Below are 57,671 nucleotides of genomic sequence, written 5' to 3' on the forward strand. Positions count from 1 at the left end.
GCGCTAAATCACCAAGATCTGTAGACGGACCATCTGCAATAATATCACCCTTCTCGATCCGATCGCCAACATGCACAAGAGGACGCTGATTAATACAAGTAGACTGATTGGAACGCTGAAATTTCTGTAAACGGTAAATATCAACACCAGATTTTGAAGGATCTAAGTCTTCTGTTGCACGGATAACAATACGGGTTGCATCAACTTGATCAACAATACCACCACGCTTTGCACTAACCGCTGCACCTGAATCACGAGCAACTATCGATTCCATTCCTGTACCAACAAATGGCGCTTCAGCGCGTACAAGCGGAACCGCTTGACGCTGCATGTTCGATCCCATCAACGCGCGATTCGCATCATCATTTTCCAAAAATGGAATAAGAGCTGCTGCTACCGAAACCAACTGTTTTGGTGAAACATCCATCAAATCTACATGATCGCGCGGCGCCATCAAAACTTCACCTGCATGACGACAAACAACAAATTCTTCTGTAAAGCGTCCTTCAGCATCCAATGAAGAATTGGCTTGAGCTACATAATGTTTTGATTCCTCCATAGCAGATAAATAAATAACTTCTGTTGTCACCTTACCATCAATGATTTTGCGATATGGACTTTCAATAAAACCATACTTGTTAACCCGTGCAAATGTTGCCAAGGAATTAATCAGTCCAATATTAGGACCTTCTGGCGTTTCAATCGGACAAATACGACCATAATGCGTAGGATGTACGTCACGAACTTCAAAACCCGCACGTTCACGAGTCAAACCACCTGGACCAAGAGCAGAAAGACGGCGCTTATGGGTAATCTCTGATAATGGATTGGTTTGATCCATAAACTGCGATAATTGTGAAGATCCAAAAAATTCGCGAACCGCTGCTGCCGCAGGTTTTGCGTTTATCAAGTCCTGTGGCATGACTGTATCAATTTCAACCGATGACATCCGCTCTTTTATCGCACGCTCCATACGGAGTAAACCAATGCGATACTGATTTTCCATCAATTCTCCAACCGAACGAACACGACGATTACCAAGATTATCAATATCATCAATCTCACCACGACCATCACGCAACTCAACTAACATCTTAACAACAGCAAGAATATCTTCTTGACGCAAAACGCGAACCGTATCTAAACAATCAAGATCCATGCGTAAATTCATCTTAACACGCCCAACGGCCGAAAGATCATAGCGCTCCGGATCAAAAAACAACGAATGGAACATAGCTTCTGCTGTATCCATTGTTGGTGGCTCACCTGGACGCATTACCCGATAAATATCAAACAATGCATCCTGCCGGCTCTCATTTTTATCTGCTTTTAGAGTATTACGAATATATGCCCCAATATTCATGTGATCAATATCAAGGATATCGATTTGATCCGCATTAACGTCAAACAAAATCTTTAATATTTTTTCGTCAATTTCATCACCAGCTTCAAGATAAATCTCACCTGTTTGGTAATTGACTATATCTTCCGCTAAATAGCATCCTAATAAATCATCTTCACTGACCTTAACCGCCTTGAGACCTTTTTCTGCCAAAGATTTTGCAATACGAACCGTTATCTTTTTACCAGCCTCAGCAACAACTTCACCGCTATCTGCATCTATAAGATCAGAAACGAGCTTCATCCCTTTAAAATGATCAACAGAATAAGGAATACGCCATCCGTCTCCATCTCGCTCATAAGTAATTTTATTATAAAACGTGGATAAAATATCTGATGCATCCATGCCCAACGCCATTAAAAGACTCGTAATAGGAATCTTACGCCGCCGATCAATACGCGCATAAATGATGTCCTTAGCATCAAATTCAATATCGAGCCAAGAGCCACGATAAGGAATAACGCGAGCGGCAAAAAGAAATTTTCCTGATGAATGCGATTTTCCTTTATCATGATCAAAAAAGACACCTGGAGAACGATGCATCTGCGAAACAATAACACGCTCGGTACCGTTAATAATAAAGGTACCATTCGTCGTCATTAAAGGCATGTCGCCCATATAAACGCCCTGCTCTTTAATATCTTTTATATCCTTTGAGCCAGTATCCTCATCAACATCAAAAACGATTAAACGCAATATCACCTTTAATGGTGCAGCATAAGTCAAATCACGCTGACGGCATTCTTCAACATCAAATTTTGGTAAATCAAATTCATAACCAACAAACTCGAGCATAGCTGTACCGGAAAAATCCGAAATAGGAAATACCGATTTAAAAACAGCCTGCAAACCTTCATCTGGTCGTCCACCTTTCGGTTCCTCAACCATGAGAAACTGATCGTATGACGCTTTTTGAACCTCAATAAGATTCGGCATCTCTGCCACTTCAGGAATCTTACCAAAAAATTTGCGTACGCGCTTACGACCATTGAATTGAGACATCATCGCTAGGGTCTGAGCCATCGTCGCTCCTTGATTTTTACTCTCCAAGGTAGACTAAACCTTGAAAGCTTTATGTCATTAACCTGCACATGCAGACCAGTTCACTTGATACCCAATATGAGTATCACCAATTTGCCCCACTAACTCAAGCCATCTGTTCACTTGGCTCCACAATGAGGGGGCTAAAATAAACCCTATCCCTATTACAGCTACTAGACTGTTGGGAAAAAGTTTTCACTGATCTTTTCCCTTTTTTCAGGAGACAGGAAATCGGCGAACATAAATGCTCGCCGATAAAATAAAATTTACTTAAATTCAACTTTAGCACCAGCAGCTTCAAGTTGTGCTTTAATCTTTTCTGCTTCGTCTTTAGAAGCTCCCTCTTTAATAGGTTTAGGCGCCCCTTCAACAAGATCTTTAGCCTCTTTAAGACCAAGCCCAGTAAGAGCACGAACTTCCTTAATGACATTAATTTTTTGTGCACCACCTTCAACAAGAATAACATCAAATTCTGTTTTTTCTTCAGCAGCTGGAGCAGCAGCACCAGCAACAGCAGCTACAGCTACAGGAGCAGCAGCAGAAACCCCCCATTTTTCTTCAAGCAACTTAGAAAGCTCAGCAGCTTCCAAAAGGGTGAGGTTAGAAAGGTCTTCTACGATCTTCGCTAGATCAGCCATTTTTAAATTCCTTCAATTAAAAGATTTGAACCATTATTTAACTTATTCAAAAAAACAGAAAAGCACCAAAGCTCTTCCATAAATGTGAATACCAAACAGCCTTAAGCCGCCTTATCCTCCTGAGCATATGCTCCAATGACACGCGCAACCTGACCAGCAGGTGCATTAACAACCTGTGCAATACGGGCCGCAGGAGTAGAAATCATACCTACGAGTTTTGCCCGCAACTCATTCAGTGAAGGCAATGAAGCCAATGACTTCACAGCATCTACACTTAAATTTGTTGCACCCATTGAACCGCCAAGGATGACAAATTTGTCATTGCTTTTCGCAAAATCAACAGCAACTTTCGGTGCCGTAATTGGATCTTCTGAATAAGCAATAAGTGTTTGCCCAGTAAACAAATCCACTATCGATTCAGATTCCGTGCCCTGAAGAGCGATTTTAGCAAGACGGTTTTTGGCGACTTTAACGGCACCGCCAGCTTCACCCATTTTCGAACGAAGATCATTCATTTGTGAAACTGTCAGACCGGAATAATGTGCAACAACAACAGAACCAGACTTTCGAAAAGCCTCGTTAAGCCACGTAACAAATTCGCGTTTCTCCGCTCTATTCACTTTCTCTCTCCATTTAACAGACTTGCTTAAAACAAACCTGTTGGTTACCTTTGATAACATAAGAATATCCTATGCTATCGATGAGGATCCTGTCCCCTTTTTCACGCAGAGCGATCAAAGGCAACCTTGGCTCAAACCCTTTAAGTTTTTTAACTCTCAGTTTTTACCCCCAGTCTCATGCAGGTTTTTTTTTCGATTAAGATACTCAAATAGTATCACCCACAATCTCGGACAGGATATTCCGGAATTTCTTCCGGTACAACCCAAGCTTTATAAAGCTTAGATAGCCAAATGCCGATAAAAACCGACACTGTAAATACAATCTTGATATTCACATACCCCAAAACAAAATTTTAAACCTTCTCAGATTTACTCCGAACGAACAGTCGCAGGATCCACTTTAACTCCAATCCCCATAGTCGAAGAAACTGCAACACGCTTAATATACTCACCTTTCGCACCCTGCGGCTTAGCTTTCATAACAGCACTAGCGAAAGCTGTAATATTTTCTACTATTTTTTCAACCCCAAAAGAAGCCTTACCAATACCAGCATGAACAATACCAGCTTTTTCAGCACGAAATTCAACAGCACCACCTTTAGAAGCTTTGACAGCACTAGCAACATCAAGCGTTACAGTACCAACTTTTGGATTTGGCATCAAACTTCGTGGACCAAGAATCTTACCAAGACGACCAACAAGTGGCATCATATCTGGCGTAGCAATACAACGATCAAAATCTATTGTTCCACCATTAACACTTTCAAATAAATCCTCAGCTCCCACAATATCAGCACCAGCAGCCTTAGCTTCATCTGCTTTGTCTCCACGCGCGAAAACAGCGACGCGTACATTTCGCCCAGTCCCATTAGGTAAATGAGCAACGCCTCGAACCATTTGATCTGCATGACGAGGATCAACACCTAAGTTCATTGAAATCTCAATTGTTTCATCAAACTTAGCAATCGCACGCTCTTTGACCATCGAGACGGCATCTTTTAAAGTGTAAAGTTCATTAAAATTAACATCTTTACGGATGTTTTTTACTCTCTTTGCTATTTTTCCCATAACGTTAGCCCACCACTTCTAAGCCCATAGAGCGAGCAGAACCTTCAACCATGCGCATCGCCGCCTCAATATCATTTGCGTTAAGATCCTTCATTTTTGCTTGTGCAATTGAACGAACTTTATCACGAGAGATACTCCCTACAGAAACCTTACCAGGCTCTTTCGAACCAGATTTTAAATTCGCTTCCTTCTTCAAGAAAAACGATACGGGAGGCGTCTTTAAAGAGAAAGTGAAAGACTTATCTTGATAATAAGTGATAACTACTGGAATCGGTGCCCCCTTCTCCATTTCTTGCGTAGCTGCATTAAAAGCCTTACAGAATTCCATAATATTAATACCGCGCTGCCCAAGAGCAGGACCAATCGGTGGAGATGGGGTAGCAGCTCCCGCAGGAACCTGCAACTTAAGCTGACCTATACTTTTTTTTGCCATAACAATCTGCCTTCAATTTCACTGGTAAGCTGACAATTCACCTTGTCTGCTACCCGCCGCAGTCAAGTGGTCCGGATCATCAAGCCGACAAAAGCCATAAATCACCTCCCACAAATTACTTAAAGTGATTAAAAACCACTCTAAATCTAATCAAAGTTTTTCAACCTGACCAAACTCCAAATCAACAGGCGTAGGACGCCCAAAAATCAATACCTCAACCTTAAGACGAGAACGCTCTTCTTCAACCTCTTGAACAATACCATTAAATGAAACAAAAGGACCATCAGCAACACGAACTTGCTCTCCAACCTCAAACAATACGGAAGCTTTTGGAGAGTCAACCCCCTCCTGAACCTGTTTAAGAATTTGCTCAATTTCCCGATCAGAAATGGGAACAGGACGCGCATCTGATCCCAAAAAGCCCGTCACTTTAGGAGTATTCTTAATGAGATGATAAACCTCATCCGTCAACTCAGCACAAACAAGAACGTACCCAGGAAAAAACTTTCGCTCAGCATCAACCTTACGCCCACGACGAACCTCTACAACACGCTCCGTTGGAACAAAAATCTTTTCAAATAGATGATCAAGTCCCTTTTGCTTTGCTTCCTTTTCAATAGCTTCCGCTACCTTCTTCTCAAAATTTGAATATGCTTGAACAATATACCAACGAGCAGCCACAGTCACACTTCCTTGCACTATCAACTAAAAAGATACTTTAGAAGATCAATCCCTCGCCAAACACTAAAATGCATAACCTGATCCACAATAAAAAAGAAAGCTGAGGCCAATGCAGTTACCAATAATACCATAACAGTAGAAATCACTGTCTCACGACGCGTAGGCCACTTTACTTTAACTGTTTCTGCATAAACCTGTTTTAAAAAGGTAATTGGATTGGGTTTAGATGTCATCAGTCACACTATATACTTTCTAACCTTATTATGATTTATACGATATAAATAAATATAACAAAAAATGCAAAAAACCAATCTTCAGCCTTATGCAGCTTCCTCATTCTCTAATCAATACCGATTCATACACAAAAAAACAAGCCCTATGCAAAAAAAAGCGAAAAAGGCAGGAAAACTCACCTCCTCACAGTTGAAATCTCATCCTCCCTTGGCAGGGGCAGCAGGACTTGAACCCGCGACCTGCGGTTTTGGAGACCGCCGCTCTACCAACTGAGCTATACCCCTAACTCTCAAAATTAAAATATCTTCAACAACCCTTAGTAACTATTATTTATTCAATGATCTTAGAAACGATTCCTGCACCGACAGTACGACCGCCTTCACGAATAGCAAAACGAAGCTTCTCTTCCATGGCAATTGGAACAATCAAAGAAACATCCATCGCAACATTATCACCAGGCATAACCATTTCTGTTCCTTCTGGAAGCGTAACAATCCCCGTAACATCCGTTGTACGGAAGTAAAATTGAGGACGATAATTCGTGAAAAATGGAGTATGACGTCCACCTTCATCTTTCGTCAAAATATAAGCTTCTGCTTTAAAGCGCGTATGAGGCGTAACTGAACCAGGCTTCGCCAGAACTTGTCCACGCTCAATCCCTTCACGATCAACCCCGCGAAGCAATGCGCCAATATTGTCACCAGCTTGCCCTTGATCTAAAAGCTTGCGGAACATTTCAACACCTGTAACCGTCGTCTTAGATGTCGGACGAATACCTATAATCTCAATTTCCTCACCAACTTTAATGACACCACGCTCAACACGACCAGTAACAACCGTACCACGTCCCGAAATCGAAAAAACATCTTCAATCGGCATCAAAAATGGCTGATCAACTGGACGCTCAGGTGTTGGTATATAATTATCAACTTCACTCATCAGAAGACGAACCGCATCTTCACCAATGCTTTTATCTTTATCTTCAAGAGCTGCCAGCGCTGAACCTTTAACGACTGGTATATCATCCCCTGGAAAATCATATTTTGACAAAAGCTCACGTACTTCAAGCTCAACAAGCTCCAAAAGTTCAGCATCATCAACCTGATCAACCTTATTGAGAAAAACAACAATCGCTGGGACACCAACCTGACGTGCGAGCAAAATATGTTCACGCGTTTGAGGCATCGGACCATCAGCAGCAGAAACAACCAAAATTGCTCCATCCATCTGTGCCGCTCCCGTGATCATGTTTTTTACATAATCTGCGTGACCAGGGCAATCAACATGAGCATAGTGTCGTTTCTCTGTTTCATATTCAACATGCGCTGTAGAAATGGTAATTCCACGTGCACGCTCTTCTGGTGCCGCATCAATTTGGTCATACGCTTTAAATTCACCAAAATATTTCGTAATTGCTGCTGTTAACGAGGTCTTCCCATGATCAACGTGACCAATCGTTCCAATGTTAACATGCGGCTTCGTACGTTCAAATTTGCTCTTTGCCATGCCATCAATCTCTTGTCTTGTTCTCTTATTTCTCTTGTCTTGTTCTCTTATTTTATTAGTACCTAGAAGTAGGACTATAGAACCGAATTAAGCCGAACGGCTACATCAGCCCGACTATTACAACTCTTAAAGACGGTAAAACCCGCCCACTTCATGATGGAGATATCCTTCCATCATACTCACTAGCCCAATCACCAACAACTGTTTGGAGCGGGTAGCGGGAATCGAACCCGCATATTCAGCTTGGAAGGCTGCTGCTCTACCATTGAGCTATACCCGCATTACCACGCGCCAACTCTCCTTCGATGAATGGTGGAGGGGGTTGGATTCGAACCAACGTAGCATACGCAACGGATTTACAGTCCGCCCCCTTTAACCACTCGGGCACCCCTCCATTACATCGGCAAAGTCGCGCGACAAGGCATCACTCCAACCAAACTTTGATCACCTATTCAATCAAATTGGCTGCGAGGCGGTTATGCCGATTACTGTCCTATCTGTCAACAGAATAAACACGATTCTGTACAAATTTTCTGCTAATAATTTTAAATTACAGCTTTTTTCTATCCATTTCTGCTGTTAACAGCTATAAAGAAACCATGAAAGAAAAAATATCGCAAAATTCTCATTATGCTCGTTTACGTCGCCGATATCGCGATATAAAAGGACTTTCTTCTCGTTCTGCTACATACCTGAAAAAGGAAGCTTCTCCCTTGCAGCAAGGGACAATTCGTCTTTATGGTATCCATGCAGTTCATGCTGCTTTAAAAAACCCAAAAAGAGTTTTTGACCGTCTTTATGTTACACCAAACGCCTTAAAACGATTAAATATACCCGAATCAGATTTACCTTGTTCTGTTACATTATGCACCCCCAAACAACTCGATGCGCTGGTGGGAAGTGATGCAGTTCACCAAGGCGTTGTTTTGGAAACTACCCCCCTCAAGCCATGCCAATTGTCCGAATTAACGAATACTGATCTTGTCATTGTAATGGATCAAATTACCGATCCACATAATGTGGGCGCTATTATGCGCTCTGCAGTTGCGTTTAAAGCTGAAGCTCTTATCACCACATGTCGCCACTCCCCACAAGAAAGCGGTGTTCTTGCTAAAGCCGCCTCCGGAGCGTTGGAGTTGATTAATTATATTACTGTACGAAACCTTGCCGAAACACTCCACGAACTTCATAAAGCAGGTTTTGTCAGCTTTGGACTCGATTCAGAAGGTGAATATCCTCTAGAAGCAGCACTAACAGGAAAGAAAATTGCCCTTATTTTAGGAGCAGAAGGGAAAGGCTTACGTAAAAAAACACGTGAAACCGTTTGCGCATTAACACGCCTTGATATGCCCGGAAATATCAAATCATTAAATGTTTCAAACGCAGCCACAATAGCACTTTACGCGGCACATAAATATCTTAGATCTTAGTTTTTAACTTTTTTCGCGAAATATCAAAAAAACCAATCAACAAAAAGCCTGAAAAAAAACCACCAATATGAGCCTCCCATGCTATTGAAATACCATCGCCCTCAAAGAAAAAAGATGAAATACCTACAATGAAATCAACACTCAGCAATATACTCAGGTAAACAAGCACACTTCTTGAACACAGCGCTTTTTTAATAGGTAACAAAGGACCTAAAAATCTTTCTTTCTGCAGATTGCCTCCTAAATAGTCCCGAAGAAAACCGTAACGTGCAATAGCGCCCATCATTCCAGACACCGCACCTGACGCACCGACAAGTGATATTGCACTCTCTTGATGAAATAGAAAATAAGTCAACACAGCTATGATTGCTGTTAATATCCAAAAAATTAAAAAACAAAAACTACCAATCTGTCTTACCAAAGGAGACCCAAAAACCAAAAGCCAAGCCATGTTAATAGCAACATGTTTAAAACTACTATGCATGAACGAATAACTAATAATAGTATAACAAAATACTAACGGTTCAGCCTTAAATAACATTGGTGTAAATGCAAACAAATCAAGACTTTTAATGTAGAATTGATGAAAAAAAAGATAGTGAGAAACAAAATAAATACAAAAACAAAGTGCTATCAAAATAACTATAATAAATGGAACATTCAGTAATGGTTCTTTAGGTTTTTCTAGAAAAAACGATACATTATTATATTGGTTTTTGGCATCTCTCATTGTATAAAATCTCATATTTTCTATGGAATTGATATTGTTTGCACACAACAAATATATCAATTTTGATAATCAAAGAATATTTAAACTTGACGTTTATTCAGTTCCTCTTGCTAGTTCCAAATATCTCTATATGAAAACATTTATTTCTTGTAAAAAATATTAAAAAGAATGAATATTAAGAACATCATTCATAAAATTGTCGCATCATACTAAATATAAATTGAAATTTCTATTGTATAGGACATAGTTTTGATTATTAATCCGCTTAACATGCTACTCAATAAAAAAGGAAAGATTTGATAACCATGAAAACAAAACTCTATAAATTCATTTGTATTTTCTCTATAGACGAGTGACATTTTATAATTTAGCAATTTGATAGCAAATACTTTTATAAAAAGCATTATAATTGAAAACAAAATAGATAGCTTACTTCTTAAATACATAAGTCAAAATATCAACAAGCACTCACTTTCAGCACCTAAGCGCTCTCTTTTCAAAAGCTGTATTAAGCGACTAAAGAAGAATTATAAGATAAACAAAAGCAACGAATTAGTTCCAAGACATCACTCTATATAAAATATCATTGAAGGGGCAGATTCTGAGAAGCCTGTTTACAGTCTTTTAACCAAACGTCATAGATAGGATGCTCTACAGCACTCAAACCAGGGCTATCTGCAAACATCCATCCTGTAAAAATACGCCGTACTCTTTTATCTAATGTCACCTCATTGACTTCAATAAAACCAGTCGTACGGGTTGGTTCGTTCTTGGAGCTCGTATAACACGCGCGCGGCGTCACCTGTAAAGCACCGTATCGATAAACCTCCCCCAGAGAAACTTCAAAACGCGTGGTCCGGCCGGTAATTTTATCAAGACCTGCAAAAACAGCAATTCCATTGCTCATGCGTTCGGCCTGCACTCCATAAACACATAACAAGACCACTACAACTCCCATGAAATAAACACAAAAAAAACGTCCTAATCCTAATAGTAAAAAAGTTCTCATTACATCAAATCAACCGCATCTAAAAAATCTGTTTATAAAGTAGCGCAAATGAGAAAAAATACACGCACGCATTAAAATATTTTATTGTTTAGGCGACCATGCATCATAATCTTCATGCACACAAGGGCGCTTGCCACTGTAAGTAATCGCTCCTTTTGGGCGATAAGCCTTACTTGTCCCAGTCATATTTGCAATATGAGGCTTTTCCCATTTATATGGGCAATAATCCTCCTGAGGGGGAGGATTATCACAACGATGATGAATCCAACCATGCCAACCTGGTGGAATACTCGAAGCTTCAGAATAATCTTTATAAATGACCCAACGGCGCAGATAACCATCCTTATGAGTGCCCCCTTCATAATAAACATTCCCAAACTGATCTTCTCCCACACGTTTACCTTTACGCCACGTAAAAAAGCGCGTGCTTATAGTATTACCATTCCACCATGTAAAGATTTGCTTTAAAAAAACAGCCATCTTTTAATCCATTCCTTTAGTATACTTAGAAAGTTAATCCTTGGAGTAAACTTGTCATAATATTTGAAATTATTAAAAATAAAATTCTACCGATAAAACCACCCACGATTTCATTTGATAGTCCCATTTATATTCCTTAACATAGGAGGATCATATTTATGGATCTCCCTCTACTCCATAAAACTTAATCTATGCCAAGTTTCATCTTAACCAACTCATTAACAGTTTGAGGATTTGCTTTTCCACCTGTTGTTTTCATGACTTGTCCAACAAACCAACCAGCTAAAGCAGGTTTTTGTTTTGCTTGCATAACTTTATCAGAATTATTGGCAACGATCTCATCAACAGCTTTCTCTATAGCCTTTATGTCTGTTACCTGCTTCATATTGCGCTCTTCTACAATCTGACGTGGATTCCCACCTTCATTCCAAATAATTTCAAAGAGATCCTTAGCAATTTTTCCAGAAATAGTCCCTTCTTTGATAAGATCAATAATTCCTCCTAATTGATCTGGTGATACAGGCGTCTCTTCAATCTCACGATTATCTTTATTTAAAGCGCCTAAAAGATCATTAATCACCCAATTGGCAACTGTTTTTCCATCACGCCCATGTGCTACTTTTTCAAAATAGTCAGCAATGGCTCTTTCTGTCACAAGAATAGAGGCATCATATGCTGTCAATCCCATCTCCCTGATAAAACGTGCTTTTATATCATCAGGTAATTCAGGTAATTCAGCGGACAAAGCATCCACAAATGCTTGATCCAATTCCAACGGCAAAAGATCAGGATCAGGAAAATAACGATAATCATGCGCTTCTTCCTTTGAACGCATAGACCGCGTTTCACCTTTGGCAGCATCAAAAAGCCGAGTTTCTTGATCTATGACACCACCATCTTCTAAAATCGCAATTTGACGACGCGCCTCATATTCAATCGCTTGACCAATAAAACGAATGGAATTAACATTTTTTATCTCACAGCGCGTTCCAAAACTTTCACCAGGGCGACGAACTGATACGTTAACATCTGCACGCATAGAACCTTCATCCATATTTCCATCGCAAGTCCCCAAATAACGGACAATTGTACGCAATTTTGTCATATAGGCTTTGGCTTCATCTGATGAACGCATATCTGGTTTAGAAACAATTTCCATAAGAGCTACACCAGAACGATTAAGATCCACAAAAGTCATTGTTGGATGCTGATCATGCAATGATTTTCCTGCATCCTGCTCAAGATGTAACCTTTCAATCCCAACTTCAATGTCCTCAAACTGGCCATTCGAATCTGGACCAACAGATATGATAATCCTCCCCTCTCCTACAATCGGATAATGGAATTGAGAAATTTGATACCCCTGCGGTAAGTCTGGATAAAAATAATTCTTACGATCAAAAACAGATCTCAGATTAATATGAGCCTTTAATCCCAAACCAGTTCGAACTGCTTGACGAACACATTCTCGATTAAGAACAGGCAACATACCAGGCATCGCTGCATCAATAAGCGATACATGATTGTTCGGCTCAGCACCAAATTTGGTTGACGCACCTGAAAAAAGTTTTGAATTTGATATGATTTGCGCATGAACCTCCATACCAATGACGACTTCCCAATCACCTGTAATTCCAGAAATGAAACGTTTAGAATCAGGAGTGCGCGTATCAACGATGTCCATTACCAATCCACTATCAATGTTTTCCAAACCTGATGGCTAATATAAAACCATTCTCAGTGCAAGCCTAGAATAGAAATCTTATAAAACAAGCCCGACTTTATCGGGCTTGTTCTTTTAGGATAAATATTAACCTTTTTTAGGTGTCTTTTTCTTAGATGGAACTTTCTCTACAGCTTTTTCTTTCACTGCAGATTTTTTCTTCTCTGGCTCTTTTTCTGTTAAATCTGTTTCGTCATATTCCTTCATTAGCTCTTCAACTGTCACTTCTTTATCTGTGATTTTTATCTTAGCCAGCAAATGATCAATGACTTTTTCTTCAAAAATTGGAGCGCGTAAATTTGCAACAGCTTCTGGAGTCTTACGGAAAAAGTCCATAATTTCTTTTTCTTGTCCAGGATACTGACGCACCTGATCAAAAACTGCTGCTTTTAGTTCATCTTCACCTACTTTAACACCAACCTTCATGCCAATTTCAGAAAGTACCAAACCAAGACGGACACGACGCCGTGCAAGCACGCGATATTCCTCCCGTGCCAACTCCTCTGTAACCCCTTCATCTTCAAAGCTGCGACCAGCCTTTTTTAAATCGTCATTAACCTGAGCCCATATATTGTTAAATTCAATTTCTAAAAGCCCTTCAGGAATCTCAAAATTATAATCAGCATCTAAAGCATCAAGAATTTGACGCTTAATTTTTTGACGTGTCATTAATCCATATTGACTTTCAATTTGCCCGCGAACAACTTCACGTAAGCGGTCCAGAGATTCTAAACCAACTTTTTGTGCAGCTTCATCATCAATTTTTAGCTCGTCCGGTTTAGAGATAGCCTTAACAGTAATATCAAATTCTGCATCCCGACCTGCCAAATGTGCTGCATTGTAATTATCAGGAAATTTAACAGAAATTGTCTTCGTATCACCTGCTTTCACGCCAACCAATTGCTCCTCAAAACCAGGAACAAATTGCTTTGATCCAAGAATCAGTTGCGCATCACTTTCTGTCCCACCCTCAAATGGCTCACCCCCAAGCTTTCCTAGATAATCTATTGTAACACGATCACCTTCTTCCGAAAGACCTTCTTTTAGTGAATAACTACGCGTGGAAGAAAGGACACGCTTTACTTGATCATCAATCTCTTGTTCAGGAATAGCCGCAATCTCACGAGTAACTTCAATATGTTCGAAATCTTTAATTTCAAATTTTGGCAAAACTTCATACTTTAAACTAAAAACAAAATCAGCTTTGCCATCCAGAACTTGTTCATCCTCATTTATATCAATTTGCGGCTGCATCGCTGAACGTTCATTACGGTCAGCTAAAATAGAATGGGGGGCATCACTGATAATCTCATTGAGAATTTCCGCCATAAAAGACTTGCCGTACATTTTTCGTAGGTATCCAGCAGGTACTTTACCAGGACGAAAACCATTAAGCTTGATCTTACCCTTGGTATCATCCAACCGTTCATTCAATTTTTTTTCTAAATCTCTCGCCGGAACCACGATCTTAATTTCGCGCTTCAGTCCTTCATTAAGCGTCTCGGTAACCTGCATTAAACAACCTTCATTTTCCTGAGGAGCGGGATAATCCCACTCTGATAATAACTACATTCTAACACTTGAGTGTTAAATCACCATAAAGCGAAACTCTGAGCACATAAACACCTATAGTGCTCAAAAAAAACCTTTGGTGCGGATGGAGGGACTCGAACCCCCACGGTCTCCCGCCAGAACCTAAATCTGGTGCGTCTACCAATTTCGCCACATCCGCTCAAACTTATAAACCTGTAACCTTACATAAGCGGCGTTTCTATACCATTAATTAAAGAAAAAAAGCAAACAAATATATTAAAAATATCCAAATACACCTCATTCTTAATAAATTGCAAAAATAAAATCTATCCTTTTCATACAGAGCAGCTTCCGCTAAAAGCAGATTATGTTAAATACATTCAACACTCCAATCCATATCATCGGCGGTGGTCTTGCAGGCAGTGAAGCAAGTTGGCAAATTGCACAATCAGGAATCCCCGTTATTTTGCATGAAATGCGCCCCCAAAAAAAATCTGATGCCCATAAAACAGATATGCTTGCAGAACTGGTCTGCTCAAATTCATTTCGTTCTGATGATTCTTCAACAAATGCCATAGGACTTTTACATACCGAAATGCGACTAGCAAAATCGCTGATTATGAAAGCTGCTGACGCCAATAAAGTACCAGCAGGCAGCGCTCTTGCTGTTGACCGCGATGAATTTTCAAAAACCATCACAACAGCGCTTGAAGATCATCCCCTTATAACAATAAAACGTGAAGAGATTCAAGAGCTTCCTGAGGATTGGAATCATATTATTATTGCAACTGGCCCCCTCACCTCACCAGCACTTGCTCAAGCTATACAAGCAATAACCGGAACAGAAGCTCTTTCTTTTTTTGATGCTATCGCGCCTATTGTCCATACCGATAGTATCGATTTGGACATTTGTTGGTATCAGTCTCGCTATGATAAAATTGGACCTGAGGGGACAGGAAAGGATTACCTTAATTGCCCCCTTGATAAAGAACAGTATAAAGCATTCGTTCACGAATTAAAAAATGCAGAAAAAATAGAGCTCCGTGACTTTGAAAAAACACCCTATTTTGATGGATGCTTGCCAATCGAAATTATGGCTGAACGCGGAATTGAAACTCTCAGACACGGTCCTATGAAACCTATGGGGTTAACCAATATCCATAATCCCACGATTAAACCATATGCTGTCGTTCAATTACGCCAAGACAATAAACTTGGAACCCTTTATAATATGGTCGGCTTTCAAACAAAGCTAAAATATGGAGAACAAGTTCGTATTTTTAGAATGATCCCCGGACTTGAAAAAGCGGAATTCGCACGTCTTGGTGGGCTTCACCGCAATACTTACCTCAACTCACCAGTCATTCTTGATCAAACCCTTCGTTTAAAACAAAGACCAAAATTGCGTTTTGCGGGGCAAATTACGGGATGTGAAGGTTATGTAGAATCATCCGCGATGGGGCTTCTCGCTGGGCGTTTTGCTGCCGCTGAGTATAACCATAACTGCCCTCTTCTACCGCCCCCAACCACAGCATTGGGAGCTCTTTTAAACCATATTACAGGCGGACACATTGTCGTGCAAGAAACAGAAAGATATTCCTTTCAACCGATGAATATCAATTTTGGACTTTTCCCACCTATCGTTTCTCTTAAGTACTCAGGAAAACGTCTGCCAAGCAAAGAAAAAAAGATAGCAAAAAAACAAGCTATAACTGCTAGAGCCTTGGATGATTGTATTCAGTGGTTAAAATATGGAAAATAAAATGGCTCTTAGATCGATTTTTGTTTCTGTTCTCCATGAAAGATTCGACAAGATAACCTTAAGACTTGTTAATCAAGCTGATTATCTGGACCAATAAATACCAATCTACGGCCGATCATTTAATATTAGAGTGTAACGTTTGCAGTAAAGTTTGCATTTTTTGCGGTATAATAATGGTTATAAAAAAAGATTCCAAATGTGCTTCAATCATCAAAAAGTAATCATGACACAAGTAAGAAAGATAACGTGATATACTCATATGCCCACCTAATATGGATACCCAATCACTGCTATAGAGAGATCTTTTGCTATACCAAAACACCATCTCCCTCAGCTTGAAAAAAGCTACAAGTACTCTTCCCTACATCACTGCCTGTATCCAAATATTTTATATGAAATGCAACACAAGCATATTTTATGCACATATCATCTCACATATTTCCCGAAAATATCCTCAAAAGTACGTACACTATTTGAAAAAACACATGATTTGACGCAAACACTTGCTAAAAACTTTACGTAGAAAGCATGCACACAATATCTTTGAAAAAACCCGCTTATAGATAAACCGGGTTTTTTTATGTGGAACAAATTATTTTTTATTAACAGCTTCTTTGAGAGTTTTCCCTGCAGAAAATTTGGGCACAGAACGCGCTGGAATATTTATTTCAGCACCCGTTGAAGGATTACGCCCCTTTGTAGCAGCACGATGAGAAACTTCAAAAGAACCAAAGCCTGGAAGACGAACATCTCCTCCTGAAGCCAAAGCCTCTGTTACAGAAGCAATAAAAGCATCAACAACAGAGCCAGCTTGCGCTTTCGAAACACCTGCCTTTTCAGCAACGGAGCTAACCAATTCACTTTTGTTCATAAAACATTTCCTTTCCCTATATTACCAGATAACACAATTTAATCGTGTTGTCGGTTAGTTTATTGAAAAGTACAGCAAACAGAAGTCTTATTTTCATCCAAAACATTGTTTTTTTAGCAATAATCATAGTTATTCACGGAATTTTTTACTTTTTTTCAAAATAAACAAAAAAATAACCACGAAAATGCATTCTGTTGCTTTGAAAATGCAATTATAAATAAGACAATGAATCAGTGCGCTATCTGTATTCCTTCACTATCGTTCTCTGTCCTGATAGGTACAGGCACGGTGGAAGGTTCTGTCCATTCAATAGGTTCAGGAAAACGAACTAAAGCATGCTTAAGAACTTCACTCACATGATTTACTGGAATAATTTCCATATTATTTTTGACGTCATCAGGAATATCAATCAAATCTTTTGCGTTTTCTTCAGGAATAAGTACCTTTTTTATACCTCCTCGAAGCGCTGCCAATAATTTTTCTTTCAATCCACCAATCGGTAAAACACGTCCACGTAAAGTAATTTCGCCGGTCATTGCAATATCTTTATGTACTGCTATTCCTGTTAGCACTGAAACAATTGCCGTCACCATTGCAATCCCAGCTGATGGTCCATCTTTTGGTGTCGCACCCTCTGGAACATGAACATGAATATCACGTTTATCAAAAAGCGGGGGTTCAATACCAAAATCAACAGCACGAAAACGTACATAAGATGCTGCCGCTGAAATTGATTCTTTCATAATATCGCGCAAATTGCCAGTTACAGTCATTTTACCTTTACCTGACATCATAACCCCTTCAATGGTCAATAGCTCTCCACCAACCTCCGTCCACGCAAGCCCAGTAACAACACCAATTTGATTTTCTCCCTCAATCTGATTGTAGTGGTAACGCTTAACACCCAAAAAATCATTAATATTATCTTCTGTAATCTTTACAGATTTTTGATGTGTTTTAAGAATTTTTGTAACTGATTTACGTGCAATCTTCATTAATTCACGCTCAAGGTTACGCACTCCTGCTTCACGTGTATAAAATTGGATAATAGACTTTATAGCACCATCAGAAACGCTGAACTCTTTTTTAGACAAACAGTGATCTTTTAATGCTTTTGGTAAAAGGTGGTGCTTAACAATCTCCATTTTTTCACATTCAGTATAGCCAGCGATACGAATAATTTCCATTCTATCCATTAAGGGGCTTGGAATATTAAGCGTATTGGCAGTGGTAATAAACATTACATCAGAAAGGTCATATTCGACTTCTAAATAGTGATCAATAAATGTACCATTTTGTTCAGGATCAAGTACTTCCAATAAAGCTGACGAAGGATCCCCACGAAAATCTTGCCCCATTTTGTCAATTTCATCAAGTAAGAAAAGTGGATTAGATTTTTTAGATTTTTTCATAGACTGAATAATTTTTCCAGGCATAGAACCAATATATGTCCGGCGGTGTCCACGAATTTCTGCTTCATCCCGCACCCCTCCTAATGAAATGCGAACATATTCACGCCCCGTTGCTTTTGCAATAGAGCGGGCTAGTGATGTTTTTCCCACACCAGGAGGGCCCAGCAAGCAAATAATTGGACCTTTTATCTTTGATGCTCGACTTTGTACTGCTAAATATTCAACAATTCGTTCCTTAACTTTTTCCAGACCAAAATGCTCATTATTCATGACTCTTTCAGCAAAGTCCAAATTGTTTTTAATCTTCGACTTTTTTCCCCAAGGTATTGCTAACAACCAATCAAGATAGTTACGTACAACTGTCGCCTCTGCTGACATGGGGGACATATTCCGTAATTTTCTCAATTCTGCCCCAGCCTTTTCATGTGCTTCCTTTGAAAGTTTTGTCTTCTTGATACGTTCTTCCAATTCAGAGAGCTCATCGCGGCTATCCTCACCCGCTCCTAATTCTTTCTGAATAGCCTTCATCTGCTCATTGAGATAATATTCCCTTTGGTTTTTTTCCATTTGCCGTTTGACATGCGAACGGATACGCTTTTCAACCTGCAAAACAGAAATTTCTCCTTCCATGAAAGAAAGAACACGTTCAAGACGATTGCGTACAGGTAATAGCTCTAATATTTCCTGCTTTTCTGAAAGTTTAATCATCAAATGGGAAGCAATAGTGTCGGCAAGTTTAGAAGGATTATCAATCTGACCAATAGCATTAATAACTTCAGGAGAAATTTTTTTATTAAGTTTTACATAGTTTTCAAAATAAGAAATCACCGATCTTGAAAGAGCTTCAGTCTCAACACCATTCTCTCTAGGCTCTTCTGTAACAGTTACACAAGCCTGATGATAATCTTCACTCGCAACAAATTGACTCATTTTTGCACGCGCGGTACCTTCAACCAAAACCTTCACAGTTCCATCAGGAAGCTTTAAAAGTTGAAGAATATTGGCAAGCGTACCTATGTCATAAATATCTTCTGATTTTGGATCATCATCAGAAGCATTTTTTTGTGTAACCAAAAGTATCTGTTTATCAACCGCCATCGTTTCTTCAAGAGCACGAATTGATTTTTCGCGGCCCACAAAAAGTGGAACAATCATATGCGGGAAGACAACAATATCACGAAGAGGTAAAACAGCATAAAATCCCTCTCTTACTTCATCTGTTTTTTCACCAATATATTGCATAACTTTCCTTTCTGGAACTTATGATCTATCCATTACACAAGCCCACCTTTAGAAGAAACTTCGGCATCCCATAATACATGAAGTGGTAACTGCGAGCGTATAAATCAAGAATCATGACTATAATATATAGGAACATTCATCCTCACATGGTGTTCATTACCACTTCTCATATCTCAAAACATCATGCCGATACATTTTCTTTATCTTCTGCACGTTCTGAATAAATGTAAAGAGGACGCGCTTTTTCATCAGCAACATCACTCGAAATGACTACTTTTTGAACACCTTCAAGAGCAGGAAGCTCAAACATCGTTTCAAGAAGTATCTTCTCCATAATAGAACGCAAACCACGCGCACCGGTTTTACGCTCAATCGCCTTCTTAGCTATAACACGTAAAGCATCTTCATGAAATGCCAACTCAACATTTTCCATCTCAAAAAGACGCTGATATTGTTTCACCAACGCATTTTTGGGTTGTGATAAAATTTTAACAAGAGCGTTAACATCTAAATCTTCTAAGGTAGCTACAATAGGAAGACGGCCAATAAATTCTGGTATCAAACCAAACTTTATAAGATCTTCAGGCTCTAAATCACGAAAAATTTCACCAACACAACGCTCATCAGGTGCTTTAACAGTAGCAGAAAAACCAATAGAAGTTTTTTCACCACGTCCTGAAATAATCCGCTCTAAACCTGCAAAAGCACCTCCACAAATGAATAAAATATTTGTTGTATCAACCTGAAGAAACTCTTGTTGCGGGTGCTTGCGCCCACCTTGAGGGGGAACAGAAGCAATTGTTCCTTCCATAATTTTTAATAACGCCTGCTGCACACCTTCCCCTGAAACATCTCTTGTAATAGAAGGATTGTCAGCTTTACGAGAAATTTTATCAACCTCATCAATATAGACAATGCCACGCTGTGCACGTTCAACATTATAATCAGCAGCTTGAAGAAGCTTTAGAATAATATTTTCAACATCTTCACCTACATATCCTGCTTCAGTCAAAGTAGTCGCATCAGCCATCGTAAAAGGTACATCGATAATACGTGCCAATGTTTGTGCGAGATAAGTTTTACCGCACCCCGTTGGACCAACAAGAAGAATATTCGATTTTGCTAACTCAATATCACTGCTCTTAGACTGATGCGCAAGTCGCTTGTAATGATTATGAACAGCAACAGAAAGAACACGCTTTGCATGTTGCTGACCAATAACGTAATCATCAAGAACTGTTATAATTTCCTGGGGAGTGGGAACACCATCACGTGCCTTAATCCCAGAAGATTTATTTTCTTCACGAATAATATCCATGCAAAGCTCTACGCATTCATCACAAATGAATACAGTAGGCCCCGCGATGAGTTTACGCACCTCATGCTGACTTTTGCCGCAGAACGAGCAATAGAGAGTATTTTTTGATTCGCTCCCACTATTGCCAATTTTGCTCATTTCTCTTTCCTTTCACCACGCTATACGAATACTTTGTCTTTTCAAAGGAAGTTTTCCATAACGAAAACTAAAAGACATATAAAAAAACCGCGTGTCATAAATACTCTTTAGGTGTTTTTCCGCTATTTTCGTGATATTTTTATAAAACTCTCTCTTTAAAGTAGCTCTTTTTTCTATAAAAACTCTTAATCTTTTTCAGTTTCTGCACGATATTGTATAACATCATCAACTAGGCCAAATTGCTTGGACTCTTCCGCTGTCATAAAATGATCACGATCAAGAGTTCTCTCAATAACTTCATAATCCTGACCTGTATGCTGAACATAAATTTCATTTAAACGCTGTTTCATCTTTATAATATCTTGTGCATGCCGTTCAATATCTGAAGCCTGACCTTGAAAACCGCCAGATGGTTGATGCACCATAATACGTGCATTCGGCAATGTAAAACGGTGACCTTTCGCTCCAGCCGTTAAAAGTAAAGACCCCATAGACGCAGCTTGCCCCATACAAAGCGTAGAAACAGGAGGGCGAATAAACTGCATAGTATCATAAATTGCCATACCAGATGTCACAACACCACCAGGTGAATTAATATAAAGACTAATTTCTTTCTTAGGATTTTCGGCTTCCAAGAAGAGCAATTGCGCACAAACAAGCATTGCCATACCATCTTCAACCGGACCATTAATAAAAATAATCCGCTCCTTTAAAAGACGGGAAAAAATATCATAAGCCCGCTCCCCACGATTAGTTTGTTCAATAACCATAGGCACAAGGCTTAATGCTGTTTTCATTAGATCACTCATGTTTTTACTTTCCGTTCATATAACAATCGCTCTTTACGCATTCAATGCTTTTCCCCATAGGCTAACAATAGTCTCTTACGCAAGCTACAATCTAATGCTCTTTAGGCAAAATTAAAACCCCAGTGGTTAAAATAGCAATAATAACTCTACCTGAAAAAATCATGCGCATTAGAAATGCGAGACACTGCTCAATGGTAAAAACTTCCTTCCTGAGGTTTTTGAGTCATCTTTGCTTTTCTGTGAATATGAAATCCTATCAAACGTGGATCTGCAAGTGGCTCAATACCAAAAGCTGAATCAAAAATGTACTCAGTTTTTCGTCCTGTCCAATAATAAAAAGTTTCCTTTTCTTTTGCTTCATGAAAAAAACCATATCGTTTAGCTAATCGTGAAATACCATCATTACCAAATATCGTAACTCCAAGACTTCCTGGTAAAATCGGCATTTTTTTCCTCTTTAACCAGAATGGTTTCCAAACACGACGCTTAAACCCAAGCCACTCAGGAACCATTTCTGTTCCGGCCCAATAATCTTCAAACACTTTTATAATAGGGTTATCGGACGGAAAATAAAGTGCAGAAACACCTACCCTTACAGCATTTTCTTTTGCAAACCAAACCTTATCCGCATCTGGGTGAAATTGTTTAACCAAATAAACATCTGTATCTAACCAAACACCTTGCCGATATTTCATCAGCATAACACGAAAAAAATCCGAAAACTGAACAACCGTACATCCTAGTTTATCATCAGAAAAATTAGGATCAAGGCGATAAATTGCTGAACGTGGTAGAATTGATTCGGCTTCATACAATTCAACACCAACAGGTAGATTTTCTATTTTTTTATCATAACTGAAAAGCTTAACGCGTTGCCCAGTTTTAACCATTGAAGATAAACAAAGTCTATCAACCAGTCTTAATTGTCCACTATACCAAAAAGTGCAAATATCCATAGGCGATATATCAAAAATATTCTAAACTCACACGAAATAGCTGCTCAACATCACGCACACACTCAGAAAGAGCAAAAATTACTATCCGGTCACCAGACAAAATACGCGTATCTGCCGAAAGCTGTATTATTGTCTTGTTGCGATAGATTGCACCAATTCTCAAACCATCTGATAAATCAAGCTCTGACAATGACTTACCAACCAATGAAGATGTTTGCATAACCTCAGCCTCGATAATTTCTGCCTTCCCATTAAAAACTGAGTGAACAGCACGAATACGACCACGGCGCATTTGTTGCAAAATTCTCGATATAGTAACACTATGTGGATTAAGATATGCATCCACACCAACTGCACGGCTAAACTCTTGATAAGCAACATTATTGATCAATACCATGTTGGCTTTGCATCCCAATCTTTTAGCAATAATAGCACTTAAGAGATTGACCTGATCCTGATTGGTCAATGTAATCATTAAATCGGCCTGGTCAATTCCAGCATCCTGAAGAATCACTGGATCTAATACGTTACCATATAAGACCGTTGTTTTTTCAAGTTGGTCAGCAATTGTTAGCGCTCTCTCTCTCTGCGATTCTATAATCTTCAATCTTAATTTATGAAGGCGCTTTTCAATAGCCTGAGCAACGTAAAGACCAATATGACCACCTCCTGCAATAATCATGCGATGGGTATCTTGTTCTTTATGACCAAAAAGCCCAACTGCACGACGCATCTGATCACGAGCAGCAACAAGATAGGTCACATCGCCAACGCGTAATTGCGTCTCTGAGTGCGCAACCAATAATTCTGAACCACGCTTAATAGCGATAACCGTCGTGCGAAGGTCGGGAAAAAGCTCCGTTAATTGACGTAAAGGTGTATTAATAACTGGGCAATCTTCCATACATTCCAAGGCTAATGTAACAATATCATCATTACAAAAATAAAGAACATCTATTGCACCAGGTAAAGCAATACGACGTAGAACCATTTCCCCAACTTCAACTTCCGGCGAAATAACCACATCAATGGGAATATTCTCTCTAGCAAAAAGCGTTTTATAGCGTGGCTCTAAATAAGATTGTGAGCGAATACGTGCTATTTTTGTTGGAACATTAAATAATGAGTGCGCCACTTGGCAAGCCACCATATTGACTTCATCAAATAAAGTTACTGCAATTAACATATCAGCTTTGTCTGCATCAGCAGCCAAAAGAACCTCAGGTCGTGAACCGTGACCGACAATACCTCTCACATCCAACGTGTCGCGAATTTTTTCAATCAATCTCGTTTCAATATCAATAACAGTAACATCATGATTTTCAGCAGCAAGACGCTCTGCTATTCCATAACCAACCTGTCCTGCTCCGCAAATAATAACACGCATAATATTACGAGACTCCAAGCGCTTTAAGCTTACGGTGTAAAGCTGAACGCTCCATACCTATAAATTCAGCTGTACGAGATATATTTCCACCCAAACGACCAATCTGCGCCACCAAATACCTCTTTTCAAACAATTCCCGTGCTTCACGCAACGGTAAATCCATTATATTCTCATCTGCATCCATTTGAATACGTGGCAAAGAATCGTTCACTTCACTAGGGAGAAATTCTGCTGTTATTGGGCCATCACCATCACGCACAAGAATGAGAAGACGTTCAATATTATTGCGTAATTGCCGTACATTACCCGGCCAAGCATGTGTTTGTAAAATAGATATGACATCATCACTGATTTCACGCGGCTTAATACCAACCTGCTGCGATATTGTTTTCACAAAATGATGCACAAGTTCCGGAATATCTTCACGACGTGATGAGAGTGGTGGAACAGCAATGGGAACAACCGAAAGACGGTGAAAAAGATCCTCCCTAAAACGCCCGTCAGAAATGAGGTTTTCAAGATTTTGCGCCGTTGACGAAATGATACGAACATCCACCTTGACACGTTTTGTGCCGCCCACTCTCTCAAATGTCTGCCCCGTTAACACCCGAAGAATCTTACCTTGAGTCTCACGTGGCATATCCGCAATTTCATCAAGATATAATATTCCACCATGAGCTTCCTCTAATGCGCCAATTTTGCGCTCTCCCCCTTCCATTTCGTTGCCAAACAATTCTATCTCCATTCTTTCTGGAGTAATCGTTGCAGCGTTTATTGTCACAAATGGTCCATTTGAACGCGTTGAAAGCGCATGAATAGCACGTGCAACCATCTCTTTTCCCGCCCCAGAAGGACCTGTAATCATAACACGGCTATTAGTTGGTGCTACTTTTTCTATGATTTGGCGCAAATGTTTTATAGCGGTTGATGTTCCAAGCAGTTCCAATGTCTCACTTGAGCGTTTGCGTAATTCTAAAAGCTCACGTTTTAAATTTGAGTTTTCAAGAGTCCGTTCTGCAACCAATACAAGCCTATCAGTTTTAAAAGGTTTTTCAATAAAGTCATATGCCCCTCGTTTTATAGCGGAAACAGCCGTCTCAATATTACCATGACCAGAGATCATAACTACCGGAAGAGCAGGATATCGCGTTTTAATTTCATCAAGCAGCGCTAAACCATCGAGACGACTTCCTTGTAACCAAATATCTAAAAAGATGAGCTTTGGAATACGCTCATTAATTTGTGCTAAAGCTTCATCAGAGTTACAGGCAACACGCGTTTCATAACCTTCATCATCCAAAATACCAGCGACAAGATCACGAATATCTGCTTCATCATCAACAATTAAGATATCTGATACCATTCTATTCCCCTATCTTATGACTTGTGGCTTGTGTAATATTCCCCTGCTTAGCCCCATCCGATGGGAATATCAAACGGATCATTGCGCCACAGCCTTCATAAAAACTCTTCGGCGCATCATGCAATTCCATGGAACCACCATGATCTTCAATAACCTTGCGTACAATGGCTAATCCGAGCCCTGTTCCCTTTTCCCGCGTTGTTATATAAGGCTCTAATAATTTTTGTCTTTGCTCTTTAGGAAGTCCTTTGCCGTTATCAATCACATCCACAACCACATACCCTTCTTGACGATAAGAACGTACAAGAATATGCCCATGGATAGCTTCCTCTCGTATGACCATGTCTATAGATTCACTTGCGTTTTTGATAACATTGCAAAAAGCTTGTACAATAAGGCGATTATCAAATGCACCCACAAGTGGTACACTTCCTAAGTCCTGTTCAAAATAAATATCATGCCGAGTAACTTCTATCAAGAAACATGCTTCACGCAGTAAGCCGCGTATATCTAAAACATTCATTTGCGGTTTAGGCATACGCGCAAAAGAAGAAAACTCATCAACCATACGCCCAATATCTCCAACCTGTCGAATAATCGTATCAATACACCGCTCAAAGATCTCTCGATCTTGTGTAATAACTTGGTTGTAACGTTTACGAATACGTTCAGCCGATAACTGAATAGGTGTAAGTGGATTTTTGATTTCGTGTGCAATACGGCGTGCAATATCTGCCCATGCCGATGTACGTTGTGCAGCAACAAGGTCTGTAATATCATCAATTGTTAGAACCCAAGATTGTCCCTGCCCATCATCTTCTTCCATCGTAATTTGCACATTACAAACACGTTCTTGTCCTGCAACACTTAAAGTTACCTGCTCACGGTGATTTTTGCGACCTAACGAACGTGCGACCTGAAAAACTTGCCAAATTTCAGCACTTAACGATAAAAGACTGTGCCCAATAACTTGTTCAGAGCGAATATCAAACATCGTTTCAATAGACCGATTGATAATTGTAACATCGCCATTATCATCAATACCTGCCACACCCGCTGTTACACCAGATAAAACAGCTTCAGAAAAACGCCGTCTCTCATCAATTTGATCACGAACTGCAATCAACTCATTGCGCCGACTTTTTAATTCACTGACCATGTAATTAAAAGTTTTCGATAACTGCCCAATATCTCCATCCTTGGCGCGTACTGGTACAAAAACTTCCATATTCCCTGAAGCCACATCATCAGCAGCACTAATAAGAAGACGAATAGGGCGTACTAGGCGATCAGCAACAGCAATACCAGCCCAAATAGCTGATAAGAATAAACTAAAAAAAAGACACAAATAAAGCATACCAAATGCGATTTGAGTCAGCAGACGATTTTCATTTAAGTCACGATAACGATCTGTATTGACTTCCGTCAAACGCAAAGCAGATAAAACTTCTTTATCAACATCGCGCACCAAATACAAAAATGTGTTTGGAATATTCGTAAATTTTAAAATAATGCCAAAATAATCATGAACCCCCGGTTGAAAAGAAAAAGGTCTTGCGCTGGTTGCACGCTCTATAAGATTAGCAGGAGGAATCGGTAGTTTATCCTCGTCACCAAGACTACTCGATATAAAAATATTTCCGCTAGAACTTAACAAAAATGCACCACGCAAATTGCGCCCTATAGCATGACGCGTTAATTGCATCTTATATTCAGCTGGATTACGCTCTAAAAGCTTTTTGTTATCAAGCGCAAATGCCATAGCGTAGGATAAATTTTTCATATTTTGAAGCATTTCATCCGCATAAGCATTCGCTAAATTGATAGAAGAACCTACAATTTGCCGTGTTGTCGTATCAAACCATCGATCAAGTCCTAAATTCAGTGCAGGACCTGATACAAGAGCAACTGCAACAGCCGGCATTGTTGCAACAAGTGCAAATAACGAAATAAGACGAACATGAAGGCGAGAGCCTGCACGTCTCGAACGCCACGCACGAATGATGGGAATCATCTCATAAAAAACAATGATCACGAGTCCTAAAACCCAGACACTGTTAATTCCTATAAGAACGAGAGTTACAGCCCTACTAGGAACAACAAGTGTTAATCCAATAAGAATGATAAACGAAACAGATGCTGTGAGCAGAGCCAACACAATAATTGTGATCCCTAAAAAGATATACACCTTACTTAAGCGATACAACTCATCGTTAGAGATATTTTGATCTGTATCTTGGAGATTCATTACAGATGTTGTATTCATGATTAGCTTACATTACCTTATCTCGTTGCCCCATATAACCTTTTGTAACAAAAATTTACAATACTAATACTACATTTAAACTATAATCAAACGAGCAAATAGAGAAAGAACTTCTACATTTTACAAAATATCTTTAAAATAAAGTGCGTTCAGTAATATTTACAGAGGAGATGAAATGCGGTTAACCAAACAGACAAATTATGCGCTCAGGATGCTCATGTACTGTGCAGATAATCAGGGGGCTCTTAGTCGTATTCCAGAAATTGCCAAAGCATATGCTGTTTCCGAACTTTTTTTATTTAAGATCCTTCAACCACTTGTTGAAGCAGGTTTTATACAGACAGTACGCGGACGTAATGGTGGCGTTAAATTAGCTAAACCCGCAGCAGAGATTTCGGTAGCTGATGTTGTAAAAGTAACAGAAGATAACTTTTCCATGGCAGAATGTTTCGATACCGCAGAACCTAATTGCCCATTGATAAATTTTTGTGGTTTAAATACCGCACTTCAAAAAGCTTTAAATGCTTTTTTTGATGTATTATCAGTGATATCCCTTGCCGATCTTCAACGACCAACTTTTCAAAATCAATTTAAAATTGATGATCATAAAATAATAAACTAAGATAATGCAGAAGGGAGATTAAGTATTTCTATTGCAGCAATAATTTTAGCCGCTGGACGCGGTGAAAGGGCAAAATCTCTACACAAAATTCCAAAACAGTACCAGCTTCTAGGGCACGAGCCGGTTATTTGTCATGCTGTGCGTTGTTTTTTGCAGAATCCTGCCATCACGACTATTATCCTCGTTATTCATCCGGAAGACCGCCAAATTTGTGAGCAAGCTATCGTTGATTTTAAAGAGCAGCTTATCATCGTTGAAGGGGGCAATACACGTCAAATATCCACCTTATGTGGGCTTCATGCACTTAAAAAGTTCAAGCCCCAGTATGTACATATTCATGATGGTGCGCGCCCCTTTATCGAAAATCAGCTCCTCGAGCAAATCCACGCAACTGTCAATCATCAAGAAGGTGTTCTGCCTGTTCTCGCAATTTCTGATACTCTCAAACGCATAAATAGCACATATTACGTTTTAGATACAATTCCACGCACTAACCTTTATAGCGCACAAACTCCACAGTGTTTTCCTTTTGAGAGCATTTTAGCTGCCCATGAAAAAGCAATGCAAGTTTGCAAAAAGGAATTTACCGATGATTCTGCAATTGCAGAATGGTTTGGGATTCCTATGCGTGGCATCCCTGGAGACCCTAACAACATAAAAATTACATGGCACCAAGATTTTGATACCGCACATTTATATCTCCAAAAAAAAATGCAAATGTTTCCTGATATCCGTACCGGCAATGGTTATGATGTTCATTCTTTCGAGGAAGGAACTTCTCTTACATTATGTGGTATAAAAATTCCTTTTCATAAAAAATTGAATGGACACTCTGATGCTGATGTCGCGCTTCATGCACTAACAGATGCCCTTCTCGCTACGCGAGGGGCAGGAGATATTGGTACACATTTTCCTCCTTCTGATCCCCAATGGAAAAATGCATCGTCAGAAATTTTTCTTCGTCACGCTCTTGATATTGTTAAACAAGCGTACGGTCGTATTGCCAATGTTGATATCACGCTGATTGCCGAAGAACCTAAAATCGGCCCTTATCGTCATAAAATGATAGAAAATCTTATGAATATACTCACAATTTCACCCGATCGAATCTCCATCAAAGCAACAACAAATGAAAAACTCGGATTTATTGGTCGTGGCGAAGGCATTGCAGCTTTTGCAACAGCCAGCGTCCTTTATCTAGGAGAAATTCCCAAATGACATATTTTTGTGAAAAACAAGCACGTGAAGTCCTTACAGCATGTCGCCAAAAAGGTTTGCTTTTAACAACTGTTGAATCTTGTACAGGAGGGCTTATTGCTGCAAATCTTACAACTATTGCAGGTTCATCAGATGTATTTGATTGTGGATTTGTCGTTTATTCAAATGAATCGAAAACGCACCTTGTTGGCGTATGCACTGAACTTATAAAAAACTACGGTGCCGTTTCAAAGGAAGTTGCTCTTGCAATGGCCGAGGGTGGATTAAAACACTCACAAGCTGGAATTGCAATCGCTGTAACAGGAATTGCAGGACCAGGAGGGGCATGTCTCGATAAACCTAGAGGGCTTGTGCATTTTGCAATTGCTTACAAGAATCACAAAACCCTGCATACAGAAGTGCGTTTCGGAGATCTTGATCGTAATACTATACGCTATGCAACCGTCGAAAATGCTTTTAAAATGATCTTGGAATCTCTCCAATGACATTCTCCATAGTCAAATTTCTAGATTTCACCTCATCACAATCTATAACATGCAATACTTACTATGCAACAAAATCAACAGAATAAATCATGTTACCGGAGGACCGTAAATTCGGTGCGCACGCATTTCAAAAGCATCGGTGAATTTACGAAAAGCAATATCAAACATTGATCCCATCACCAATCCAAGCATTTTGCTTTTAAATTCATAATCAATAAAAAACGCTACATTACATGCATTGGTATTCTCAATATCATAAAAAGTCCAACGATTTTCAAGATATCTGAATGGGCCATCAATATATTTAACCTCTATCAGATTTTTCTTCGGCTGAAGAAGTACTTGGGTCGTGAAAATTTCTCGGATAACCTTGTAGCCAACTATCATGTCAGCAAGAAGCAATGTCTTTTCCTCATATTCCTTACGAGAACGAACCACTAACGCCTCACACATTGGTAAGAATTCAGGATAACGCTCAATATCTGAGACAAGATCAAACATTTCACTAGCACTATGGGCAATCTGCCGATGTGTTGTAAAAGTTGGCATAATTATCTCTGCAAGGCAAATTTTTCATCACGCGCTTTTTGCAAAATTGCAAAATCATCGCCTGCATGATGAGATGAACGCGTCAGAGGATTGGAAGCCATATGTAAAAAACCCTTCACTTTACCAATCTTGGCAAAAGATTCAAATTCTTCAGGAGGTACAAAACGAATAACCGGATGATGTTTTCGCGTAGGCTGTAAATATTGTCCAATTGTCATAAAATCAACATCAGCAGAGCGTAAATCATCCATCAATTGAAGAATTTCATTTCTTTCTTCCCCAAGGCCAACCATAATCCCTGATTTTGTAAAAATTGTTGGATCAAGTTCTTTAACGCGTTGTAATAACCGAATTGAATGAAAATAACGTGCCCCTGGACGAACCTTTAAATATTTAGATGGAACTGTTTCCAAATTATGATTAAAAACATCGGGCTTAGCAGCAACAACAATTTCTAAAGCTCCATCTTTATGACGAAAATCAGGTGTAAGAACTTCAATGGTTGTCTTAGGAGCCTTTCTACGAATAGCATAAATAACTTTTGCAAAATGCTCCGCACCACCATCCCCAAGATCATCACGATCAACAGATGTAATCACGACATGTTTTAATTCCATTTGTGCAACAGCATCCGCCACACGTTCTGGCTCATTATCATCAACTGCAAGTGGAATACCTGTTGCGACATTGCAAAAAGCACAAGCCCGTGTACATATTTCACCCAAAATCATAAAACTGGCATGCCGCTGACTCCAACACTCGCCAACATTTGGGCAACCAGCTTCTTCGCATACGGTTACTAATTTATGAGTACGTACAATACCACGCGTTTCTTTATATATCTGTGATGTTGGCGCTTTTACGCGAATCCATTCCGGCTTTTTTTGAATGCTTGTATCCGGACGATGCGCCTTTTCAGGATGACGCAGGCGTCTATTTGTAACTCTGTCAACAACCGTAACCATTTAAGACCTCTGCCTTTTAAATATGGAACGCAAATTACATAAACAAAATTTTTCAGAAAATCCAATCATCAAGCATTTAAAACTTGGTCATAAGCATCCAATACACTCTCTTTCATCATTTCTGATAATGTTGGATGTGGGAAAACGGTGTGCATCAATTCTTCTTCGGTTGTTTCAAGATTCATGGCAATGACAAAACCTTGTATCAATTCTGTTACTTCTGCTCCTACCATATGTGCACCAAGCAGTTGTCCTGTTTTTTTATCAAAAATAGTTTTAACCAATCCCTGATCTTCCCCTAAAGCAATGGCCTTACCATTCGCTGAAAAGGAATAACGACCAACACGTATATCATAACCAGCTTCTTTTGCTGCTATTTCTGAAAGCCCTACAGAGGCAACTTGTGGTATACAATATGTACATCCTGGAATTTTTTTCTTATCAAGCGGGTGAACATTCTCCAACCCCGCAAGATGTTCAATGCATATCACGCCTTCTTCTTCTGCTTTATGTGCCAACATAGGAGGACCAGCCACATCACCAATAGCATAAATTCCCTCTACCCCTGTCCAACTCCATTCATCGGTTACAATGCACCCACGTTCAGTTTTTACACCCAATGCTTCCAATCCAAGATTCTCAATATTACCCTGAACCCCAACAGCTGAAATTAACCGATCAGCTGTAATTGTTTCTGTCTTACCTTTAACATCAATATGCGCAATAACAGAATCGGAAGATTTCTCAACTTTCATTACTTTCGCTTGCGTGAGGATCCGTATACCTTTTTTTTCTAACTGTTTACGAGCAAATGTTGAAATTTCAACATCCTCAGCAGGCATGATATGAGGCATCATTTCAACAACAGTTACTGTCGCTCCCATATCATGATAAAAAGAAGCAAATTCAATGCCAATTGCTCCAGACCCCATTACTAAAAGCGATTTCGGCATTGACTGTGGTATCATAGCTTCAAAATAAGTCCAAATAAGCTTTCCATCTGGCTCAAGCCCAAGAAGAGAACGAGGACGTGCACCCGTTGCAATAACGATGTGTTTTGCTTGATAAGTCCCTTCCCCTAATGTACCTTTAGGTACTGGATTTTGCGGTTGCATAATCGGTTTGGACGATGAAGAAATCATAATTTCCGTAAGCTGGCTCCCTTTCACCTTCTTGGTAAGTTTTGCTTCCCCCCAAATAATATCAATTTTATTTTTTTTCATCAAAAAACCAACACCAGCATTTAAACGTGCTGAAACCCCGCGTGAACGTGCTACGATATCCTTGATATTTACTTCAATCGACCCGTTGAACGTTAGACCATAATCCTTTACATGTTCAGCAAAATGCTTTATTTCTGCGGAACGTAACAGTGCCTTTGTTGGAATACACCCCCAGTTTAAGCAAATCCCACCAAGATGTTCACGTTCAACAATCGCCGTCTTGAAGCCACATTGCGCCGCACGAATTGCGGTTACATATCCTCCAGGACCCGATCCAATCACAATTACATCATAAAGATTCGCCACAGTAATTCCTCCATGGATATATACAAAACCGATAGGCACTCTCTGAGCTTAAGACCAAAAAACAACTTGACAGAATCGCGTGTTTTTCATTCAAAACTCACCATATATGCCTTTAACAGTCAGAAGAGATAGCAATATTGCCATTGAAACTCTCTCAATCTGCCTCTACCATATTAACCTACCATACTCACATACAATTTATGTGAAGTACTTTTAAACAGCTCAAATTAACATTGCTAATGGATTTTCAATCATTTTCTTAAAAGTCCGCGCAAGCTCTGCTGCTAACGCGCCATCAACAGCACGATGATCGGCAGAAATTGTAACAGACATGACCGTCGCAACTGCCAATGCATTATTTTTAACAACAGCCTGTTGTTCACCTGCTCCAATCGCAAAAATTGTCGCATGCGGCGGATTAAGAATAGCAGAAAAACTTTTCACACCATACATCCCCATATTTGAGACAGCTGTTGTTCCCCCCTGATACTCTTCCATTTTTAACTTACGCTCACGTGCACGTTTTGCAAAATCCTTCATCTCATGAGAAATAATTGATAAAGATTTTTCTTCTGCACGGCGAACAATTGGTGTAATTAGCCCATTTTCAACAGATACAGCTACCCCAACATCACAATGTTTGTGATGAAGTATTCCTTCTTCAAGCCAAGATACATTCGCATCGGGAACCGCCTTCAAAGAAAGAGCGACAGCTTTAATAATCATATCGTTAACGGAAAGTTTATAAACGGGCATAATCCCTTCTTGCGTCTTAATCATCGGTGCCGCAGCATTCAATTGCGTACGCAGATCCAATAACGCATCAAGTTCACAATCTAGCGTCACGTAGAAATGCGGTACTTTTTGTTTTGATTCCACCAAACGTTTAGCGATTGTTTTACGCATATTATTATGAGGTATGAAGGTGTATTCATCTTCTTTGAAAAGTTGCAATATCTGTTTATCAGAAGCAGCTGCCACTATCGGCTGTTCAATTTGTGACGAGCCAGAATCCTTTAAAATACCACTACTCATAGCTTTTTCTACATCACGTTTAATAATACGCCCACGGGGACCACTCCCAGAAACAAGTGATAAATCAAGACCTGCATGAGCCGCCAATCGCCGCGCTAAGGGAGAAGCAAAAAGGCGTATGTCCTTTTTATCTTTTTCTACTAATTGCTGATACAATACAGGAGACATTTGTGCTGTCTTTGAATCTGCCTGTTTTGCGTCCTCTGATTCTTTGATTGCAAAAGAGGAAGAGGTTTCTTCTGCAACTTTTGCTGCCTCAGACAAATCTTCACCTTCTTCTGCTAAAATAGCAATTAAACTATTCACTTTAACACCTTGCGTTCCAGCAGGAACAACGATCTTAGCAACCTTTCCCTCATCAACGGCCTCTATTTCCATGGTTGCTTTATCTGTCTCAATTTCAGCAATAACATCACCAGAGGAAACCTTGTCCCCAGCCTTCACATTCCATTTTGATAAAGTCCCTTCTTCCATCGTTGGAGAAAGCGCAGGCATTGTAATTTTAATGGGCATAGTGCTTTCCTCCGTTATGCTCTATAAGTCACAGCCTTAACAGCTTCTACAATCTCAGCAATGTTTGGCAAAGCCAATTTTTCAAGATTGGCAGCATAAGGCATAGGAACATCCTTGCCAGAAATTGTAGCAACTGGCGCATCAAGATAGTCAAAAGCCTGCTGCATAACACGTGTTGCTATTTCAGTGCCAACGGATGACTGAGGATAACCTTCTTCAATTGTTACCAAACAACCTGTTTTTTTAACTGAAGCAAGAATTGTTGGAAGATCCATCGGACGCACTGTCCGCAAATCAATTAATTCTACGTCAATACCAAGCTTTTCAACTTCTGGCAGCGCTTGAACTGCATAATGCATCCCAATCCCACATGCAACAATCGTAACATCTTGTCCAGATTTATGAATACGCGCCCGACCGATAGGTAAAACAAAATCATCTATTTGAGGAACATCAAATTGATGACCATACAAAATCTCATTTTCAAGAAAAATAACAGGATTATCATCACGAATAGCAGCTTTTAGCAAACCTTTTGCATCCGCAGCACTATAAGGCATAACAACTTTAAGACCTGGTATATGACTATACCATGCGGCATAGCACTGAGAATGTTGCGCACCTACACGCGCAGCCGCACCATTTGGACCACGAAAAACCATAGGAGCAGTCATTTGTCCACCAGACATATAACGCGTTTTTGCTGCTGAGTTGATAATTTGATCAATTGCCTGCATAGCAAAATTAAACGTCATAAACTCAACAATGGGACGTAACCCTCCAAAGGCAGCACCAACAGCTAATCCTGCAAAACCATGTTCTGTGATTGGTGTATCGATAACTCGGCGTTCACCAAATTCTTCTAATAAACCTTGGCTAACTTTATAAGCACCTTGATATTGCGCTACTTCTTCTCCCAACAGAAAAACCATCTCATCACGCCGCATCTCTTCAGTCATAGCCTGGTTAAGCGCTTCGCGCACTGTCATTGTAACCATTTGCGTCCCCGCTGGAATATCAAAATCAGGAGCGCTATCAAAAGTAGGAGAGACCGGCACTAATGAAGCAAGAGAAGAAGATGCAGCAGCCCCAGTTTTTTTATGTGCATTTAAAGAATTGACAGTTTGTGAAATATTCTCAACACTTTCATCTTCCTCCAACAATACCGCAATAACGGTATTAACCTTCACACCTTCCGAACCTTCAAGTACACAAATTTTACCAAGAGTGCCTTCATCGACAGCCTCGACTTCCATTATTGCTTTATCTGTTTCAATTTCAGCAATTACATCGCCAGAGCTAATTTTATCGCCTTCTTTCTTCAGCCATTTAGACAATTTACCTTCTTCCATCGTTGGTGAAAGCGCTGGCATCAAAATATCAATAGACATGCTTGCTTTCCTCGCATCAAACTAAAATATCAGTATAGAGCTCAGAAGCATCTGGCTCTTGATCACTTTGCGCAAAATCCGCTGCATCCGCAACAACCGCACGCACTTCCTTGTCAATAGACTTTAAATCGTCTTCGCTCGCCCAGCTTTGTTCAAGAATCCGATTCTTTACCTGATCAATTGGATCATGGTCCTCTTTTATTTTCTGAACCTCTTCTTTTGATCGATATTTTGCTGGATCAGACATAGAGTGACCACGGTAGCGATAGGTCTGCATATCAAGGATAATCGGCCCTTTACCAGAACGCGCCCAAGAAATTGCTTCATCAGCAGCTCCTTTCACTGCTCGAACATCCATACCGTCAACAACAATGCCTGGAATCTCAAAAGAAAGACCACGACGAGAAAAATCCGTTTCTGCCGATGCACGTGCAACCGATGTTCCCATAGCATACTGATTATTTTCAATAATATAAACAACAGGAAGCCTCCAAAGTGAAGCCATATTAAAACTTTCGTAAACCTGCCCCTGATTGGCAGCGCCATCGCCAAAATACACTAATGTTACATTATCTTTACCAAGATACTGATTCGAAAATGCCAAACCGGAGCCAATTGGAACCTGAGCTCCAACAATGCCATGCCCGCCATAAAAATTCTTTTCTTTAGAAAACATATGCATCGAACCCCCTTTCCCCTTAGAAAAGCCACCTTGACGCCCCGTAAGTTCTGCCATAACACCACGCGGACTCATACCAACCGCTAACATATGTCCATGATCACGATAAGATGTAATAACCTGATCGCCTTCTTTAGCCGCCTTCAGTGTTCCAATAACAACAGCTTCCTGCCCAATGTAGAGATGACAAAAACCACCAATAAGCCCCATACCATAAAGTTGCCCCGCTTTTTCTTCAAAACGGCGAATTAAAAGCATCTCACGATAAGCATCAATTTCCTCTTCTTTTGTAAAACGCGCTATTGGTGCTCTTTTCGTAGTGCTTGATAATGTAGTGCACACCACCGCCGCAGAACCTTTTTTAGACCTTTCTGCCATATTAAACTCCCTTTTATGATTGATCTAGGAATAACCTTTACGAACAAAAGTTACAAGCATTATCAATCAGCTCAAACACTACCATAGGTAATTGTTTCAAAATATTTTTTGAAATTATATCATTTACAAGGAGTTAGAATTGTCAATTCATTTGGCTTAGAAAAATTTAAATTCTTCCGGATATACTCATCCAACATATCTTTTTCAATGTGCCCATTGCGCAAAAGAGAAATGCGCTTTTCCATGTATATCCGTTTAGCTTCTACTTTATGAAGTTCCTCTTCTAACTCCACAATATGTTTATTAACTTCACTGCGTGAATACAAGCCGTATTCACCATGGTAAATGTGATAACTGAAATAGCTCAAAACTCCCACTGTCATAAGTGGTAGTACAAAGCGTACTTTGATTGATCTGCGTTTCTGCTTTGTCCACATAAAATAGCACAGTCTTTATAGCATAATCCTCTTAATAATTAGCCAAACTATGCATGATTTTAATTAACACCTCATTACCAAAGACTTATACAAAAGCGATTTGTGGTTACACACTAAAAGACCTCTGATATAACAAGGCTATGCCATATGATCTACTTTTATATTGTAATATTCGGTATATTCACTAACTTTTGACTCTAGCCCCATCGCTGTCAGTAAAAATTCCTGTTATAATAACTATAAAATCAATAAACGCCCAAAAAACTGTTAGAGTTAGAAGAAGCATTAAAGCACCTGTTCCAACTTGACCAACCATAAAGCTGTGGAGACCTAATACTCCTCCAAAAAAACAAACAAATGCAAGTAGTACTTGTGATTGTTCTGATCGTTCTTGTTGCACCAAGAGAGGAACAATCGATTTAATGGCATCACCTTCACATACAAAATCAATAGCATCACCAGCCTTCGGCGGCTTTTTTCCTAACCAATCCCAAATTGCGAATTGATAGCGCTTACCACTATCACCCGAAACGAGATAATTCTCTTGATCTTGACCAATAATCATACCTCTCATTTTGACCACTTATAGAATTGTCACTCACATGTTATTCATAAAGAAGTTTCTGCTAACTTGCTAATATATTGATGCACTTCACGGTATGAATACAATCCATATCCACCGTGATAAATACAATAATTAAAATAGCTTAAAATTTCCCAATAAACACACCCCCACCACTATAAGCGGCAATATAAAACACGCCTTAATCGATTTGTGTCTCCATCTTACTCATATAAAATAACACAATCTTTTACAATGTTTTTATTTAACTATGCATCATTTTCATTAACATCCGATCATCAAATAAGTATACTAAAAAAACTCTAGGTATTACAACTTCATCGATCAACCACAACAAAATTAAAAAACATTATTTCCTTTTTACATATTACATTATGACGCATAATTTCTACCCACGTGTAATTTGCCTACCATCTTTGTCAGTAAACTTCCCAGCAACAATAACTATAAAGTCAACAATCGCCCAAATCCCTGTAATCAACAGCCCCAAAAACGTTAAAGACAGAATTAGCATTAAAGCACCAGTTCTCACTTTACCAACCATAAAGCGATGAACACCAAATAGACCAGAGACCCAACAAATGAGTGCTAACATTGTTTTCGGAGGCTCAGAATCTTGTTGCAACAATGGGAAAACAGAATTAATATTGCTCTCTTCGCATACAAAATCAACAGCATCACCCACTCTCGGTGGATTTTTTCCTAACCAATCTCCAGTCGCAAACTGATAACGTGTGCCATCATCACCGGAAACGAGATAACTTCCTTGATCTTGATTAATAATTATACCTCTCATCCTTAATACCTATAAAATTGGTTTCACACATATCTTACAGTTACATCTTATAACCCCAATGAGATCACAAGCTAAAATCTTACGTTCATGACTCAACGATGCCAATTACCAGCATAATATGCCTGCTTCCCAAGCATTTCTTCAATACGAATGAGCTGATTATACTTTGCCAATCTATCCGAACGTGCAAGCGAGCCTGTTTTAATCTGCCCACAATTTGTTGCAACAGCAAGATCAGCAATAAAAGAGTCTTCCGTTTCTCCCGAACGGTGAGATATAATAGCACGATAACCTGCTTTATGCGCTGTTTCTACAGCATCAAGCGTCTCACTTAACGTACCAATCTGGTTAACTTTAATAAGGATAGAATTAGCAGCACCCATTTTGATGCCATCACGCAAACGCGCTGAATTTGTTACAAACAAATCATCACCCACAAGCTGACATTTTTTACCAATCGAATCAGTAAGTAACTTCCAACCTTCCCAATCATCTTCAGCCATCCCATCCTCAATCGTAATAATGGGATAAGTTTCAACAAGCTTTGCCAAATAATCTACCTGTTCCTGAGCATCACGACATTTACCCTCACCTTTATAGAAATACGAACCATTTTTATAAAACTCCGTCGAAGCACAATCTAAACCAAGTGCAATTTGTTCACCTGGTTTATATCCACAGATTGTTATAGATTCCATAATAAAATCAACTGCTTGCTCGGCGCTTTTAAATTGAGGCGCAAAACCACCTTCATCACCAACATTAGTATTATAGCCTGCATCTTTTAAACGTTTTTTTAACGTATGAAAAATTTCAGCTCCATAGCGGATTGCTTCTTTCACCGTTGACGCGCCTACAGGAATAATCATAAATTCTTGAAAATCAATTGGATTATCAGCATGGACACCACCATTGATAATATTCATCATAGGAGTGGGAAGAACATGCGCTTGTGTACCGCCAATATAGCGATATAAAGGCAAATTTAATGATTCCGCAGCCGCTTTTGCAACAGCCAATGAAACGCCGAGAAGTGCATTGGCGCCAAGACGCGCTTTATTTGGTGTTCCATCCAAGGCAATCATTGCTTGATCAATAGCGATTTGATTTCTTGCATCTCGCCCACCAAGTTCTTCAAGAATTTCGCCATTTACTGCAGCAATCGCTTTTTCAACACCTTTTCCTTGATAACGCATGCCACCATCACGAAGCTCGATAGCTTCATGTACCCCCGTAGATGCCCCTGAGGGAACAAGAGCACGACCCAAAACTCCGTTCTCCAAATGAACATCAACTTCTACCGTTGGGTTACCTCGGCTATCAAGCACTTCACGTCCAATGATATCGACAATTATAGTCATGTGCGTTTCCTTATCCAACAAAAGTTTCAATTCATCTTTTTTGACAGATAATCAAATTCCATTAACGTCTCAAGAAGCCTTTGTAAATGATCAATTTTAACCATATTAGGTCCATCAGAAGGTGCATTATCTGGGTCTTGATGCGTTTCTAAAAACACCCCTGCTACCCCAACAGAAACAGCTGCACGCGCCAAAACCTCGACAAATTGACGCTGTCCACCAGATGAATTCCCCTGCCCCCCTGGCTCTTGAACAGAATGTGTTGCATCAAAAATAACAGGAGCACCAAATGAACGTAAAATAGGCAATGAACGCATATCAGAAATAAGTCGATTATAACCAAATGACGTGCCTCGCTCACAAAGCATAACATTCGGATTACCACTTTGCGTAACCTTTCTTAAAACATTTTCCATATCCCATGGAGCCAAAAACTGACCTTTTTTAATATTGATAACACGCCCCGTTTTTGCTGCTGCTGCCAAAATATCTGTTTGACGACATAAAAAAGCGGGTATTTGCAAAATATCTACCGTTGACGCAACAACCGTGCATTGCTCTTCTGTATGCACATCAGTCAATACCGGACAATCAAATTCCTTCTTCAAATCAGAAAAAATAGCCATTGCTTTTTCAAGACCAATACCACGTGCCGCATTTATGGATGTCCTGTTGGCTTTATCGTAACTAGATTTATAAACAAACCCAATACCAACCTGATCTGTAATTGTTTTAATCTGGCCTGCTATTTCAAAAGCATGATCTCGGCTTTCCATCTGGCACGGTCCCGCAATCAATGAAAGGGGTGATTCATTTGAAAAGATGACATTTCCAACTTTTACAATGGCATTTGGTTTAAACATTGTATCCCTCAAAAAGCAAATAATCCAATTTATGAATTAAACTAATCGACTCTGCTCCACAGTGGCTTTTATAAAAGAAGAAAAAAGTGGATGTGGGTCAAATGGACGAGACTTTAATTCTGGATGATATTGAACACCAATGAACCATGGATGATCTGCATATTCTATTGTTTCTGGCAAAATACCATCCGGAGACATGCCAGAAAAAATCAAACCACACTGTTCTAATTTGTCTTTATAATCAATATTTACTTCATAACGATGACGATGTCGTTCACAAATCCTTGTCATCCCATAAATTTTGGCAATATGGCTGCCTACCTTTAATTCAGCTGCAAAAGCACCAAGGCGCATTGAACCACCAAGATTTCCACACTTTGTCCGTTTCTCCAGAACATCCCCTTTGAGCCATTCTGTCATCAAACCTACAATCGGATTTTTTGTTTCGCAAAATTCACTTGATGAAGCATTCTCAATCTGTGCAATATTGCGCGCAGCTTCTATACAAGCCAATTGCATCCCAAAGCAAATACCTAAAAACGGAACTTTCCGTTCCCGCGCAAATTGAATTGCTTGAATCTTACCTTCTGCACCACGCGCCCCAAAAGCACCAGGAACTAAAATCCCATGGATTTTTTGCAAATAGGATGCAGGATCTTCTCTTTCAAGAAGTTCTGCTTCAATCCATTCAATATTAACCTTTACTTTATTGGCTAAACCACCATGCGCAATCGCTTCTGTAAGAGATTTATAAGCATCCTTCAATCCGGTATATTTCCCAACAACAGCAATTGTTACTTCTCCTTCAGGATGGTGAATCCGATGTGTAATATCTTCCCAACGATCCATTTTAGGTTGAGGCGTCGGATTCATTCCAAAAGCGGAAAGAACTTCTGAATCTAACCCCTCTTTATGATATGCTATAGGAACATCATAAATCGTTGGCATATCCAATGCCTGAATAACTGCATTTGGGCGAACATTACAAAAAAGTGATAATTTACCCCGTTCTGTTTCTGGAATAGGACGATCTGCACGTACCAATAAAATATCAGGAGCAATACCAATTGATTGTAATTCTTTTACCGAATGTTGTGTTGGTTTGGTTTTTAATTCACCAGCCGAAGAGATATAAGGCATTAATGTAAGATGTACATAAACAACATTTTGCCTTGGTAATTCATTGTGGAGCTGACGAATCGCTTCTAGAAACGGCATTGCTTCAATATCACCAACCGTTCCACCTATCTCGCACAAAACAAAGTCAAATTCTTCGTTTTCCGCAGTAATGAATCTCTTAATTTCATCGGTAACATGAGGAATAACCTGAACCGTTGCCCCCAAATAATCACCACGCCGTTCTCGTTCAATGATATTGCGATAAATACGCCCTGTTGTGATATTATCATGGCTATTCGCAGAACATCCGGTAAAACGCTCATAATGCCCAAGATCAAGATCGGCTTCTGCACCATCATCGGTCACAAACACTTCCCCATGTTGATAAGGTGACATCGTGCCTGGATCAACATTCAAATAAGGATCAAGTTTGCGAAGCCGTATACGATACCCACGAGCCTGCAATAATGCAGCCAACGCTGCTGCTGCGATGCCCTTTCCAAGGGAAGAAACCACACCACCAGTAATAAAAACATAACGTGCCATGGGCTTATTGTGATAAGCAGTTTATAATAATTTTTCCAGCAAAAAATGCAAAAAGAAACAATCTTTCTTCTATAAAATAAAAAAAATGAAACAACCACCTTTTTAAATCTATATTCTCTTCAAAAAAACTATTTCATACCGTCATCCAGAACTGGATTTTCATGGACTGGTGGAACTGGATTTTCAACTTCAGGATCTGTAGATTGTTTTTGTTCCTGAGGTGGAACCGAAACACCTTCTAGCTGTTCAAGAATAGAAGGTTGAGGTTTTCCACCTGATGGTGGAACTGCTTCTGAAGCTCCTTTACTTGTAGAGTTCTGTTCTGAATTAACCGGAATACGTTTGAGAATATCAGAACTAGAATTTGATATACTCCCCACCACAGTAAGTCCAATGGACACGGCAAAAAAACAACATGCTAAAATAGCGGTCAAACGTGTTAACGGATTTTTTGTGCCACGCGTCCTCATCAATCCAGAACCACTACTCACACCAAGCCCGCCACCTTCCGAAGGCTGAATCAATATAACGCCAACCAAAGTAATAACAACCAAAAAATGGATAACAATAAGTACTGTTTGCATAAACCCTGCTCTTCAAATAACTTTTCATGGCTATTTACACATAAATAACACATAATCCAAGGGGGAACCGAGATTCCTCTGTTATAATTTACGATAAACATCGCAAATAGTTAAAAAATCAATCGCTTTTAGGCTTGCTCCACCTATCAGAGCACCATTAACATGTGTAGTCCCCAAAAGTTTAAATGCATTTGATGGTTTAACTGATCCACCATAAAGTAAACGCATTTTATTCCCTTGATCACCAAAACGAGAGCGCATCTCATCACGAATAAAATGATGCACTTCTGCAACATCTGCTGAAGTGGCCGTGTTTCCTGTTCCTATAGCCCATACAGGCTCATAAGCGATAATGACATTCTCTGCTGTTGCATCACTTGGCAAAGATTCCTTAAGCTGTCGTTTAAGAACATCCAGCACTTTATTACTTTTGCGCTCCTCCAATGTTTCGCCAATACAAACAAGAGCAACAAGGCCTGCTCGCCACGCTGCTTGCACTTTAGCACAAACAATTGCATTACTCTCCTTATAAACTGTGCGACGTTCCGAATGCCCAATAATGACATGACTTGCTCCTGCTTCTTTAAGCATCAAAGCTGAAACATCTCCGGTATAAGGACCATGATCATCAAAATGACAATTCTGCCCCCCTAAAAGAAGGTTTTCACCACCTAACGTATCAGAAGCACGGGATAAAAGTGTTGTTGGAACACAAATAAGCGCTTCAAACAAACGCCCTAAATCAGAGCTAACACCAGCCGCAATGGCACGCAATTCTCCTAGCGATTCACCAGTTCCATTCATTTTCCAATTTCCAGCAATAAAAGGCCGAATATTTAGCAACATATTTTCACCTCAAGAGCTATCACAACACATTGTTTATCTTTAGGTATCAAATTATAAAATGAAAGCAAGTCTTTAAGCTTGCATCTTTCGTATCTTTATTGCAAATTCCGTTACTGCTTTGATAAATAATTTATGCAAGAAAATGGAATTGAACGATGCTTGACATCTTAAGAAATGCCACAAACTCTTGGGTTGCTAGGATTTTCCTTGCTATTTTGCTCGTATGCTTCATCCTTTTATGGGGAATACCACAATTACATACAAAGGGTGAAAGAGACCTTCTTACTTCTGGAAAATCCATAATAACTGTCGATGATTATCGTCTCGCACTTGCCGATCAAAGCGCACGTTTAGCACTCACATCTCGTCTTGGACGCATGTTCACACCAAATGAAATGCAGCAATACAAAATTCCTGCTTTTGTTTTCACTCAGTTACAACAAGATGTACTCTTTGATGAACAGGTGCGTAAAATGAAAATTAGTCTTTCAAAAGATGCGATAGCTCGTATTCTTAGTGCTGATAATATGTTTCAAATAAATGGCGTCTTTGATAAAAATTTATTTCGTAACTATCTTCAGAATTTACATATCAGAGAAAGCAATTTCCTTGATTATTACACCCAAAAGGAGAAGCGTAATCAACTCATTTCAGCTTCGCTATCTGGAATAAAGGCACCAGATCTCTTTTATAAAGCGCTCGCTCTTTATCAAGGAGAAAGCCGTATTGCCGATTATTTTGTTATTGATTTCAAAGAAAAGAAAACAATTTTTGACCCTGATCATGAAACATTGCAAAAATGGTTTGAAACTCGTAGAAATGAATTTCGTGCTCCAGAGTACCGAACTGTTTCTTTATTAACTATGACATCGGCTGAGATTGTAAAACGCAAAGATATTTCAGCAGATGAGGTGAAAGCCTTTTATACCCAAAATACTTCGCGTTTTATGACTCCTGAAAAACGCACGATTGAAGAATTGCGATTCCCTACACGCGAAGCTGCCGATAATGCGGCAAGAAAAATAGCCGATGGATTGAGTTTTGATGAGCTAGTTAAAACTGAAAACAAAACTCTCAATGACATAAAAAAAGGACCTTTTACAGAGAATGACCTTTCTAGCCACCTAGCATCTGAGATTTTTGAACTCAAAAAAGGGCAAATTAGCGCTGTCATCAATGACTTACAAGGTCCTGTCATCATTCGCGTAGTACATATTGAACCTTCAGTCTCTATTCCCTTCGAAAAAGTAGAAGAAAATATTCGTCAAACACTTGCCCAGAATCGTGCTGTAGATGATATACGTAACAATTATACAGCAATTGAAAATGCACGTTTTGAGGGAGCTTCTCTCAAAGAGCTTGCTGACCAATACAAATTACCTTTGCGCACAATCACTATTGATAAAACAGGAAAAACGGTTGAAGGCACAATACTCACGGATTTACCTCAGAAAGATATTTTATTGAACGCCATCTATCAATCAAGCGAGGGTGTCGATCTTGATCCTCTCTCCCTTCAAAAAGGTGGATATCTCTGGTATAAAGTAGATAAAATTATCCCTGCCCGCGATAAAACATTTGAAGAAGCCAAGCACGATGCCCTTTCTCAATGGAAAAATGAAGAAGTCCAACGCCTTCTTGATGAAAAGGCAAAAGATGCTATCAAACAGCTTAGTGAAGGCAAAAGTCTTGTTTCTCTTGCTCATACACTTGGTGTCATAAAACAAACGACACAACCCCTACGGCGCCAAGACTCATCGAAAATCCTTGGAGCTGAAGGTGTTAAAGCATTATTTTCTGGGCCTAAAGGGCATTATGGCGTAATAAAAGGTCCGGTAGCAACAAACCGTATCATTTATCAAATAAAGACTGTAACCATTCCTCAAAACACTACCGCTCATACTCTTTCATCTGATATCCGTACCAGTATAGATATGATAATGAAAGAAGATCTAAAGCTAGAAATGCTAGAAATTGCTAATAAAGAACACCCTTTGGAAATTAATAACACGCATTATCATCAAATCTTCAACACTCTTCAGTAAAAATACTGTAAATAATTTGTAGTATTTAGGTAATAAAATCGTAGTCAGATATTTTCTTATAACTGAGGAAGAAATATAAATTTCTTTTTCGTTGGTATCAGAATGAGTAACATATGTATAAATAACAAGATTTATTGCAAATTTGCGAGTTTGTAGAAAAATATTAGATGCAATTCATAGTATAGTTTTTCAGTGTATAAAAATGTTAGCTATCAAAACTTAGAATGTAAATATTTTTATGGTAAAAAGTCATCAATTATGCTTTCATGATTTTCCTATAGCTAGAAATCTTTTGTAGGACAAAAAATGATTTTTTCGTGAAAATAAAAATCATGCTTCACTAGAAATGTTCCCCATCCATACATTTACATGCTAAATATTATAAACCCAATATCACCAAAAAGAGCTGATGTATTTCATAAATTTAAGCTTAGGTTTTACATTCTCTACACCATTCTCCGATATACAGAGCTAAACAAAATGAATAACTCATAAAAACACTATACGCTATCTTCAACCTCATGAGTCCAATTCCTCACTGTTCTAAAACCATCGTCATCAACTTATTAGAAATGTTTCTGGAATGATAAAAAAGGATTTGGATTCATAGTATTGCAATTACCTTTAATATATTTACTAATTTTCCTGTTCTTGAATAACATTCTTTATCTTTGTAATATCTTTGGAAAATTACCGCTTATTGCTGCCCTTGTTATCACCCAATAGCGATGAATCAATGGTAAAGTTGCGCTTTCTTGGAAAATTGTAGCTCCTAATTGTACCGCTTTTTGAAGAGATGCTGGTATAATAGCCAATGGAAGAAATGCTGGTTTAAGCATTCTAGGCAAAGTACTAGAATGCTCGTAAAATTTGCTATAATGCTCTCGCGATAGCTCTATCATAACTTCAACAATGTGACACTTTTGTTTATCATTGACATAATTAGAGTCCAAATCCTTTCTATCCACTTCTATAGCCTTTAGCATATCATCAGGTAAATAATATTGATATCGTGACTGCATGAATGATAAAAGACGCAACACACCACTTAATCCTTGAGCAATTCCTCCATGTTCATAAACATTTGTAAAATCTTGTGCTGCATCAGGATCTAATATCTGACAAGAAAGCTGTAAAATTATACTCGCTGTCTCCCTACAATAAAATTCGAGATCATGAAGATCTGCTATGGGATTTTGGTAAAGATTTAAAATCTGTGCATCGCAATAACGTAAAAAAGCTGTCTTAGGTAAATTAAAAAGAGTCATTGCTGTAAACAAATCACTCAAAATCGGATTATTTTTATTTTTTGGTATTTTATTATTAGCGATAGAATCGTACCACCAACGTAATCGTATCTCACCGATAAGTGGATCATGTACGCTTTCGCGAATACGAGAAACTTCTACATTAAAGGCGTAAAGAGCAGCCAATGCTCTACGCTTTTTTTTAGGTGCGAATAAAACAGATATGTAGCGGTCACGATCTGTAGCACGTAAAATACCAAGACAATAAGGAAGAGAATTTACCATTCTATGATGCCTCTTAACTTCCTTTTTTAGTAATTAACGTTCTATTTTATTCATATTTAAAAATGATAGATGAGCACATACAGCTAAGAGAATAGAGCTTCCCAATGTATCTCTACACTGTATTGTGAATTAAAACTTCTTTTCTAGCTATTTTTTAGTCGCATAAAACACCAACGTATTGTTATTTTTAATAAGTTAACCTCGAGCTATAACATAGCTACTTTAGCATGAAAGTTTATAAATAAGGAAATTATCACGAAGACCTGCCGTTTGCATCTATGTTTCTACTAAAATGAAAAAACAGATAATAATTACCTTTAAGCATAAGGAGGACAAATGCATAAAATTTTATTCATTTTTATATGTGACTGAAAAAAACTATTTGCCTTTCAATGTCAGAATATCTCGTAGCATCACCTGAAAATTACAAAAGAACTAGATAGAGGAAAAGGTAAAATATTTGAAAAACACTAAACACTATTTAAAAAGTTCGGCATTTAATATGCTAACGTCTGTGCACTCAAACCAATTCAAGCGCAATCTGTGCAAAACAAAAAACGTGATAAGAACATGAGAGACGTATGCTATTGAGATTGATGATTGAGAAAAAACGTTACCACAATCACCTGATAAAAGGTAATTAGACAGATTTCCATAATAGCTTTATAAAAAAGTAAAACCTTTCAAAAATTATACTTTACGTGTTACTTTTTCTCTTTTTTCATCAACTAAAGCACATTCCTTCCTATACTCCTGCACATTATGTATTCAACTCTGTGTCACTTATACCCAGTTCCATATCGATTGGTTTCCATAAGTTATTTTTTTGGTATAGCCCCTGTACATTCCCTCAAATACCTATCAACAATAGCTAAAGACTTGCAAAAGTACTTAATATTTTTAAATAGATAACTGAAAAAAGACCTTTGGAAAATAATCTAGCTTTAAGAGTAAAAAACGAGCTCTCAAAAACAAAAACGGAATGCCTATTTGGATAGAGGAAGACATTAAGAGACATTATTACAAAAGGCATCATGGTACGCAGGAGTATATTTAGATTGAATTATTTCTGTACATAAACTCAAAGAGAAGGTGATGCAGTATGAATTGTTTAAAAAATAGATAAATGATATCATTTATCTAATATCTAAAGAGAGAAAAGTAAATTTTAAACAAATGCCTTTCTTCCTATTCTACCTAAATTAGCGAAAATTATTAAAATTAATCTTATCGGACTTGAAACATTCAGTGGGAGCAAAACGGCAAAAAGCTAACCAAAACAAGCTTTAGCGCCTGTTTTATAATAATTGTACTTAAGCAGATATAAAGAAATCACCGCAGAGCTTTAAACAATCAGCAATAACACGCACAGCAAACTCACAACTCAAAGTTATTTTTGGTTAAATGGATAATGGTATACCATCTCTTATACAAAATACGCTAATTATAAATTCACTCTTGAACCAATCAAAAGCTCTATAGAATCAATAACATGTAATTCTATTGTATTAAATAATCCATCACTCTACCGCAAATAATAATGCAGCAACTGCACGATCTTCAGCTAACAAAACATTAAATGTACGCACAGCTGCACCCGTACTCATTGTATCTGATGAAATACGCTTTTTCCATAAAAGCATCCGTAACTCTTCAGGTAATCGCAACAATTCAACACCAGTACCTATTAACAAAACTTCGATCTCAGATGATTCTTCTAAAACACGAGATATATCCTGTTGCGTGGGAATAGGTCCTACCATATCAATACCATAAATACCTGATGGTACACAAACAATAGACCCCCTATGAGACATATCAGCAAAACGAAACCCACCATTTCCATAAGCATCAATAGGTGCACGTCTTGGGAAATGTGCTTCACGGATTTGAATTGCATGAAACATAAAGAAGCATCCCTCATTAAAAAAACAATTACGTTTTTCTTCTCCCCTTAAAAGTCAGAAAAGGGTTTGTAATAAACGTTGATACACTAATCATAACCTATATAGCACAATATCTACGCAAAATCTTTTATGAAAAAGACCGCCTTGGTAACACAATCAATATATGAAAAGTTTGCAATAAATTGTCGTTAAATACCACATTTATTGAAACAGATCATCCCTTTAAAAAACTATGCTTAACCTATTCGTTCGAAAAAATCTTCATCACACAAAAAAACGATAACATCATTCACAGAATAGAACAATTTGCAGCAATATCTTAAAAATGAAATAAATACTTAATAGTCTGTAGAAAATAAACAAAATATTATGTTCATTTATTGACTATGATACTTTCCCTACAATGAAATTGTCCTTTATCCAAAATCCCTCCTTTTTTATAAAAATATATTGTAAAAAAACATAACAAACTGCAATTATACTCTAAGATTCATTTTTCTTTGATACAGCTTTTTTCTCTTTAAATGCACTCACATTTTCTTTCGTTGTAGTTTTAGATTTAGACTTTTGTAGTGTTTTTGTTTTAGTATTAAATTTTGATTTTTTTTCTGCAATAGGTTCACCTTTAACGCGAACATCAGCTAATGTTGAACGGATAACGCGAATATATATACCATCACCAATTTCAACCTCTAACTCACCACTCTCATCGTAAACTTTCGTAATCTTGCCGATAATACCACCGCCGGTTATAACTGTATCACCACGACGCACAGCATTAAGCATTTCTTGGCGTTTTTTCATTTGTGCACGCTGTGGACGAATTATAAAAAAATACATAATTGCAAAAACTAAAATGAACGGAACAAAATTAACAAGTGAGGTCCCACTAGAAACACCGCCTGCAACTTGAGCATAAGCGTTAGTAATAAACATTTTTATCTCCTATAGATTAAACTTCAGGTACTTCTTACTTTAACTAAAATAAACCTTTGGCTTAGAAAAAAAGCTTTTCTAGAGGATCTCTCATACAAAGCGATAAATACATAATGTAATCACAACCTTATAGGAAGGTAATAAATCTTTAAGAGATAGAAGGCAACGGACAAAAACTTCTTAAGAACAGATTTATTTTTATATCATTAAATATAGACATTCTCACTCATCGGAAAAATAAATGATACAAAATATTTTCTCTCCCTGCTAATGATCCTATCCAGACGTTCTTCTCAGACTTGTGTCTTTTTCCGTCAAAATACTCTTGATTTAATAAATTCGATTATTTTAAAGCCATATAGACTACAGATTTTCAAAATAAAGCCATTATGAGTTAATTTTCTAGATACTTGATAGGATTGACAGGTAATGAATTCTTACGCACCTCAAAATAAACACGCGGAGTTTTAACATTTCCTGAAACACCAGACTTAGCAATCTCATCTCCACGTCGTACCCTTTGTCCTTTCTCAACAATAAGCTTACTGTTACATCCATAAATAGTAATAATATTGTTTTCATGTCGAATCATAACAACATTGCCGAGCTCTTTTAACCCATCACTCGCATAGATAACAACACCATTTTCCGCTGCTTTTACCGATGAACCTTCCGGCACAGCAATATCTATTCCTCGATTAGTTGTTGTTCCTTTTTTCTGACCAAACTGGCTTAATAAACGCCCTCGCACCGGCCAACGCATTTTAGAAATTCCTGTGGCTTGCGGAGTAACAATATTATTAGTACTCATAATCGTATCTGACAAACCAGTTTCGTTACTCGATTGCATCATCTGCCTAGAAGAATTTTTCTCAATACTTGAACTATTCATCTTAGTAGAAGGGAGAGTTGTTACAGGAGCTTTATATATAGGAAGAGGCTTCTTGTGTTTTATGGAAGATGTAACTTGAGACTGAAATGAAGTTTCTGTTGTTGATGCCGTCGCCAAATCATCATTGTGGGTGTTCGAAATTGCTAGCGTGCGCCTACTTGGGATCATAAGGAGCTGCCCGATATAGATGGAACTACTTTTTATACCATTTGCTAATTTTAATGCTTCAACACTGATCCCTATTTGCCGCGCAATGCTTAACAATGTATCCCCACTCTGGACAATATAAGTATTTCGCCGAAGAATAGGAGAATTATCCATTTGTGAACGGGAAAGCGTTCCAAGATTTCGCGGCGGAGCCCCCATAATTTGACCATCAGAAGAAGGCCCCTCGCCCTGTTGTGGAGAATTATACGGGGCATTATCATCGGCCAATGAACCACCAGTTGCCTCTACAGGTGGCAATTCTGTACTTTGTATCATGCCACCGTACGATAGCATTCGCGGATCTGCAAGCGCAGTTGTGGACACATTTAACCGAGTAGATACCGCACGATTAGAGAAAATATTATTGAAACGCTGCATACCAGAACTACACCCCGTAAAAATCATTATCATCGCTAAAAAAGCTATTTTCTGCAAATTATGCCGGAAAATATTACCCAAAACTTTTAAACACATAGTTTTGCTCACTCATCAACACTCAACTCACTCTATTAAAGCTTTGTAATATTACCTAAGAGTTAAAATTAGATATTTTATTCATAAATATCTTTATAATAAGCTCAAAATGGATTTATCTAGTTTGCGTAGTACTTTAAATTTAGAAAATTAAAGTGTCTCCGCAAGACCTTTAATAAAGGGTTGATAGCGCACTTGAAACATTTCTAAGCACTGAAATTGACTGCCAATTTTTGTATAGCGCCTCACCGTTTGTACCCCCTCATCAGGTCCTATAGCTTGAATAAGAATCCCATTTTCAGCTAAAAGTTCTAAAAATTCCTTTGGTTCATCGGAACGTGAGGGCCAAATAAGAATACGATCAAATACCCCCAAACCTGTAACAGTACAGCTTCCATCAACTTGCCGCACAATAATATTTTCAAGTCCCAAAGTTTGAAATTTTTGCCGTGCTAAATCAACAAGTGTTTTATAACGGTCAATTGTTGTCACACGTCCACTCAGACACGCCATAAGGGCAGTACAAAAACCAGACCCTGTACCAATTTCTAAAACACGATGCTTTTTTTTCAACGATAACGCAGAAAGAATCAAGAGCTGCTCTTCCAAACGCTCAATATATTCACCACACTCAATGGGAATAACTTTATTATCATAAGCACTGTTAAGCCAAGGAGAAGCAACAAACTGTTGACGCGGAATCTTTTCAAATGCCGCAAAAAAGCGAACATCATCAATTCCTTTGCTACGCATTTTCAGCACAAGGCAAGCCAATTCCTCACGAAATCGTAAAATACCCTTTTGCCCCATAGTATCATTCGATCTCCAATGAAGTAGTACTCTTATCGTAAGCACAAATCATTTCTTTTAAAATGACAAAATCGTGCATTTGAATGCCATTATTTTTCAGAAATGAACGCATATTCAGTTCTCCTTTGATAAAATTAAGCAGCAATACAACGCATACCCCTCATATAGGGTTGTAAAACATCTGGAACAATAATTGATCCATCAGCCTGCTGATAATTCTCAAGAATAGCGATAAGACAACGTCCAATAGCCGTACCAGAACCATTAAGACTATGGATAAAGTGCAATGTTTTATCACCTTCTTTACGATATCGAGCATTCATGCGCCGCCCTTGAAAATCTCCACAAACTGAACAACTGGAAATTTCACGATAGCATCCTTGTCCCGGCAGCCAAACCTCAATGTCATAAGTTTTACGTGCAGCAAATCCCATATCACCCGTAGAAAGAACCACCGTACGAAAAGGCAAACCAAGACGTTTTAACACATCTTCTGCACATTCTGTCATACGTTCCAGTTCCATTAAAGATTGCTCTTCAGTAGTAATCGATACCATTTCTACCTTCCAAAACTGGTGTTGACGCAACATACCACGAGTGTCACGGCCTGCAGATCCTGCCTCTGAACGAAAACAGGGAGTCAAAGAAGAAAATCTCAGTGGCAAATCTGATATCTCAAGAATTTCATTGTTTACCAAATTGGTTAACGGTACTTCTGCTGTAGAAATAAGCCATCGACCATCCGTCGTCCGAAAAAGATCTTCAGCAAATTTTGGCAACTGAGCAGCTCCGAAAACAATCTCATCACGAACAAGAAAAGGCACCGAAACCTCTGTATAACCATGCTCATTAACATGCACATCAAGCATAAATTGGCCCAATGCACGTTCAAGCCGTGCTAATGCTCCTGAAAGTACCGTAAAGCGCGTCCCTGATAAACGACTTGCGCGCTCAAAATCCATCTGCTTGAGATTTTGACCAAGATCAAAATGTTCCTTTGGTGTAAAATCAAATGTCGGAGGCGTACCAAAATGCCGCATAACAACATTATCACTTTCATCTTTACCCTTTGGAACATCGTCCAATGGAACATTGGGGAGCGAAGAAAGAGCCTTCTCAAAATGCTCTGTTAAACGCTTTTCTTCTGCTGTAGCCGAAGAAAGAAAAGCTTTAATTTCTTCAACCTCAGCTCTAAGGTTTTCAGCCATTTTCTGATCACATGCTGCTAAAGCCCGCCCTATTTCTTTTGAAGCCGCATTGCGACGCTCCTGTGCCAATTGTACTTTAGCAACATGCGACCGGCGTTCAAGATCAAGTTTTATTAATCTTTCTGATTGCGGCTCAATACCTCTCTTTGCCAAAGCTGCATCTAATTTCTCAGGGTGTTCACGAATCCACTTAATATCAAGCATCAAAATTCCTCATTTGCATCGTTTCTATTCGTTTCCTATCAGACAAGATATAAACTTCTTTTAAAAGAATTTTTTTCTCTTTTCTATACAGTAAGCAATTAAAATTGAGAGCTCGTAAAGAACTGTCGTTGGTAAGGCTACTGCAAACATAATAAAAAAAATCCGAGGGAGTTATTATCACCGCAATTATAAAAGAAAGAAGAATAGCCCGCTTTCGTTTAGATACCAAACCATGAGACGTTAAAAGTCGAACTCTCGTTAAAAGACTGGTTACAAGAGGTAATTGAAAAATCAAACCAAAAATCAGAATAAATGATATCATAAAGCTCAAATAATCAGAGATACGGACTATAAACTCTATTCTTAAATGTACGTCCGGAAAAAATTGCTGAGAAAGGTTAAACCAAAGCATTAGTGGTGCCAACAGGGCATAAACAAATACCCCTCCAATACAAAATAAAATCTGTACACCAATGAGAAATGGTAAAAAAGCTATACGCTCTTTTTTATAAAGTCCTAGTGCAATAAAGCTATAAAACTGCAAAGCTGTATAGAGAAACGACAAAATAGCTGCTCCAAAAGCAGCGAGTTTCATCTTCGTTAAAAAAGTTTCTCATACTTGTATTGATTGCAAAACGAATACTCTCAGGATTATCACCTGATATTTTCATTGCCCACTGATAAGGCCATATCAAAAAATTTAAAATATAATCTTTGACAAAAAAGCACATCATAAAAGCTATTAAAAATGCGATCAGAACAGCAATAATTCGCTGACGAAATTCAATCAAATATTCTAAAAGGGGAGCCGTATTGGCCTCAACCTCACTTTCTTAACAGTCATGACATATTATCTTTATAAGTTACAGTAATGCTTCCAGAGCTACGAGAACCTATGGATACCGTTAAATCTTCGTTGGCTTTGTGCTGTCCACATCTCAAAGTTTTTCTCTTTTTCTAATTTATGGTGCGTTATCTTTATATCAAAATTGTCGCGGTTGTGCCCTACTGCATTATGAATAGGATTAAAGGGCTCTGTTAACTCCTTACTGAAATTAAAGTCATTGATATTCGATAGTGGCTTTTTCAAATCATCGAATTCAACTTGTCTCATTGCATCATCAAACTGGTCACGAAATTTATTTATTGTTGAACGCACATAAGCTATTGCCTTTGCTATTGTCCTTAGCATTTTAGGTAAATCTTTTAGCTCAACTACAATGATGAGAATAACTAAGATCACAAGAAACTCTGGCCCATCAATCCCAAACATTGCTTATACTCAACTTTCTCATTTAAAAGAATAATGCATAATTATGATCGCGTCTTTTTTACTTTACACACTGTTTTTTAGTTCTAGATGTCTTACCACCTTTAAAGGAGGAAGAAGCTTTTCTGCGGGTCGTTGCACGTCTCACCGATAATGGTTCAGATCATCGAGGTTTAACATAAATTGTTTTAGAATAATCAGCCATTTCAAGCTTATCCTCGACGCTGTCCTCTTCCTCCTTTATATTCTTTTAAAAGCTTTAATCCCCTTAGCAACATCGCACATTAATTCAGAAGCCTTACCACGCACAAAAAGTACAAGGGCAATCAATAAAATGACAATTAAATGCGCTGGTGAAAGAATATTACCCATCACTCCCTTTTACTGCTTTTAAATTTGATTTCATTTGTTCATGCTCACTTTGAAGGAATTATAGCTATATCTTACCTGTATATTTTCTTCTCAAGTCAAAGGCAATCACACAATTTTTATATTGCAAACTAACTTTTTAGCCTTTCTCTTCTTGCACTTAGCGTATTATAATAAACTCAGATAGATTAAAAATAGCAAACCTCCCCAAACAAAATTCAAAAGGCTTGAAAACTCTTTTCTTAAAGAAGCTTCATCTGTATTGTGATATTTCTCTGCCTATCATTGATTAATAAGCTCTCATTTTATTTGAGATAGCTTATACATCTTGTTAGCTTTCTTAAAAGCTATAACAAAACTTTTGCCAACACAAAAGCCGCTGTTCTATGTTAAAAAAAGACTTGGTAAACAATCATACATGTGGTAGATTCCGCCCATGAATTATCGGCATATTTACCATGCTGGCAATTTTGCTGATGTTTTTAAACACATTATTGTCACCCGTATTGTAGAATATCTTAAACGTAAAGAAAAAGCTTTTCGGGTTATAGACACACATGCTGGAATCGGTATTTATGATCTCTCCTCTTTAGAAGCACATAAAACAGGGGAGTGGCGGGAAGGTGTCCAACGGCTTTTTTCAGCTCCTGTCCCAGAAAACTTAAAAGCACTCCTTTGTCCATGGTATGATATTATTTATGCTCTCAACGAGGAGAAAAAAGAAATCATATTCTATCCTGGCTCTCCCTTTCTTATTCGTAAATTATTGCGTAAACAAGATCGACTAATCGCAATTGAATTACACGATGAAGATTATCACATTTTAGCAAAAAAATTTGCCGGTGATTACCAAACAAAAGTTCTGCATTTAGATGGTTGGCTTTCTTTAAATGCTCATTTGCCACCTAAGGAAAAACGCGGATTTATTCTCGTTGACCCCCCGTTTGAAAAACCTGGTGAATTTTCTCGTCTTATTGAAGGATTGATTAAAGCGTATCGCCGTTTCTCTAGAGGAATTTATGCTTTATGGTATCCTGTTAAATATGACAAAGACATTGAAAATTTTCTTCACGCACTTTATCAAACGGGAATTCCAAAAATTTTACAACTCGAAATGCGTATTCGAAAAAGTTCAATACCACCTACAATGAATGGAAGTGGTATGATTCTTATCAACCCCCCCTATCTTTTGGAAGAAGAAATGAAAAAACTTAGCCCCTTTCTTATCAACCGTCTTGGACAAGACAAAAATGCAAGGGTGATTCA

Annotated in this window: 49 protein-coding genes, 4 tRNA genes and 2 pseudogenes (2 of these 55 only partly in view); 7 read left to right on the top strand and 48 right to left on the bottom strand. The window is 38.6% G+C overall.

All coding sequences use genetic code 11. The features are described 5' to 3' along the window. The 11 genes from rpoB to MCO_RS00810 form a co-directional block, all read right to left on the bottom strand. Positions 1-2,425: the 5' portion of a DNA-directed RNA polymerase subunit beta gene (rpoB, locus tag MCO_RS00760; protein ID WP_007551983.1), read on the bottom strand. The gene continues 1,727 nt to the left of window position 1, outside the view; only the first 2,425 of its 4,152 coding nucleotides appear in the window; its start codon is at positions 2,423-2,425; the stop codon falls past the left edge of the window. Between the two features lie 284 nt (positions 2,426-2,709). Then, entirely contained in the window at positions 2,710-3,081 is a 372-nt protein-coding gene (rplL, locus tag MCO_RS00765) for a 50S ribosomal protein L7/L12 (protein WP_007551985.1), read from the bottom strand. A gap of 101 nt (positions 3,082-3,182) precedes the next feature. After that, positions 3,183-3,701: a 50S ribosomal protein L10 gene (rplJ, locus tag MCO_RS00770; protein WP_040298520.1), complete on the bottom strand. Its 519-nt coding sequence runs from the start codon at positions 3,699-3,701 to the stop codon at positions 3,183-3,185. Between the two features lie 369 nt (positions 3,702-4,070). Further along, a complete protein-coding gene (rplA, locus tag MCO_RS00775) occupies positions 4,071-4,769 on the bottom strand; it encodes a 50S ribosomal protein L1 (RefSeq protein WP_007551987.1) in 699 nt (232 codons plus the stop codon). A 4-nt stretch (positions 4,770-4,773) separates the two neighbouring features. After that, the gene (gene rplK, locus MCO_RS00780) at positions 4,774-5,202 is read right to left on the bottom strand and encodes a 50S ribosomal protein L11 (protein WP_004860154.1); all 429 of its coding nucleotides are present in this window, start codon (positions 5,200-5,202) and stop codon (positions 4,774-4,776) included. A gap of 150 nt (positions 5,203-5,352) precedes the next feature. Further along, the gene (gene nusG, locus MCO_RS00785; protein WP_007551988.1) at positions 5,353-5,883 is read right to left on the bottom strand and encodes a transcription termination/antitermination protein NusG; all 531 of its coding nucleotides are present in this window, start codon (positions 5,881-5,883) and stop codon (positions 5,353-5,355) included. A gap of 20 nt (positions 5,884-5,903) precedes the next feature. Continuing rightward, positions 5,904-6,116 carry a preprotein translocase subunit SecE gene (gene secE, locus MCO_RS00790; protein WP_007551990.1) on the bottom strand — a complete coding sequence of 71 codons (213 nt, stop codon included), beginning with the start codon at positions 6,114-6,116 and terminating at the stop codon, positions 5,904-5,906. A gap of 209 nt (positions 6,117-6,325) precedes the next feature. Continuing rightward, a tRNA-Trp gene (locus MCO_RS00795) sits at positions 6,326-6,401 on the bottom strand. Between the two features lie 46 nt (positions 6,402-6,447). Beyond that, positions 6,448-7,623: an elongation factor Tu gene (gene tuf, locus MCO_RS00800; RefSeq protein ID WP_007551991.1), complete on the bottom strand. Its 1,176-nt coding sequence runs from the start codon at positions 7,621-7,623 to the stop codon at positions 6,448-6,450. Positions 7,624-7,829: 206 nt separating this feature from the next. After that, positions 7,830-7,903 (bottom strand) — tRNA-Gly (locus MCO_RS00805). 30 nt (positions 7,904-7,933) lie between these two features. Then, a tRNA-Tyr gene (locus MCO_RS00810) sits at positions 7,934-8,017 on the bottom strand. A gap of 205 nt (positions 8,018-8,222) precedes the next feature. Here MCO_RS00810 and MCO_RS00815 point away from each other — a divergent pair. Then, entirely contained in the window at positions 8,223-9,053 is an 831-nt protein-coding gene (locus tag MCO_RS00815; protein ID WP_007551992.1) for an RNA methyltransferase, read from the top strand. Here MCO_RS00815 and MCO_RS00820 read toward each other — a convergent pair. The 6 genes from MCO_RS00820 to MCO_RS00845 form a co-directional block, all read right to left on the bottom strand. Beyond that, a complete protein-coding gene (locus MCO_RS00820) occupies positions 9,043-9,783 on the bottom strand; it encodes a rhomboid family intramembrane serine protease (RefSeq protein ID WP_007551993.1) in 741 nt (246 codons plus the stop codon). The two genes, MCO_RS00815 and MCO_RS00820, sit on opposite strands and share 11 nt — an antisense overlap. A 583-nt stretch (positions 9,784-10,366) precedes the next feature. Beyond that, positions 10,367-10,792: a DUF2155 domain-containing protein gene (locus MCO_RS00825; protein WP_007551994.1), complete on the bottom strand. Its 426-nt coding sequence runs from the start codon at positions 10,790-10,792 to the stop codon at positions 10,367-10,369. Positions 10,793-10,873: 81 nt separating this feature from the next. Beyond that, positions 10,874-11,272, bottom strand: coding sequence for an NADH:ubiquinone oxidoreductase subunit NDUFA12 (locus MCO_RS00830; protein ID WP_007551995.1), 399 nt, complete (start codon positions 11,270-11,272; stop codon positions 10,874-10,876). Between the two features lie 184 nt (positions 11,273-11,456). Next, a complete protein-coding gene (gatB, locus tag MCO_RS00835) occupies positions 11,457-12,956 on the bottom strand; it encodes an Asp-tRNA(Asn)/Glu-tRNA(Gln) amidotransferase subunit GatB (protein WP_007551997.1) in 1,500 nt (499 codons plus the stop codon). Positions 12,957-13,082: 126 nt separating this feature from the next. Continuing rightward, a complete protein-coding gene (gene tig, locus MCO_RS00840; protein ID WP_007551999.1) occupies positions 13,083-14,510 on the bottom strand; it encodes a trigger factor in 1,428 nt (475 codons plus the stop codon). A gap of 134 nt (positions 14,511-14,644) precedes the next feature. Further along, a tRNA-Leu gene (locus MCO_RS00845) sits at positions 14,645-14,727 on the bottom strand. Positions 14,728-14,895: 168 nt separating this feature from the next. On the opposite strand from MCO_RS00845, the gene trmFO reads away from it, so the two are divergent. After that, on the top strand, positions 14,896-16,290 hold the full coding sequence (gene trmFO / locus MCO_RS00850; RefSeq protein WP_007552001.1) for a methylenetetrahydrofolate--tRNA-(uracil(54)-C(5))-methyltransferase (FADH(2)-oxidizing) TrmFO: 1,395 nt from the start codon (positions 14,896-14,898) through the stop codon (positions 16,288-16,290). 592 nt (positions 16,291-16,882) lie between these two features. On the opposite strand, the gene MCO_RS00860 is transcribed toward trmFO, so the two are convergent. The 8 genes from MCO_RS00860 to MCO_RS00895 form a co-directional block, all read right to left on the bottom strand. Beyond that, positions 16,883-17,161 carry an HU family DNA-binding protein gene (locus tag MCO_RS00860; RefSeq protein WP_004860173.1) on the bottom strand — a complete coding sequence of 93 codons (279 nt, stop codon included), beginning with the start codon at positions 17,159-17,161 and terminating at the stop codon, positions 16,883-16,885. 230 nt (positions 17,162-17,391) lie between these two features. Beyond that, the gene (gene lon, locus MCO_RS00865) at positions 17,392-19,815 is read right to left on the bottom strand and encodes an endopeptidase La (protein WP_007552004.1); all 2,424 of its coding nucleotides are present in this window, start codon (positions 19,813-19,815) and stop codon (positions 17,392-17,394) included. Between the two features lie 181 nt (positions 19,816-19,996). Then, entirely contained in the window at positions 19,997-21,271 is a 1,275-nt protein-coding gene (gene clpX / locus MCO_RS00870) for an ATP-dependent Clp protease ATP-binding subunit ClpX (RefSeq protein WP_007552005.1), read from the bottom strand. 185 nt (positions 21,272-21,456) lie between these two features. Next, positions 21,457-22,080 carry an ATP-dependent Clp endopeptidase proteolytic subunit ClpP gene (gene clpP / locus MCO_RS00875; RefSeq protein WP_007552006.1) on the bottom strand — a complete coding sequence of 208 codons (624 nt, stop codon included), beginning with the start codon at positions 22,078-22,080 and terminating at the stop codon, positions 21,457-21,459. A 188-nt stretch (positions 22,081-22,268) separates the two neighbouring features. Continuing rightward, the gene (locus MCO_RS00880) at positions 22,269-23,036 is read right to left on the bottom strand and encodes a hypothetical protein (protein ID WP_007552007.1); all 768 of its coding nucleotides are present in this window, start codon (positions 23,034-23,036) and stop codon (positions 22,269-22,271) included. Between the two features lie 10 nt (positions 23,037-23,046). Beyond that, complete coding sequence (gene trkA / locus MCO_RS00885) at positions 23,047-24,423, bottom strand: Trk system potassium transporter TrkA (protein ID WP_007552008.1); 1,377 nt, start codon at positions 24,421-24,423, stop codon at positions 23,047-23,049. Positions 24,424-24,427: 4 nt separating this feature from the next. Next, a complete protein-coding gene (locus MCO_RS00890; RefSeq protein WP_007552009.1) occupies positions 24,428-25,786 on the bottom strand; it encodes a sigma-54 dependent transcriptional regulator in 1,359 nt (452 codons plus the stop codon). A 1-nt stretch (position 25,787) separates the two neighbouring features. After that, positions 25,788-28,052, bottom strand: a complete 2,265-nt coding sequence (locus tag MCO_RS00895; RefSeq protein WP_007552011.1) for a PAS domain-containing sensor histidine kinase — start codon at positions 28,050-28,052, stop codon at positions 25,788-25,790. Positions 28,053-28,227: 175 nt separating this feature from the next. Between MCO_RS00895 and rirA the strand changes: the two genes are divergently transcribed. From rirA to MCO_RS00910, 3 genes are read left to right on the top strand one after another with little or no spacing between them, the layout of a single operon-like run. After that, positions 28,228-28,674, top strand: coding sequence for an iron-responsive transcriptional regulator RirA (gene rirA, locus MCO_RS00900; protein ID WP_007552012.1), 447 nt, complete (start codon positions 28,228-28,230; stop codon positions 28,672-28,674). A 24-nt stretch (positions 28,675-28,698) separates the two neighbouring features. Continuing rightward, positions 28,699-29,892: a bifunctional 2-C-methyl-D-erythritol 4-phosphate cytidylyltransferase/2-C-methyl-D-erythritol 2,4-cyclodiphosphate synthase gene (locus MCO_RS00905; protein WP_196794015.1), complete on the top strand. Its 1,194-nt coding sequence runs from the start codon at positions 28,699-28,701 to the stop codon at positions 29,890-29,892. Next, positions 29,889-30,377 (top strand): CinA family protein, encoded by a 489-nt coding sequence (locus MCO_RS00910; RefSeq protein WP_007552014.1) that lies wholly within the window; start codon positions 29,889-29,891, stop codon positions 30,375-30,377. The genes MCO_RS00905 and MCO_RS00910 overlap by 4 nt, the downstream gene beginning before the upstream one ends. Positions 30,378-30,464: 87 nt before the next feature. Here MCO_RS00910 and MCO_RS00915 read toward each other — a convergent pair whose 3' ends face one another. From MCO_RS00915 to tpiA, 14 genes are all read right to left on the bottom strand, one after another. Continuing rightward, on the bottom strand, positions 30,465-30,926 hold the full coding sequence (locus tag MCO_RS00915) for a type II toxin-antitoxin system RatA family toxin (protein ID WP_007552015.1): 462 nt from the start codon (positions 30,924-30,926) through the stop codon (positions 30,465-30,467). A 2-nt stretch (positions 30,927-30,928) separates the two neighbouring features. Then, positions 30,929-31,891 carry a lipoyl synthase gene (gene lipA / locus MCO_RS00920; RefSeq protein ID WP_007552016.1) on the bottom strand — a complete coding sequence of 321 codons (963 nt, stop codon included), beginning with the start codon at positions 31,889-31,891 and terminating at the stop codon, positions 30,929-30,931. 68 nt (positions 31,892-31,959) lie between these two features. Next, entirely contained in the window at positions 31,960-33,420 is a 1,461-nt protein-coding gene (lpdA, locus tag MCO_RS00925; protein WP_007552017.1) for a dihydrolipoyl dehydrogenase, read from the bottom strand. A 222-nt stretch (positions 33,421-33,642) separates the two neighbouring features. Continuing rightward, positions 33,643-34,968 (bottom strand): pyruvate dehydrogenase complex dihydrolipoamide acetyltransferase, encoded by a 1,326-nt coding sequence (locus MCO_RS00930; RefSeq protein ID WP_007552018.1) that lies wholly within the window; start codon positions 34,966-34,968, stop codon positions 33,643-33,645. Positions 34,969-34,982: 14 nt separating this feature from the next. Then, a complete protein-coding gene (locus tag MCO_RS00935) occupies positions 34,983-36,359 on the bottom strand; it encodes a pyruvate dehydrogenase complex E1 component subunit beta (RefSeq protein ID WP_007552019.1) in 1,377 nt (458 codons plus the stop codon). A gap of 16 nt (positions 36,360-36,375) precedes the next feature. Further along, entirely contained in the window at positions 36,376-37,416 is a 1,041-nt protein-coding gene (pdhA, locus tag MCO_RS00940; RefSeq protein WP_007552020.1) for a pyruvate dehydrogenase (acetyl-transferring) E1 component subunit alpha, read from the bottom strand. Positions 37,417-37,535: 119 nt separating this feature from the next. After that, complete coding sequence (locus tag MCO_RS00945) at positions 37,536-37,853, bottom strand: septum formation initiator family protein (RefSeq protein WP_007552022.1); 318 nt, start codon at positions 37,851-37,853, stop codon at positions 37,536-37,538. A gap of 184 nt (positions 37,854-38,037) precedes the next feature. Then, positions 38,038-38,427, bottom strand: a complete 390-nt coding sequence (locus MCO_RS00950; protein ID WP_007552023.1) for a TM2 domain-containing protein — start codon at positions 38,425-38,427, stop codon at positions 38,038-38,040. Positions 38,428-38,824: 397 nt separating this feature from the next. Next, the gene (locus MCO_RS00955; protein WP_007552026.1) at positions 38,825-39,232 is read right to left on the bottom strand and encodes a TM2 domain-containing protein; all 408 of its coding nucleotides are present in this window, start codon (positions 39,230-39,232) and stop codon (positions 38,825-38,827) included. Positions 39,233-39,324: 92 nt separating this feature from the next. Further along, the gene (gene eno / locus MCO_RS00960; protein WP_007552027.1) at positions 39,325-40,593 is read right to left on the bottom strand and encodes a phosphopyruvate hydratase; all 1,269 of its coding nucleotides are present in this window, start codon (positions 40,591-40,593) and stop codon (positions 39,325-39,327) included. A 26-nt stretch (positions 40,594-40,619) separates the two neighbouring features. Beyond that, positions 40,620-41,456 carry a 3-deoxy-8-phosphooctulonate synthase gene (gene kdsA, locus MCO_RS00965; RefSeq protein ID WP_007552028.1) on the bottom strand — a complete coding sequence of 279 codons (837 nt, stop codon included), beginning with the start codon at positions 41,454-41,456 and terminating at the stop codon, positions 40,620-40,622. 36 nt (positions 41,457-41,492) lie between these two features. After that, positions 41,493-43,121: a CTP synthase gene (locus tag MCO_RS00970; protein WP_007552029.1), complete on the bottom strand. Its 1,629-nt coding sequence runs from the start codon at positions 43,119-43,121 to the stop codon at positions 41,493-41,495. A 128-nt stretch (positions 43,122-43,249) separates the two neighbouring features. Beyond that, positions 43,250-43,705 (bottom strand): preprotein translocase subunit SecG, encoded by a 456-nt coding sequence (gene secG, locus MCO_RS00975; RefSeq protein WP_007552030.1) that lies wholly within the window; start codon positions 43,703-43,705, stop codon positions 43,250-43,252. Positions 43,706-43,786: 81 nt separating this feature from the next. Further along, positions 43,787-44,551 carry a triose-phosphate isomerase gene (tpiA, locus tag MCO_RS00980; RefSeq protein ID WP_007552031.1) on the bottom strand — a complete coding sequence of 255 codons (765 nt, stop codon included), beginning with the start codon at positions 44,549-44,551 and terminating at the stop codon, positions 43,787-43,789. 155 nt (positions 44,552-44,706) lie between these two features. Between tpiA and MCO_RS00985 the strand changes: the two genes are divergently transcribed. Then, a complete protein-coding gene (locus MCO_RS00985; protein ID WP_007552032.1) occupies positions 44,707-46,596 on the top strand; it encodes a peptidyl-prolyl cis-trans isomerase in 1,890 nt (629 codons plus the stop codon). A 665-nt stretch (positions 46,597-47,261) separates the two neighbouring features. Here MCO_RS00985 and MCO_RS00990 read toward each other — a convergent pair. The 9 genes and pseudogenes from MCO_RS00990 to MCO_RS01030 form a co-directional block, all read right to left on the bottom strand. Beyond that, positions 47,262-48,128 carry a phytoene/squalene synthase family protein gene (locus MCO_RS00990; RefSeq protein WP_007552033.1) on the bottom strand — a complete coding sequence of 289 codons (867 nt, stop codon included), beginning with the start codon at positions 48,126-48,128 and terminating at the stop codon, positions 47,262-47,264. A 1,520-nt stretch (positions 48,129-49,648) separates the two neighbouring features. After that, positions 49,649-50,035, bottom strand: a complete 387-nt coding sequence (locus tag MCO_RS00995) for an Mth938-like domain-containing protein (RefSeq protein ID WP_007552034.1) — start codon at positions 50,033-50,035, stop codon at positions 49,649-49,651. A 483-nt stretch (positions 50,036-50,518) separates the two neighbouring features. After that, complete coding sequence (gene yajC, locus MCO_RS01000; RefSeq protein ID WP_007552035.1) at positions 50,519-50,971, bottom strand: preprotein translocase subunit YajC; 453 nt, start codon at positions 50,969-50,971, stop codon at positions 50,519-50,521. A 394-nt stretch (positions 50,972-51,365) separates the two neighbouring features. Continuing rightward, the gene (locus MCO_RS01005) at positions 51,366-52,544 is read right to left on the bottom strand and encodes a M23 family metallopeptidase (RefSeq protein ID WP_007552037.1); all 1,179 of its coding nucleotides are present in this window, start codon (positions 52,542-52,544) and stop codon (positions 51,366-51,368) included. A gap of 150 nt (positions 52,545-52,694) precedes the next feature. Then, entirely contained in the window at positions 52,695-53,354 is a 660-nt protein-coding gene (locus tag MCO_RS01010) for a protein-L-isoaspartate(D-aspartate) O-methyltransferase (protein ID WP_007552038.1), read from the bottom strand. A 134-nt stretch (positions 53,355-53,488) separates the two neighbouring features. Continuing rightward, complete coding sequence (gene serS / locus MCO_RS01015; RefSeq protein WP_007552040.1) at positions 53,489-54,766, bottom strand: serine--tRNA ligase; 1,278 nt, start codon at positions 54,764-54,766, stop codon at positions 53,489-53,491. A gap of 60 nt (positions 54,767-54,826) precedes the next feature. Next, a pseudogene (locus tag MCO_RS01020) lies at positions 54,827-55,557 on the bottom strand (twin-arginine translocase subunit TatC). A 92-nt stretch (positions 55,558-55,649) separates the two neighbouring features. Beyond that, on the bottom strand, positions 55,650-56,039 hold the full coding sequence (locus tag MCO_RS01025) for a hypothetical protein (protein WP_007552042.1): 390 nt from the start codon (positions 56,037-56,039) through the stop codon (positions 55,650-55,652). A 58-nt stretch (positions 56,040-56,097) separates the two neighbouring features. Further along, positions 56,098-56,408: pseudogene (locus MCO_RS01030) on the bottom strand (twin-arginine translocase TatA/TatE family subunit). Positions 56,409-56,841: 433 nt separating this feature from the next. Between MCO_RS01030 and MCO_RS01035 the strand changes: the two are divergent. Next, positions 56,842-57,671: the 5' portion of a 23S rRNA (adenine(2030)-N(6))-methyltransferase RlmJ gene (locus MCO_RS01035; protein WP_007552044.1), read on the top strand. The gene runs 34 nt beyond the window's last position; only the first 830 of its 864 coding nucleotides appear in the window; its start codon is at positions 56,842-56,844; its stop codon lies off the right edge, out of view.

It is taken from the genome of Bartonella sp. DB5-6 (assembly GCF_000278115.1).
GTDB lineage: Bacteria > Pseudomonadota > Alphaproteobacteria > Rhizobiales > Rhizobiaceae > Bartonella > Bartonella refiksaydamii.

What these genes read in the sequence shown, in the direction of transcription:
- rirA (WP_007552012.1), top strand. Translation starts at nt 28,228, where the DNA reads ATGCGGTTAACCAAACAGACAAATTATGCGCTCAGGATGCTCATGTAC.
- eno (WP_007552027.1), bottom strand. Translation starts at nt 40,593, where the DNA reads ATGACTATAATTGTCGATATCATTGGACGTGAAGTGCTTGATAGCCGA.
- clpX (WP_007552005.1), bottom strand. Translation starts at nt 21,271, where the DNA reads ATGAGCAAAATTGGCAATAGTGGGAGCGAATCAAAAAATACTCTCTAT.
- MCO_RS00815 (WP_007551992.1), top strand. Translation starts at nt 8,223, where the DNA reads ATGAAAGAAAAAATATCGCAAAATTCTCATTATGCTCGTTTACGTCGC.
- rplK (WP_004860154.1), bottom strand. Translation starts at nt 5,202, where the DNA reads ATGGCAAAAAAAAGTATAGGTCAGCTTAAGTTGCAGGTTCCTGCGGGA.
- MCO_RS00860 (WP_004860173.1), bottom strand. Translation starts at nt 17,161, where the DNA reads ATGAACAAAAGTGAATTGGTTAGCTCCGTTGCTGAAAAGGCAGGTGTT.
- kdsA (WP_007552028.1), bottom strand. Translation starts at nt 41,456, where the DNA reads ATGTTTAAACCAAATGCCATTGTAAAAGTTGGAAATGTCATCTTTTCA.
- secG (WP_007552030.1), bottom strand. Translation starts at nt 43,705, where the DNA reads ATGCAAACAGTACTTATTGTTATCCATTTTTTGGTTGTTATTACTTTG.
- serS (WP_007552040.1), bottom strand. Translation starts at nt 54,766, where the DNA reads ATGCTTGATATTAAGTGGATTCGTGAACACCCTGAGAAATTAGATGCA.
- MCO_RS01010 (WP_007552038.1), bottom strand. Translation starts at nt 53,354, where the DNA reads ATGGGGCAAAAGGGTATTTTACGATTTCGTGAGGAATTGGCTTGCCTT.
- tuf (WP_007551991.1), bottom strand. Translation starts at nt 7,623, where the DNA reads ATGGCAAAGAGCAAATTTGAACGTACGAAGCCGCATGTTAACATTGGA.
- rplA (WP_007551987.1), bottom strand. Translation starts at nt 4,769, where the DNA reads ATGGGAAAAATAGCAAAGAGAGTAAAAAACATCCGTAAAGATGTTAAT.
- MCO_RS01005 (WP_007552037.1), bottom strand. Translation starts at nt 52,544, where the DNA reads ATGTGTTTAAAAGTTTTGGGTAATATTTTCCGGCATAATTTGCAGAAA.
- tpiA (WP_007552031.1), bottom strand. Translation starts at nt 44,551, where the DNA reads ATGTTGCTAAATATTCGGCCTTTTATTGCTGGAAATTGGAAAATGAAT.
- trkA (WP_007552008.1), bottom strand. Translation starts at nt 24,423, where the DNA reads ATGCGTGTTATTATTTGCGGAGCAGGACAGGTTGGTTATGGAATAGCA.
- MCO_RS00820 (WP_007551993.1), bottom strand. Translation starts at nt 9,783, where the DNA reads ATGAGAGATGCCAAAAACCAATATAATAATGTATCGTTTTTTCTAGAA.
- MCO_RS00935 (WP_007552019.1), bottom strand. Translation starts at nt 36,359, where the DNA reads ATGTCTATTGATATTTTGATGCCAGCGCTTTCACCAACGATGGAAGAA.
- clpP (WP_007552006.1), bottom strand. Translation starts at nt 22,080, where the DNA reads ATGAGTGATCTAATGAAAACAGCATTAAGCCTTGTGCCTATGGTTATT.
- yajC (WP_007552035.1), bottom strand. Translation starts at nt 50,971, where the DNA reads ATGTTTATTACTAACGCTTATGCTCAAGTTGCAGGCGGTGTTTCTAGT.
- secE (WP_007551990.1), bottom strand. Translation starts at nt 6,116, where the DNA reads ATGACATCTAAACCCAATCCAATTACCTTTTTAAAACAGGTTTATGCA.
- MCO_RS00910 (WP_007552014.1), top strand. Translation starts at nt 29,889, where the DNA reads ATGACATATTTTTGTGAAAAACAAGCACGTGAAGTCCTTACAGCATGT.
- MCO_RS00945 (WP_007552022.1), bottom strand. Translation starts at nt 37,853, where the DNA reads ATGTGGACAAAGCAGAAACGCAGATCAATCAAAGTACGCTTTGTACTA.
- pdhA (WP_007552020.1), bottom strand. Translation starts at nt 37,416, where the DNA reads ATGGCAGAAAGGTCTAAAAAAGGTTCTGCGGCGGTGGTGTGCACTACA.
- MCO_RS00930 (WP_007552018.1), bottom strand. Translation starts at nt 34,968, where the DNA reads ATGCCCATTAAAATTACAATGCCTGCGCTTTCTCCAACGATGGAAGAA.
- MCO_RS00950 (WP_007552023.1), bottom strand. Translation starts at nt 38,427, where the DNA reads ATGAGAGGTATGATTATTGGTCAAGATCAAGAGAATTATCTCGTTTCG.
- MCO_RS00830 (WP_007551995.1), bottom strand. Translation starts at nt 11,272, where the DNA reads ATGGCTGTTTTTTTAAAGCAAATCTTTACATGGTGGAATGGTAATACT.
- MCO_RS00970 (WP_007552029.1), bottom strand. Translation starts at nt 43,121, where the DNA reads ATGGCACGTTATGTTTTTATTACTGGTGGTGTGGTTTCTTCCCTTGGA.
- lipA (WP_007552016.1), bottom strand. Translation starts at nt 31,891, where the DNA reads ATGGTTACGGTTGTTGACAGAGTTACAAATAGACGCCTGCGTCATCCT.
- MCO_RS00895 (WP_007552011.1), bottom strand. Translation starts at nt 28,052, where the DNA reads ATGAATACAACATCTGTAATGAATCTCCAAGATACAGATCAAAATATC.
- MCO_RS00915 (WP_007552015.1), bottom strand. Translation starts at nt 30,926, where the DNA reads ATGCCAACTTTTACAACACATCGGCAGATTGCCCATAGTGCTAGTGAA.
- MCO_RS00955 (WP_007552026.1), bottom strand. Translation starts at nt 39,232, where the DNA reads ATGAGAGGTATAATTATTAATCAAGATCAAGGAAGTTATCTCGTTTCC.
- MCO_RS00880 (WP_007552007.1), bottom strand. Translation starts at nt 23,036, where the DNA reads ATGGATATTTGCACTTTTTGGTATAGTGGACAATTAAGACTGGTTGAT.
- MCO_RS00990 (WP_007552033.1), bottom strand. Translation starts at nt 48,128, where the DNA reads ATGGTAAATTCTCTTCCTTATTGTCTTGGTATTTTACGTGCTACAGAT.
- lon (WP_007552004.1), bottom strand. Translation starts at nt 19,815, where the DNA reads ATGCAATATATTGGTGAAAAAACAGATGAAGTAAGAGAGGGATTTTAT.
- MCO_RS00985 (WP_007552032.1), top strand. Translation starts at nt 44,707, where the DNA reads ATGCTTGACATCTTAAGAAATGCCACAAACTCTTGGGTTGCTAGGATT.
- MCO_RS00825 (WP_007551994.1), bottom strand. Translation starts at nt 10,792, where the DNA reads ATGAGAACTTTTTTACTATTAGGATTAGGACGTTTTTTTTGTGTTTAT.
- tig (WP_007551999.1), bottom strand. Translation starts at nt 14,510, where the DNA reads ATGCAGGTTACCGAGACGCTTAATGAAGGACTGAAGCGCGAAATTAAG.
- MCO_RS00995 (WP_007552034.1), bottom strand. Translation starts at nt 50,035, where the DNA reads ATGTTTCATGCAATTCAAATCCGTGAAGCACATTTCCCAAGACGTGCA.
- trmFO (WP_007552001.1), top strand. Translation starts at nt 14,896, where the DNA reads ATGTTAAATACATTCAACACTCCAATCCATATCATCGGCGGTGGTCTT.
- MCO_RS00890 (WP_007552009.1), bottom strand. Translation starts at nt 25,786, where the DNA reads ATGGTATCAGATATCTTAATTGTTGATGATGAAGCAGATATTCGTGAT.
- MCO_RS01025 (WP_007552042.1), bottom strand. Translation starts at nt 56,039, where the DNA reads ATGTTTGGGATTGATGGGCCAGAGTTTCTTGTGATCTTAGTTATTCTC.
- gatB (WP_007551997.1), bottom strand. Translation starts at nt 12,956, where the DNA reads ATGGACATCGTTGATACGCGCACTCCTGATTCTAAACGTTTCATTTCT.
- rplL (WP_007551985.1), bottom strand. Translation starts at nt 3,081, where the DNA reads ATGGCTGATCTAGCGAAGATCGTAGAAGACCTTTCTAACCTCACCCTT.